62 protein-coding genes and 3 riboswitches (2 of these 65 cut by a window edge) are annotated in these 56507 nt (G+C 49.4%); of the genes, 19 read left to right on the top strand and 43 right to left on the bottom strand.

The window, feature by feature from the left end; genetic code table 11:
- The 19 genes from atpF to prfA all read right to left on the bottom strand — a co-directional run.
- Positions 1 to 402, bottom strand: partial view of a F0F1 ATP synthase subunit B gene (gene atpF / locus VJ374_RS14220; RefSeq protein WP_035410626.1) — the 5' portion only. 132 nt of this gene lie to the left of the window's left edge; 402 of the gene's 534 nt are visible here — the first part of the coding sequence; it begins with the start codon at positions 400 to 402; its stop codon lies off the left edge, out of view.
- 127 nt (positions 403 to 529) lie between these two features.
- Positions 530 to 742 (bottom strand): F0F1 ATP synthase subunit C, encoded by a 213-nt coding sequence (gene atpE / locus VJ374_RS14225; RefSeq protein WP_023469499.1) that lies wholly within the window; start codon positions 740 to 742, stop codon positions 530 to 532.
- A 75-nt stretch (positions 743 to 817) separates the two neighbouring features.
- A complete protein-coding gene (gene atpB / locus VJ374_RS14230) occupies positions 818 to 1561 on the bottom strand; it encodes a F0F1 ATP synthase subunit A (RefSeq protein ID WP_329469329.1) in 744 nt (247 codons plus the stop codon).
- Positions 1562 to 1569: 8 nt separating this feature from the next.
- Positions 1570 to 1956: an ATP synthase subunit I gene (locus VJ374_RS14235; protein ID WP_290752966.1), complete on the bottom strand. Its 387-nt coding sequence runs from the start codon at positions 1954 to 1956 to the stop codon at positions 1570 to 1572.
- A complete protein-coding gene (locus VJ374_RS14240; RefSeq protein ID WP_023469502.1) occupies positions 1953 to 2171 on the bottom strand; it encodes an AtpZ/AtpI family protein in 219 nt (72 codons plus the stop codon). The genes VJ374_RS14235 and VJ374_RS14240 overlap by 4 nt, the downstream gene beginning before the upstream one ends.
- 773 nt (positions 2172 to 2944) lie before the next feature.
- Positions 2945 to 4078, bottom strand: coding sequence for a non-hydrolyzing UDP-N-acetylglucosamine 2-epimerase (wecB, locus tag VJ374_RS14245; protein ID WP_329469333.1), 1134 nt, complete (start codon positions 4076 to 4078; stop codon positions 2945 to 2947).
- 125 nt (positions 4079 to 4203) lie between these two features.
- Positions 4204 to 4833: a uracil phosphoribosyltransferase gene (upp, locus tag VJ374_RS14250; protein ID WP_023469504.1), complete on the bottom strand. Its 630-nt coding sequence runs from the start codon at positions 4831 to 4833 to the stop codon at positions 4204 to 4206.
- A gap of 72 nt (positions 4834 to 4905) precedes the next feature.
- Entirely contained in the window at positions 4906 to 5862 is a 957-nt protein-coding gene (locus VJ374_RS14255) for a hypothetical protein (protein ID WP_329469335.1), read from the bottom strand.
- Positions 5863 to 6016: 154 nt separating this feature from the next.
- The gene (locus tag VJ374_RS14260; protein ID WP_035410636.1) at positions 6017 to 6685 is read right to left on the bottom strand and encodes an ABC transporter ATP-binding protein; all 669 of its coding nucleotides are present in this window, start codon (positions 6683 to 6685) and stop codon (positions 6017 to 6019) included.
- On the bottom strand, positions 6682 to 7710 hold the full coding sequence (locus VJ374_RS14265) for an ABC transporter permease (protein WP_329469337.1): 1029 nt from the start codon (positions 7708 to 7710) through the stop codon (positions 6682 to 6684). Before VJ374_RS14265 ends, VJ374_RS14260 begins: the two co-directional genes overlap by 4 nt.
- A gap of 75 nt (positions 7711 to 7785) precedes the next feature.
- The gene (locus VJ374_RS14270) at positions 7786 to 9141 is read right to left on the bottom strand and encodes a HAMP domain-containing sensor histidine kinase (protein WP_329469338.1); all 1356 of its coding nucleotides are present in this window, start codon (positions 9139 to 9141) and stop codon (positions 7786 to 7788) included.
- The gene (locus tag VJ374_RS14275) at positions 9138 to 9806 is read right to left on the bottom strand and encodes a response regulator transcription factor (protein ID WP_308102051.1); all 669 of its coding nucleotides are present in this window, start codon (positions 9804 to 9806) and stop codon (positions 9138 to 9140) included. Before VJ374_RS14275 ends, VJ374_RS14270 begins: the two co-directional genes overlap by 4 nt.
- Before the next feature lie 77 nt (positions 9807 to 9883).
- Positions 9884 to 11143 carry a serine hydroxymethyltransferase gene (gene glyA, locus VJ374_RS14280; RefSeq protein WP_035410645.1) on the bottom strand — a complete coding sequence of 420 codons (1260 nt, stop codon included), beginning with the start codon at positions 11141 to 11143 and terminating at the stop codon, positions 9884 to 9886.
- A 111-nt stretch (positions 11144 to 11254) separates the two neighbouring features.
- A complete protein-coding gene (locus VJ374_RS14285) occupies positions 11255 to 11794 on the bottom strand; it encodes a TIGR01440 family protein (protein WP_035410650.1) in 540 nt (179 codons plus the stop codon).
- On the bottom strand, positions 11794 to 12234 hold the full coding sequence (gene rpiB, locus VJ374_RS14290; protein ID WP_329469342.1) for a ribose 5-phosphate isomerase B: 441 nt from the start codon (positions 12232 to 12234) through the stop codon (positions 11794 to 11796). The genes VJ374_RS14285 and rpiB overlap by 1 nt, the downstream gene beginning before the upstream one ends.
- 5 nt (positions 12235 to 12239) lie before the next feature.
- Positions 12240 to 12755, bottom strand: a complete 516-nt coding sequence (locus tag VJ374_RS14295) for a low molecular weight protein arginine phosphatase (RefSeq protein ID WP_035410655.1) — start codon at positions 12753 to 12755, stop codon at positions 12240 to 12242.
- A gap of 17 nt (positions 12756 to 12772) precedes the next feature.
- Positions 12773 to 13771 (bottom strand): L-threonylcarbamoyladenylate synthase, encoded by a 999-nt coding sequence (locus VJ374_RS14300; protein WP_035410658.1) that lies wholly within the window; start codon positions 13769 to 13771, stop codon positions 12773 to 12775.
- On the bottom strand, positions 13768 to 14616 hold the full coding sequence (gene prmC / locus VJ374_RS14305) for a peptide chain release factor N(5)-glutamine methyltransferase (protein WP_290752997.1): 849 nt from the start codon (positions 14614 to 14616) through the stop codon (positions 13768 to 13770). Before prmC ends, VJ374_RS14300 begins: the two co-directional genes overlap by 4 nt.
- Positions 14616 to 15674 carry a peptide chain release factor 1 gene (gene prfA, locus VJ374_RS14310; protein WP_056064179.1) on the bottom strand — a complete coding sequence of 353 codons (1059 nt, stop codon included), beginning with the start codon at positions 15672 to 15674 and terminating at the stop codon, positions 14616 to 14618. Before prfA ends, prmC begins: the two co-directional genes overlap by 1 nt.
- A 156-nt stretch (positions 15675 to 15830) precedes the next feature.
- Between prfA and VJ374_RS14315 the strand changes: the two genes are divergently transcribed.
- The 8 genes from VJ374_RS14315 (at position 15831) to treC (ending at position 24336) form a co-directional block, all read left to right on the top strand.
- Positions 15831 to 16199, top strand: a complete 369-nt coding sequence (locus VJ374_RS14315; protein ID WP_035410669.1) for a GntR family transcriptional regulator — start codon at positions 15831 to 15833, stop codon at positions 16197 to 16199.
- A complete protein-coding gene (locus VJ374_RS14320) occupies positions 16193 to 17059 on the top strand; it encodes an ABC transporter ATP-binding protein (RefSeq protein ID WP_290772834.1) in 867 nt (288 codons plus the stop codon). The genes VJ374_RS14315 and VJ374_RS14320 overlap by 7 nt, the downstream gene beginning before the upstream one ends.
- Positions 17052 to 18029: a hypothetical protein gene (locus VJ374_RS14325; protein ID WP_035410676.1), complete on the top strand. Its 978-nt coding sequence runs from the start codon at positions 17052 to 17054 to the stop codon at positions 18027 to 18029. Before VJ374_RS14320 ends, VJ374_RS14325 begins: the two co-directional genes overlap by 8 nt.
- Before the next feature lie 169 nt (positions 18030 to 18198).
- Complete coding sequence (locus VJ374_RS14330) at positions 18199 to 19557, top strand: alkaline phosphatase (RefSeq protein WP_056064171.1); 1359 nt, start codon at positions 18199 to 18201, stop codon at positions 19555 to 19557.
- A gap of 11 nt (positions 19558 to 19568) precedes the next feature.
- Positions 19569 to 20216 carry a DUF4352 domain-containing protein gene (locus tag VJ374_RS14335; protein ID WP_056064168.1) on the top strand — a complete coding sequence of 216 codons (648 nt, stop codon included), beginning with the start codon at positions 19569 to 19571 and terminating at the stop codon, positions 20214 to 20216.
- Positions 20217 to 20344: 128 nt separating this feature from the next.
- Positions 20345 to 21052, top strand: coding sequence for a trehalose operon repressor (gene treR / locus VJ374_RS14340; RefSeq protein ID WP_056064166.1), 708 nt, complete (start codon positions 20345 to 20347; stop codon positions 21050 to 21052).
- Between the two features lie 182 nt (positions 21053 to 21234).
- A complete protein-coding gene (gene treP / locus VJ374_RS14345) occupies positions 21235 to 22674 on the top strand; it encodes a PTS system trehalose-specific EIIBC component (RefSeq protein ID WP_329469349.1) in 1440 nt (479 codons plus the stop codon).
- A gap of 21 nt (positions 22675 to 22695) precedes the next feature.
- Positions 22696 to 24336, top strand: coding sequence for an alpha,alpha-phosphotrehalase (treC, locus tag VJ374_RS14350; RefSeq protein WP_329469351.1), 1641 nt, complete (start codon positions 22696 to 22698; stop codon positions 24334 to 24336).
- A 237-nt stretch (positions 24337 to 24573) separates the two neighbouring features.
- Here treC and VJ374_RS14355 read toward each other — a convergent pair whose 3' ends face one another.
- The 10 genes from VJ374_RS14355 to VJ374_RS14400 form a co-directional block, all read right to left on the bottom strand.
- Positions 24574 to 25932 carry an alanine/glycine:cation symporter family protein gene (locus VJ374_RS14355; RefSeq protein WP_056064159.1) on the bottom strand — a complete coding sequence of 453 codons (1359 nt, stop codon included), beginning with the start codon at positions 25930 to 25932 and terminating at the stop codon, positions 24574 to 24576.
- Between the two features lie 612 nt (positions 25933 to 26544).
- Positions 26545 to 27366, bottom strand: a complete 822-nt coding sequence (locus VJ374_RS14360) for a DUF6612 family protein (RefSeq protein WP_035410693.1) — start codon at positions 27364 to 27366, stop codon at positions 26545 to 26547.
- 213 nt (positions 27367 to 27579) lie between these two features.
- Complete coding sequence (ribH, locus tag VJ374_RS14365; RefSeq protein WP_035395821.1) at positions 27580 to 28038, bottom strand: 6,7-dimethyl-8-ribityllumazine synthase; 459 nt, start codon at positions 28036 to 28038, stop codon at positions 27580 to 27582.
- Positions 28035 to 29225: a GTP cyclohydrolase II gene (ribA, locus tag VJ374_RS14370; RefSeq protein ID WP_329469355.1), complete on the bottom strand. Its 1191-nt coding sequence runs from the start codon at positions 29223 to 29225 to the stop codon at positions 28035 to 28037. Before ribA ends, ribH begins: the two co-directional genes overlap by 4 nt.
- The gene (gene ribE, locus VJ374_RS14375) at positions 29225 to 29851 is read right to left on the bottom strand and encodes a riboflavin synthase (protein WP_029342770.1); all 627 of its coding nucleotides are present in this window, start codon (positions 29849 to 29851) and stop codon (positions 29225 to 29227) included. Before ribE ends, ribA begins: the two co-directional genes overlap by 1 nt.
- Entirely contained in the window at positions 29836 to 30876 is a 1041-nt protein-coding gene (ribD, locus tag VJ374_RS14380; protein ID WP_035410701.1) for a bifunctional diaminohydroxyphosphoribosylaminopyrimidine deaminase/5-amino-6-(5-phosphoribosylamino)uracil reductase RibD, read from the bottom strand. The genes ribE and ribD overlap by 16 nt, the downstream gene beginning before the upstream one ends.
- A 158-nt stretch (positions 30877 to 31034) precedes the next feature.
- Positions 31035 to 31179: riboswitch (FMN riboswitch) on the bottom strand.
- A 183-nt stretch (positions 31180 to 31362) separates the two neighbouring features.
- Positions 31363 to 32568 carry a M20 family metallopeptidase gene (locus VJ374_RS14385; RefSeq protein ID WP_313489972.1) on the bottom strand — a complete coding sequence of 402 codons (1206 nt, stop codon included), beginning with the start codon at positions 32566 to 32568 and terminating at the stop codon, positions 31363 to 31365.
- A gap of 22 nt (positions 32569 to 32590) precedes the next feature.
- Complete coding sequence (locus VJ374_RS14390) at positions 32591 to 33409, bottom strand: MetQ/NlpA family ABC transporter substrate-binding protein (protein WP_035410708.1); 819 nt, start codon at positions 33407 to 33409, stop codon at positions 32591 to 32593.
- 19 nt (positions 33410 to 33428) lie between these two features.
- Positions 33429 to 34079, bottom strand: a complete 651-nt coding sequence (locus VJ374_RS14395) for a methionine ABC transporter permease (protein WP_023469541.1) — start codon at positions 34077 to 34079, stop codon at positions 33429 to 33431.
- On the bottom strand, positions 34069 to 35097 hold the full coding sequence (locus tag VJ374_RS14400; RefSeq protein WP_035410710.1) for a methionine ABC transporter ATP-binding protein: 1029 nt from the start codon (positions 35095 to 35097) through the stop codon (positions 34069 to 34071). The genes VJ374_RS14395 and VJ374_RS14400 overlap by 11 nt, the downstream gene beginning before the upstream one ends.
- A gap of 86 nt (positions 35098 to 35183) precedes the next feature.
- Positions 35184 to 35287, bottom strand: a riboswitch (SAM riboswitch).
- 249 nt (positions 35288 to 35536) lie between these two features.
- Positions 35537 to 35638, top strand: a riboswitch (SAM riboswitch).
- A 67-nt stretch (positions 35639 to 35705) separates the two neighbouring features.
- Here VJ374_RS14400 and VJ374_RS14405 point away from each other — a divergent pair.
- A complete protein-coding gene (locus VJ374_RS14405; protein ID WP_329469360.1) occupies positions 35706 to 36464 on the top strand; it encodes an alpha/beta hydrolase in 759 nt (252 codons plus the stop codon).
- Positions 36465 to 36547: 83 nt separating this feature from the next.
- On the opposite strand, the gene VJ374_RS14410 is transcribed toward VJ374_RS14405, so the two are convergent.
- A complete protein-coding gene (locus tag VJ374_RS14410; RefSeq protein ID WP_035410895.1) occupies positions 36548 to 37162 on the bottom strand; it encodes a thymidine kinase in 615 nt (204 codons plus the stop codon).
- A gap of 183 nt (positions 37163 to 37345) precedes the next feature.
- Here VJ374_RS14410 and VJ374_RS14415 point away from each other — a divergent pair, with 183 nt between their 5' ends.
- Complete coding sequence (locus tag VJ374_RS14415; RefSeq protein ID WP_052019115.1) at positions 37346 to 37996, top strand: DedA family protein; 651 nt, start codon at positions 37346 to 37348, stop codon at positions 37994 to 37996.
- A gap of 35 nt (positions 37997 to 38031) precedes the next feature.
- On the opposite strand, the gene VJ374_RS14420 is transcribed toward VJ374_RS14415, so the two are convergent.
- Both VJ374_RS14420 and rho read right to left on the bottom strand, forming a co-directional pair.
- The gene (locus tag VJ374_RS14420; protein ID WP_023469546.1) at positions 38032 to 38277 is read right to left on the bottom strand and encodes a type B 50S ribosomal protein L31; all 246 of its coding nucleotides are present in this window, start codon (positions 38275 to 38277) and stop codon (positions 38032 to 38034) included.
- A gap of 91 nt (positions 38278 to 38368) precedes the next feature.
- On the bottom strand, positions 38369 to 39742 hold the full coding sequence (gene rho / locus VJ374_RS14425) for a transcription termination factor Rho (RefSeq protein ID WP_312192830.1): 1374 nt from the start codon (positions 39740 to 39742) through the stop codon (positions 38369 to 38371).
- Between the two features lie 355 nt (positions 39743 to 40097).
- On the opposite strand from rho, the gene VJ374_RS14430 reads away from it, so the two are divergent.
- Entirely contained in the window at positions 40098 to 40775 is a 678-nt protein-coding gene (locus tag VJ374_RS14430; RefSeq protein ID WP_035410719.1) for a C40 family peptidase, read from the top strand.
- Positions 40776 to 41174: 399 nt separating this feature from the next.
- On the opposite strand, the gene glpX is transcribed toward VJ374_RS14430, so the two are convergent.
- The 5 genes from glpX to VJ374_RS14455 form a co-directional block, all read right to left on the bottom strand.
- Positions 41175 to 42140, bottom strand: a complete 966-nt coding sequence (glpX, locus tag VJ374_RS14435; RefSeq protein ID WP_035410722.1) for a class II fructose-bisphosphatase — start codon at positions 42138 to 42140, stop codon at positions 41175 to 41177.
- A gap of 32 nt (positions 42141 to 42172) precedes the next feature.
- A complete protein-coding gene (murA, locus tag VJ374_RS14440; protein WP_308102066.1) occupies positions 42173 to 43420 on the bottom strand; it encodes a UDP-N-acetylglucosamine 1-carboxyvinyltransferase in 1248 nt (415 codons plus the stop codon).
- Positions 43421 to 43448: 28 nt separating this feature from the next.
- Entirely contained in the window at positions 43449 to 44096 is a 648-nt protein-coding gene (fsa, locus tag VJ374_RS14445) for a fructose-6-phosphate aldolase (protein ID WP_023469552.1), read from the bottom strand.
- A gap of 154 nt (positions 44097 to 44250) precedes the next feature.
- Entirely contained in the window at positions 44251 to 45105 is an 855-nt protein-coding gene (gene fba, locus VJ374_RS14450; RefSeq protein WP_035410728.1) for a class II fructose-1,6-bisphosphate aldolase, read from the bottom strand.
- Positions 45106 to 45237: 132 nt separating this feature from the next.
- Entirely contained in the window at positions 45238 to 45612 is a 375-nt protein-coding gene (locus VJ374_RS14455; protein ID WP_035410731.1) for a response regulator, read from the bottom strand.
- 94 nt (positions 45613 to 45706) lie between these two features.
- On the opposite strand from VJ374_RS14455, the gene VJ374_RS14460 reads away from it, so the two are divergent.
- Positions 45707 to 46216, top strand: a complete 510-nt coding sequence (locus VJ374_RS14460) for a DUF2529 family protein (protein WP_035395788.1) — start codon at positions 45707 to 45709, stop codon at positions 46214 to 46216.
- A 102-nt stretch (positions 46217 to 46318) separates the two neighbouring features.
- Here VJ374_RS14460 and VJ374_RS14465 read toward each other — a convergent pair whose 3' ends face one another.
- Positions 46319 to 47914, bottom strand: coding sequence for a CTP synthase (locus VJ374_RS14465; protein WP_047394418.1), 1596 nt, complete (start codon positions 47912 to 47914; stop codon positions 46319 to 46321).
- A 267-nt stretch (positions 47915 to 48181) separates the two neighbouring features.
- A complete protein-coding gene (rpoE, locus tag VJ374_RS14470; protein WP_035410737.1) occupies positions 48182 to 48706 on the bottom strand; it encodes a DNA-directed RNA polymerase subunit delta in 525 nt (174 codons plus the stop codon).
- Positions 48707 to 48876: 170 nt separating this feature from the next.
- On the opposite strand from rpoE, the gene VJ374_RS14475 reads away from it, so the two are divergent.
- The 4 genes from VJ374_RS14475 (at position 48877) to VJ374_RS14490 (ending at position 50669) form a co-directional block, all read left to right on the top strand.
- Positions 48877 to 49320, top strand: a complete 444-nt coding sequence (locus VJ374_RS14475; protein WP_056064132.1) for a GNAT family N-acetyltransferase — start codon at positions 48877 to 48879, stop codon at positions 49318 to 49320.
- 45 nt (positions 49321 to 49365) lie between these two features.
- Positions 49366 to 49683 carry an ArsR/SmtB family transcription factor gene (locus VJ374_RS14480; protein WP_035410742.1) on the top strand — a complete coding sequence of 106 codons (318 nt, stop codon included), beginning with the start codon at positions 49366 to 49368 and terminating at the stop codon, positions 49681 to 49683.
- 65 nt (positions 49684 to 49748) lie between these two features.
- Positions 49749 to 50177, top strand: a complete 429-nt coding sequence (locus VJ374_RS14485; protein ID WP_035410744.1) for a DMT family transporter — start codon at positions 49749 to 49751, stop codon at positions 50175 to 50177.
- Between the two features lie 12 nt (positions 50178 to 50189).
- Entirely contained in the window at positions 50190 to 50669 is a 480-nt protein-coding gene (locus VJ374_RS14490) for a DMT family transporter (protein ID WP_329469370.1), read from the top strand.
- Between the two features lie 387 nt (positions 50670 to 51056).
- On the opposite strand, the gene VJ374_RS14495 is transcribed toward VJ374_RS14490, so the two are convergent.
- From VJ374_RS14495 to VJ374_RS14505, 3 genes are read right to left on the bottom strand one after another with little or no spacing between them, the layout of a single operon-like run.
- Positions 51057 to 51527, bottom strand: coding sequence for a heme-degrading domain-containing protein (locus VJ374_RS14495; RefSeq protein ID WP_290788727.1), 471 nt, complete (start codon positions 51525 to 51527; stop codon positions 51057 to 51059).
- Positions 51515 to 52564: a Gfo/Idh/MocA family oxidoreductase gene (locus VJ374_RS14500; protein ID WP_329469373.1), complete on the bottom strand. Its 1050-nt coding sequence runs from the start codon at positions 52562 to 52564 to the stop codon at positions 51515 to 51517. Before VJ374_RS14500 ends, VJ374_RS14495 begins: the two co-directional genes overlap by 13 nt.
- Positions 52561 to 53316, bottom strand: coding sequence for a DeoR/GlpR family DNA-binding transcription regulator (locus VJ374_RS14505; protein ID WP_056064125.1), 756 nt, complete (start codon positions 53314 to 53316; stop codon positions 52561 to 52563). The genes VJ374_RS14500 and VJ374_RS14505 overlap by 4 nt, the downstream gene beginning before the upstream one ends.
- Before the next feature lie 127 nt (positions 53317 to 53443).
- Here VJ374_RS14505 and VJ374_RS14510 point away from each other — a divergent pair, with 127 nt between their 5' ends.
- From VJ374_RS14510 to VJ374_RS14520, 3 genes are all read left to right on the top strand, one after another.
- Complete coding sequence (locus VJ374_RS14510; protein ID WP_329469375.1) at positions 53444 to 54277, top strand: SDR family oxidoreductase; 834 nt, start codon at positions 53444 to 53446, stop codon at positions 54275 to 54277.
- 381 nt (positions 54278 to 54658) lie between these two features.
- Positions 54659 to 54988, top strand: coding sequence for a potassium channel family protein (locus VJ374_RS14515; RefSeq protein ID WP_035410757.1), 330 nt, complete (start codon positions 54659 to 54661; stop codon positions 54986 to 54988).
- 13 nt (positions 54989 to 55001) lie between these two features.
- On the top strand, positions 55002 to 55652 hold the full coding sequence (locus VJ374_RS14520) for a hypothetical protein (protein WP_056064119.1): 651 nt from the start codon (positions 55002 to 55004) through the stop codon (positions 55650 to 55652).
- A gap of 56 nt (positions 55653 to 55708) precedes the next feature.
- Here the strand turns inward: VJ374_RS14520 and mgtE are convergent, their stop codons facing one another.
- A protein-coding gene (mgtE, locus tag VJ374_RS14525) for a magnesium transporter (RefSeq protein ID WP_329469379.1) crosses the window boundary here: on the bottom strand, positions 55709 to 56507 show its 3' portion. Its footprint extends 554 nt past the window's final position; only the last 799 of its 1353 coding nucleotides appear in the window; the start codon falls outside the window, past its right edge; its stop codon occupies positions 55709 to 55711.

Raw genomic sequence — 56507 nt, forward strand, 5'->3', positions numbered from 1 at the left:
AGCAGCTTGTGCTTCAGCGCGTTCACGTTCGATCGCACGGCGAGCTTCTTCCTTACTCATTTCGGATTCAAGACGTGCCTGCTCCATCGCACGTGCTTGCTCTGCTTCTGCCTGACGGCGTGATGCTTCTAAAAGGTCGCGTGCTTCCGTACGCGCCTTGTTTAATTCTTCGCGTTGTTGTTCTACGTAGACTTCAGCGTCTTTACGGCTCTTTTCAGCCGAGTTGATCTCGCTAGCCACATGCTCTTCCCGCGCTTTCATCATGTTGACGAGCGGGCCCCATGCGAATTTCTTCAAGAGGATGAGGAGCAAGAGGAAAACGACGATCGTGACGATCATGTTGGCGATAAGAGGCTTACTTGCTTCCGCAACGCCCTCTGCCGCAAGATACGTTAGATTCATTCGATTACACTCCCCTCGTGGTTGGTTCAACTTCAATATCTACATAAGGGAGCCTAAGCTCCCGTGACGGTTCACTCAAACGTTGAACGAATAGCGCCCTATGTAGTCCGTTCTCGTTAATCGTGGATTAAGAGTTGAGAAGAAGGAAACCGACCGCTACACCGATGATTGGAAGTGCCTCAACAAGACCGATACCGATGAACATTGTTTGACGAAGTTCGTTTTTGAGTTCTGGCTGACGTGCTTGACCTAATACTGTACCGTTTACGATAAGACCGTTACCGATACCTGCGCCGAGTGCGCCGAGTCCGATGATGATCGCTGTTGCAATAAGATTCATGATAAATTGCCTCCCTAGAGTATGTTCATTGATTTGTCGTGCTGTTATCGGAAAAGCGGATGCTTTACCTTCGAATTAATGGTCGTGCGCTGCCTTATGTCCGATGTAAACCATCGTCAGGATAAGGAAGATGTACGCTTGGATACCACCGATGAAGAGTGAGAATCCTTGCCAGATCAACATCGGGATACCCGAGATGATCGCGCCTAGTGGTCCGAGGAATTGGAAATCGTTCGTACCAGAGACGATACCGATCGAAAGAATGATTCCGATCATGATTTCACCAGCGAAGATGTTTCCGTAAAGACGAAGACCGAGTGTCAACGTGTTTGCAAACTCCTCGATGATGGTAATGATAAACATCGGCGTCATGAATGTTTTCGCATAAGCGCCGAAGCCGCGCATCTTCACACCGTAGTAATGGCTCATGACTACTACCATAGATGAAAGTGCCAGTGTCACGTAAGGATCTGCAGTTGGTGAGTTGAACCAAATGTAGTGTCCCGTCACGACGTTGAATGGGAGACCCATGATGTTGGACACAAGGATGAACAGGAATAATGTCATTCCGAACGTAAGGAAGCGACCCCCTGTTTTCCAGTCCATCGTGCTGCTGATGATTCCGCGAACGAATTCGAGGAACATCTCCATCACGTTTTGAGCACCGGTTGGCTTCATCACAAGACGTCGCGTACCGGCCACGGCAATCAAGAAGACGAGAGCAGCAGCAATCAATACTGTGATCAAGTTCGTCCAGCTACCGTACAGAACGAAGTCACCCCAGAGTGGGATTTCGTAAAGTGGCATTTCGTGGTTCATTTGACTATTCACCTCTTTTCCCGCTTGAGTTCGTGAGTCAAGAACTCACAAAATTGTATGACGTGGCCGGCGAGAAGGCCTATTACCACCGCAGTTAATGACAATTCAGTTTGATATTTCAAACCGATCATCACACAAAGTACCGCGACCGCCATGCGTGAAACGGTCCCACGAGACATCGGCTTACGCCCCGTCTCGATTACACGATACATCCGATCGACGCTGAGTCGTTGAAGCGTCAAGATCAGAAAGCTGCCAGTTCCACCAAGCGCCAGTCCATAAATGACCGGTTCACTCGGGCGTCCAATGAGCAGCAGGACAGCCAGGATCCCGTAAAAGAGTCCAAACCATCGTAAGTACGCACGATACAACGCATCTTGAAGGATGATGTTCATGTCTTCTCCCCTAACAAGTGCCTGATCATGGCGATCATGCAAAGAATGCCGATGAAAATCCCGATGAACACGGCGAACGTCGCACCCATTTTTTCCCACCATTGTTGTTGTTCCCCATAGTTCCCAACCAAAAAGCCAATGACGATCGGTGCAGCCAGTGCCGTCGAAATTTGCGAGGCCATGACCATACTCTTCGCGAGCCCACTTTGGCGCACTAGAGACGACCCCCTTTTTTCCCAATTGTGAGTTCTTTTTCTTTCCCACAATTTGCGGATTTTCATACTAGTCAAGAATACAATGAAGCAGCTTTCATAGTCAAATGAATTCACAATAAAAACAGAGCCGAAAAACCTATACATATCAACGATTGATAAGGTTTTCACAGATGTCATTCGTGCAAGTCATTTCACGAAGATGTGAAGAAAATATGTAGTGCTATCAACGGTTAAAGAGATTGTTCATATGGTGAACAAAACCGTTGAACAGTAACGTTATATCGTGCCCATTAAAGCGAAACAAGACCTCTAAAATTGATTTGTGTCGATTTTGTGAAAAAACATTTTTTGTTCACAATTGAAAACGCTTCCGAATCGGGACATAAAAACAGCTCTGACATCTGTTTGTAACAATACATTTCAGCGATTTCCATTTTTTCAATCGTGCGGTACGTCACAGCTTGAATCGTCATCGTTTCCTTTCCAGTTTCAAGGTCATCTGGTTTTACATTTTCTAAACAAATGGGCTGATTTTAGTGGAAATGGTAAGATTTAAAGATATTATCCTCCTAAATCAACTATTGCGATTACACGAAATTCAAGACATAACAAAGAATCGCTCACATCACGCGACTCCTACAGGAAAAAGCACGAGTTTTCGTGCTGTCAGAGACAAGTGAGATCCGACTCCTCGTCTAAAGACGAAGGAGGCGCGGCTCACGTCTCGCTTGAGGAAAGCAAGTGAATGCAAGCGATTCGAGGATGATCGTTTTTTATTGCGTGAGTAACGGTGCCGGTGCTTCTCCTTGACCGAAGTGATGCAGAATCGCTTGGACGATGCGTTCGGACGCGTGACCGTCTCCATACGGGTTTGAAGCATGCGCCATCTCCTGATAAAGTGTTTTGTTCGTCAAGAGTTCTGTTGCCATCTGATAGATCGTCTCTTCTTCCGTTCCGGCAAGCTTCAACGTTCCGGCAGTAATCCCTTCCGGACGTTCCGTCGTATCGCGTAAGACAAGAACAGGAACACCGAGTGATGGTGCTTCTTCTTGTACGCCACCCGAGTCAGTTAAGATCAAATGGGCACGGCTCGCGAAGTTATGAAAATCGAAGACGTCGAGTGGAGCAATCAACGAAATCCGATCATGCCCTTCAAAAACCTTCTTCGCTGCTTCTTGAACGACTGGATTGAGGTGGACCGGATAGACGACGTGCGTCTCCGGGAACGCATCGACGAGGCGACGAATCGCCCGGAACATTTGGTGCATTTTCTCGCCTTGGTTCTCACGACGGTGCGCTGTCATCAAGATCAACTTCCGGTCCCCGACCGTCTCGAGCATCGGGTGGACGTAATCCGATTGGACGGTCGTTTGCAGGGCATCAATTGCCGTGTTTCCTGTAATGTAAACACCGGCGTGACGATTTTCGGATGCGAGATTCGCTGCCGCTTGCGCGGTCGGAGCGAAATGTAAGTCCGCGAGCGTCGACGTCAACTGACGATTGACCTCTTCCGGGAACGGAGAGTACTTATTATAGGTCCGCAGTCCCGCCTCGACGTGACCGACCGCGATCTGATTGTAATAGGCAGCCAGGCTTCCAACGAACGTCGTCGTCGTATCCCCATGGACGAGGACGAGATCCGGTTTGATGTCCTTCATGATGGCATCAAGTCCTTCAAGACCACGCGTCGTAATGTCGACGAGTGTTTGACGTTGTTTCATGATATTCAAATCATGATCCGGTTCGATCTCAAACAGATCGAGCACTTGATCAAGCATCTCCCGGTGCTGGGCAGTGATCGTAACATGAACATCAAAAGCAGGGTGTTGCTTTAGGGCGTTGACGAGCGGTGCCATCTTGATGGCTTCCGGTCGTGTCCCGAAAATCGGCATGACTGTAATCGGCATGGTGACTTCCTCCTTTTTTCCTTTTTTCATTAAAGCATATTTCAGCAATCTTGCGCAGTTTACGAAATAGCAACGAAAAGACCGCAGATCATCGTCTGCGGTCTTTTCGTATATCTTGCTGTTTTTTACTTCGTTCCGAAGAGACGGTCTCCTGCATCACCGAGTCCTGGGACGATGTATCCGTGGTCGTTCAACTTCTCGTCGAGTGCCGCGAGATAGATGTCGACGTCTGGGTGTTCTTCTTGAACGCGTTTAACGCCTTCAGGTGCTGCACAGAGACATGCGAGCTTGATGCTCTTCGCCCCTTGTTTCTTTAAGGAGGAGATGGCGTCTGCCGCCGAACCACCTGTCGCAAGCATCGGGTCAACGACGACGAAATCACGTTCTGCGACGTCTGTTGGGAGCTTGAGGTAGTATTCCGTTGGCTCGAGTGTCTCCGGATCACGGTACAAACCGATGTGACCGACTTTGACGTTCGGCATCATGCGGAGCATGCCGTCGACCATACCGAGACCGGCGCGGAGAATCGGGACGATCCCGAGTTTCTTGCCTTCGATCATCTTTTGCGTCGTCTTCGTGACCGGTGTCTCGATCGCGACATCTGTGAGTGGAAGGTCACGTGTGATTTCATATGCCATCAATGAAGCCACCTCGTCGACAAGTTCCCGGAATTGTTTCGTTCCTGTTTCGACTTTACGCATGATCGTCATCTTGTGCTGAATCAATGGGTGATCAAATACATGTACTTTACTCATTGTTTGCATCTCCTCTCCATTCTCTTTTCGCATTGTACTCTATAAGCGTACTGCTTGGGAACTGTTTTTTCGTCAATTCCCGAGCGTACTCTTACCCGATAGAATCGCTTTTGCCGCATAAGACCATTCATTTTCCGGTTGTTTCGCGAGTTCTTGTAAGGTCGCTCGATAGTCGCCTTTTTTATATTTTTGTTCATAGACGGCTTGCATCCAAAGGACATCACTTATGTAACCGGACTTCGGAAAATCTTCCCGATAGGCGATGTAATCCGCTTGTGTCGTGTTTTTCAACTTTCCGGCCGCAATCAACTTATAAAAGCGTGCCATGCCTGCTGTCTCTTTGTTCGTCAAGACGGATCCGTTCAAGACACTGTCTGCTCGTTTGTAGTCCTTCGCCTGAACGGCAGCGACCCCTTGCTCGAGCGCTTCTTTCGCAGACACTTTCAGCTCCTGTGTTTCCGTTTTCGTTTTCTTCTTCTCTGGCTTGATCGCTTTCGCCCTCTCTTGCTCCCTTGCCAATTGTTCGTTTTTTTCTTTTAACTGTTCGACTTCTGTTTGTAGCGCTGCGAGTTGTTGCTCGACCTCTGTCTGTTTCGTCGCGACCGGTGTTGCCGGTTCATCGTCCAACTGTGTCCAGATCAGACCGAGACAAACGACAGCTACAGCTCCACCGAGCCACCACGGATTTAGTTTTCCGAGTCGCTTCCAGTTTTTCAGCTGTGGATGATTCTGAACGGTCATAGGAAACGATGCTAGCCGTTTCTGAACAAGACGTTTCCCGCCTGCTTTTCCTGCGATCGCTAGGCGGTAACGATAAACCTCTGCCGGCATCGGTAACGTCTTCCACTGTTCAAAACGAGCATCCGCTTGTTCATAAAATCCGGCCTGTTGCATGATGACGATTGCTTTGAAATCTTCGAGCATCCGTTGATATTCCCGGCGCTCGTGGCTTTTATGTGTAAACCATTCCGTTAGTCGTTCAGTCTGAATGGCTTGTAATTCGCTTTGAATCAAGGTTGTTAAATTCACATTTATTTCCACCCTTATCTTTTTTTACTACGGTTAAGTATATCAAAGATAACGCTTCCGCAAATGGTCCGTTTCCCCTATCTTCGTGACGAATCAACAAAAAACCCTTTTGTTTTCACATGCACTGAGGCACGAAAACAAAAGGGGAACTCGTTTAACTATGAGAATAGGACCGGGATGCTGTCGCTTCCGTAATCCGTCCGTCTTCAATTCGCCAAATCCGGTCACAGACATCTAGCATCCGTTCGTCATGGGTGATGACGATGACGGTCTTGTTCGCATCATGCGCTTGCTGTTGCAATAACTCCATCACCCGGCGTCCATTTGGGTAATCGAGACTCGCCGTAGGTTCATCCGCGAGTACAAGTCGTGGGTCATTGACGAAAGCCCGGGCAATTGCGACACGTTGACGTTCCCCACCCGATAAGGCGTGCGGCAAATGGTCTTTCCGGTGCTCGAGTCCGAACACAGCGAGTGCCGCCGTCGCGTCAACCGATCGACCGGCTTCCTTCGCGACTAGCTCCAGTTGCTCACCTGCCGTCAAAAACGGCACGAGATGCGATTCTTGAAAGATGAATCCGACTTCTTCGAGACGTAAGCGACGGCGTTCTTCGTCCACTGCTTCACTAACACACGTATGATCAAAGTAGACGGCACCATTCGTTGGTGTCTGTAACAATCCAAGCAGCTGGAGCAGTGTACTTTTCCCACTACCGCTCGGTCCGACGAGAGCAATTAACTCGCCCGCTTCTGCTTGTAAGTTAATGTCATGCAGCACCGTCATCTCACCATAACTTTGCTCAATCTGTTCTAATCGAATCATCCGTTCATTCCTCCCATCGCATCTGCCGCCTCGAGTTTCTTGACCATCCGTAACGGAACGAGCGCACCGAGGATCGCCGTCACGAGTAGAATACCGCCGTACATCAGACTCGTCGACCATTCAAATCGGAAGGGAAGATCCGGCGGCAGGAAACGACTCGTCAGATAGGTGATGGCGACACTGACACCAAAGGCAAGACTCGTCAGTATGACGACTTGAACGAGCAGACTCGCACCCATCGTCCGTGTCCGGATACCGATTGCCTTTAAGACACCAAGCTGTTTCATCTTCTGCATCGTCAAAATATAGAAGAAGGCTGTCAGAATCAATGCTCCGATGACGACGAGCGCGACCCGCATCATTTGAAAGGAGTTTTGTTCTGCCGCATAACCCGGAACGTTCTCGACAACCGTTTGTTTCGAAAAGAGCGCTTGATCCGTTTGCAACGACTGACCGATGTACGCCGATACGTATGACGTGCCCATTTTCGATTGCCACGCTTGCCACGATTCATCCGTCATCCAGAGAACGGGTGCATGACTATAACGACCGTCCGTTACTGTACCGGCAATCTGGAACGTCTCCTTCGTTCGAAAATCTGTGATCGTATCGCCGACGCGCGTTCCGCGTTGCTCCGCATACGCAGCATCAACAAGTACCTCCCCTTTTTGCAACGATTGCAGCTGTTTGGGACCATATTTCGTAGTCTGTGGTAACGCAAAGACCGTTACGTCGTCCTTCGTTTTATTCTTCTTCTCAAGCACCATGTTCTGGACACCGAGTGCTTCCGCGCCCTTTGGTGTCTCATCCGCCTGTAAGAATGAACGGGTCAGCTGCCCTTCTGCATCTTTACTTAGCGCAAACTGTTCGACCGGCAGATTACGGACGGCTGCCCCATTGTCATAAGCTAGTCCATCTGCAAGACCAGTGATCATCAAGATCAATAAGACGAGCAACATCGTCACAATCGTCATCCAACTGAATCGCCCTTTCATCCGGACGAGTTCTTTCCATCCTAGTTTCATTGTGTGATCCCTCCTGTATGTTCGCTACAGGATTGATGATACAGCCGCAATATGAACGGAACATGAACGCAGGTGTCACGCGCGTAAAAAAGTTAACGTTACGGTTAGACCCGATGAAGCGGACGACAAGCTCGCATCCCCGCCGAGTTGACGCATCGTCTCTTTGACAATCGCTAAACCAAGACCCGTTCCGCGCGTCGTCCGGGATGCATCGCCTTGATAAAAGCGTTCGAAGGCATGTTTCATCTGTTCATCAGTCATACCTGGTCCTTCATCCTTGATTCGGATGATGATCTGATCCGCTTGTTCCTCTGCTTGAATCTGGATCGTCGCTCCGTCTTTTGAGACCGAGACAGCGTTTCGGATGACATTTTGGAAGACATGTTCCAAAGCACTGGCATCTGCTTGAATCTGTAGTGCTGTCGAGACGTCGAGTGCAACCGCAATCCCTTGCTCATCCAGCTGGAAGGCAAGTGTCGTGAGTGTCGCCTCAAGAGTCGTCCGCAGATTAAGTGCTTGTCGTTTGAAGCGTCGTCCTTCATCGAGCTTCGCTAAGATCAACAGTTGACGCGTCAGCTCCGACATTCGCTCCGCCTCTTGACGGATGACCGTCCGTTTCCTGACGTCTTCTCCCGTCACATCGAGTTGTCCCGCGTAACCAGCAATCGTCGTCAGCGGCGACTGGAATTCATGCGAGACGTTCGCAACGAATCGGCGCCGTTCCGTATCAGACGCTTCGACTGCCGTTGCCATTTCGTCAAACCGCCGGGACAGCTCACCAATTTCATCGCGTGCCTTCGTTCCGACGCGGATTCCGTAGTCACCGTCTGCCATCTGTTCCGTCGCTTTTGTCAGGCGCCGGATCGGACGAACGAGATAGCGGATTGAAAAGACAAGCAAAAGAAAACTGATCACGACAAGCAGTCCAAGGAACAGACCGACGAACAGATGCAACTCACGGATCTGACGACTCAAGTCCGGTCGGACGAAGATCGCGTCCGTGCCTTGCGCCGTCTTGACCGACGTGCCGTACGTATTGATGACTTCATTATCAAACAGACCAAGCAAGAAGAGATGGAACGGATATTCACGCATTCCGTAATACGGTTGACCACTCTTCACTTGCTCGACGACCCGATTCGAGAGCGCTTCATCACGAAACGTGTTTCCATACCGCTCGATTCCGTCGTCCGAGCGCACATACAGTTGAAAGCCGGTCGCTTGTAACATCCGGTAAAACGACTCCGTCTTTCCGTCCCCGTGCGTTTCATAATAATCGATCGCCGTCTCGACCGCTTCCTCGACTTTTTGGCTGTAGCTGTCCTGCCAGAACGAATAGTAAGCGATGTTACTGATTAAAAGCGCGAGGAGTGCCGACACGAGTAAGACGACGCAGACGAGTCCGACGATTTTCGTATAGAGCGATCTCATGCGTCGACCTCCAACCGGTAACCGAGACCGCGGACCGTCTCAATCTTTACCTGATTCGTCTCCTTTAAGCGTCCACGGAGGCGTTTAATGTGAACATCAATCGTCCGGTCATCCCCCATGAAATCGAGTCCCCAAACGTGTTCGATCAACTCCTCGCGGCTGAAGACCCGTCCCGGGAAACTCGCCAACTGATGCAACAATTCGAATTCACGTCGCGGGAGTGTCCACTCGGTCGACTGAATCGTCACGAGCTGACTACGTTTATCGATCGTGACATCTCCAAGATGCAAAACAGGTTGCGCCGCTTTTTGATAGCGCCGAGCCACAGCGTGGAGGCGAAATACTAATTCTTCCGGATCAAACGGTTTTGTGATGTAATCATCGGCACCTGCTGCGAAACCGTCCCGTTTATCTGTCAGCTCCCCGAGTGCCGTCAGCATCAAGATCGGGATGTCCCCGTGTTGCCGTAATTGCTCGCATAAGACGAGACCGGTCTGTCCGGGGAGCAGGACATCGAGTACAGCTGCTTCGAACGTCATCGTCTCGATCCAAGCAAGCGCTTCGTTTCCGTCTGCTGTCGCTCGGATGGAATGCCCGTCGGCTTGTAACGTTGACACGACAAGGGCTTGGATATGAGGATCATCTTCTGCGACTAGAATATACATCGTACTCCTCCTTTTTTAGACAAACAAAAAAATCCCCTTCCCCCTTCTCAAAATGAAAAGGATGAAGGGGATGACGATCATCCGCGCTCTGGGTAGAGTGGGAAACGACCTGTCAAAGCAACGACACGCTCACGTGCTTGTGCGAGAACGTCTGCTTCTTCTGGGTGGTTCAACACGAGTTCGATCAACTCTGCGATTTCTTTCATCTCAGCTTCCTTGAATCCGCGAGATGTCATCGCTGCCGTTCCGATCCGGATACCGCTCGTGACGAACGGGCTCGCTGGGTCGAACGGAATTGTGTTCTTGTTGACCGTAATGCCAGCTTCGTCAAGCGCATGCTCGGCGAGTTTACCTGTGATACCGAGTGGTTGCAAGTCAACGAGGAGCAAGTGATTGTCTGTTCCGCCTGAAACGATCCGGAGTCCACGATTCGTCAATTCCTCACCGAGTACTTTGGCGTTCGTGACGACTTGACCGATGTAGTCCTTGAACTCTGGTGCAAGGGCTTCACCAAATGCAACAGCTTTCGCGGCGATGACATGCATGAGTGGACCACCTTGGATCCCTGGGAAGATTGCTTTATCAATCGCTTTCGCATGCTCTTCTTTACAGAGAATCATCCCACCACGTGGACCACGCAACGTCTTATGCGTCGTCGTCGTGACGAAGTGTGCATGCTCGACTGGGTTCGGATGTTGACCTGCTGCGACGAGTCCAGCGATGTGTGCCATGTCGACCATCAAGTAAGCACCGACGCTGTCTGCGATTTCACGGAACCGCTTGAAGTCGATGACGCGCGGATACGCCGATGCGCCCGCTACGATTAATTTTGGTTTGTGCTCTTCTGCTAATTTCGCGACGACGTCGTAGTCAATCATTTCTGTCTCTTGATCGACACCGTATTCCACGAAGTTGTACTGGACACCGGAGAAATTGACGGGACTACCGTGCGTCAGATGGCCACCGTGCGATAGGTTCATCCCGAGGACCGTATCGCCCTGTTCGAGAATCGTGAAGTAGACCGCCATGTTCGCTTGTGCACCGGAGTGCGGCTGCACGTTCGCGTGCTCTGCCCCGAAGATTTCCTTCGCGCGGTCGCGTGCGAGATTCTCAGCGAGATCGACATACTCACAGCCACCATAATAACGACGACCTGGGTAACCTTCTGCGTACTTGTTCGTTAAGACGCTGCCTTGTGCTTCCATGACAGCTTGCGAGACGAAGTTCTCGGATGCGATCAATTCGATGTTATCCCGTTGACGACCTAGTTCCTGGCGCATTGCCGAAAAGAGTGCCTCATCTTGTTGTTTCAGATACGTAAGCGGTGTTTGTTCCATCTGAATTCCCCCATTTCATTTCGATAAACCTATCTTAACACGAATGTTTCCTTCCCGGCATCCCCCAAAACAACATCAAAAAAGCAAGGGGTGCGCAACCCCTTGCATGAATTATTCGTATTTAGCACGTGCCCCACCGATTAATTTTGGTCGTGTCACGGCTGCCGTCACGTGTGCCTCACCGATTTCCTTATGCGGCAAGCGCACTGGAATCGCAACAGCTTTCAAGTGCATCCCGATGAATGTATCACCGATATCGATTCCGGCATCAGCCTGAATCGCTTCGACGACGACAGGTGCCGAGAAGCGCTGGTACGCAGCACTCGCCATCGATCCACCTGCTTCTGGAACGGGAACGACCGTCACCGGATCAAGCCCGAGACGTTCGGCCGTTTGCCGCTCAAGTGTCAGCGCTCGGTTGATATGCTCACAGCCTTGGAAGGCGAGATCGACTTGATGCGATCGACGAAAGGCATCGAAGACATCGAACAAGGCGTCCGCCACTTCTGGTGAACCTGCCTTGCCGATTTGTTTGCCAATCACTTCACTTGTCGAACAGCCGATCACGAGCAATTTTCCTTTTAAGGAAAATCGTTCATCCAGAGCGTTCAGTGTTTCTTCTAAATCGTGCTGGATGCGTGTCACGTCCATTACTTCACCTCATAATCCGAGATTTTGCAAACGCGGTTCTCATGACGTCCACCTTCGAATTCCGTCTCAAGCCAAAGCTGTGCGATCTCACGAGCTAGTCCTGGACCGATAACGCGTTCGCCCATCGTCAAGATGTTCGAGTTGTTGTGCTGCCGCGTCGCTTTCGCGCTGAACGTATCATGGACGAGCGCTGCTCGGATGCCCTTGACCTTGTTCGCTGCGATACCGATCCCAATGCCTGTGCCACAAATCAAGATGCCACGGTCAAACTCTCCGTTCGCGACTGCCTCCGCGACTGGAAGCGCGACATCCGGATAATCGATCGAGTCGGACGAATGCGTACCGAAGTCCGTATAGTCGATGCCGAGCTCTTGTAGGAGATCGTTGATTTCTGCCTTTAACTTAAAACCGCCATGATCCGCGCCGATTGCTACTTTCATCTTTACTATTCCCCCGTTTGTTTAGGTTGTTTTTTCGGAAGCTTCCGTGTGTCCGGAGTTTTTCTTCCGTTTCCGTTCTGCGTTAATTTTAACACAAGACGATTGACGAGGGGTTCGAGTTCATTACGTACTTGGCGATAGACGTTCATCGATCCGCCGTACGGATCGTTGATATCCCGTTCAAGCCCAGTCACATATTCGTACAAGGTGAACGTCCGTTCCTTCAGTTCCGGATAGCGTTCACCGACTTCCTGCTTGTGCTGACGCGTCATCGTCAAGATGATGTCAGACCAGCGTCCGAGTACATCATCAAAGACTTGCGTATAGTGCTCGAGTTCGATGCCGCGTTCGCGTAACACTTGTAGTGCGTTCTCGGACGCATCGAATCCTTGCATCGAACGTAGTCCTGCTGAACGGACATCGAATTCCTGATCAGCGACTTTCGAGCGTAGTAACGCCATCGCCATCGGGCTACGGCATGTATTTCCTGTACAGATGAATAAAACGCGACGTGTGCTCATCTCCGTATCCTCCTTCTTCAAGGGCGAATGACCCGACCACCTGCTGCTTTATGGAGGCGGTTGCGGACCGCAAGCCCCACCCCTTCTTCTGATAGGTCTCGTACAAAAATCTGATCCACCGTCGTCTGATCAAATCGCCGTAAACAATCGTAAAGACGTTGTGCCGCCGTCTCCATCGAATTACCAAGGGAGCAGCGAACATCTGCGTCGACGTCCTCTCCATCGAACAGGAGAACGCCCGTCTTGTGTCCGGTTTGTCGTGCATCATCGATGAGTTGCTGTAAGAATGAAAGATCCCCTTCGACGACGGACAGTGTCGCTTCCGGCGCATAATGGGTATATTTCATCCCGGGTGCCTTCGGTGTAACATCTTTCATCGATAAGGCAGGATCGAGTGTGACAGGACCGATGATTGCCTCGACTTGTTCGCGTGTCACGCCACCCGGTCGTAAAATCGCCGGTGGCGTCATCGTACAATCGATGACAGTCGATTCGACCCCGATGCCCGTCTCCCCTCCATCGACGATCGCAGCGATGCGTCCCGAGAGGTCATGTGCGACATGCGCAGATGACGTCGGTGAAGGTTTTCCAGAACGGTTGGCACTCGGTGCTGCGAGACCCAGCCCTGTCGCTTCAATCAATTGAAGCGCGAGCGGATGATCTGGCATCCGTAATCCAATCGTATCTAGTCCTGCTGTGACGAGTGTGGATGCGGTGCCGTTCGATTCGAGGATGATCGTCAAGGCTCCTGGCCAAAACGCCTCCATCAAACGTGTTGCAACATCGGGAATGTGCGTGACGAACTGATGTGCCTGTTCTACGGATGCGACATGGACAATCAGTGGATTGTCGGAAGGTCGACCCTTCGCGGCGAAGATTCGCCGAACAGCCGCTTCGTTCGTTGCGTCCCCTGCGAGACCATAGACGGTCTCGGTCGGCATCGCCACGACCTCTCCTTCCTGCAATAACCGAACTGCTTCATCCATTGTCTGTAAATCAATCATTTCCGTCTTCACGCTGTACAATCCTTTCGTTCCGCATACACGATACGGTCTTTACCGTTTATATCTTTTAAAATACCCGTTTCCGCACTTGGATAACGTTCTTTTAACATCATTTGCACTTCTGGTCCTTGATTGTGTCCAATTTCAAACGCAATCAGTCGGAAATCGTCGCGTAGAACCCGTCCGCTCTCCTCGACGAGACGTCGGTAAAAGACGAGACCGTCTTTTCCACCAAACAGAGCGAGATGCGGTTCATGGTCGAATACGACCTCACTGAGCAATTCTTCTTCCTCAATATAAGGAGGGTTCGAGACGAGCACCCGCACGGAATCGTCCGCAAGTGGTGCCAGTAGATCCCCTTCGAGAAACGTCACGTCCCCACCAAGCGTCGCTTGATTCTGCTTCGCGACCGCAATCGCGGCTGGTGAAATATCGACGGTCGTGACCGGTTGCTCGAGTTCGAGCGCGAGTGTGATTCCGATCGCCCCACTACCAGTTCCGATGTCGACGATCTGTCCCGCGGTGAACGACTCACGTTTGAGGCGCTCCGTCACGAAGACGATCAACTCTTCCGTTTCTGGTCGCGGAATCAAGACATCTGGTGTGACGCTGAAGTTCCGTCCATAAAACGGCTGATAGCCGATTAAATGTTGCACGGGCACACCGTGAACATGGGCGAGCAAGTATTCACTGAATCGTAAATCCTGCTCCGGCGTCAATTCATCTGACAGACGGACGAGGAGTCCCGTCCGGTCGACTTCTAAGACGTGCATGAGTAACCATTCGGCACTCGAACCCTCGCGTCCTGCTTGTTCCATCATCGTTTTTGCTTCATTTAGACGTTTTGCGATCCGCATCAGTTTGCCGCCTCCGATGCCCGTGCTTGATACTCCATGACGAGCGTATCAATGACCTCATCCATCTCTCCTTGGAGGATCCGGTCGAGCTTCTGGATCGTCAAACCGATTCGGTGGTCCGTCACTCGGTTTTGTGCGAAATTATACGTCCGGATCCGTTCTGAACGGTCACCTGTACCGACAGCCGACTTCCGTTTTTCATCATACTCCGCCTGCTGCTCGCGTTGAATCTTATCGTAGACACGTGCGCGCAAGACCTTCATCGCTTTTTCCTTGTTCTTGATCTGCGACTTCTCGTCCTGACAACTGGCGACGATTCCCGTCGGCACGTGTGTGACACGGACAGCGGACTGTGTCGTATTGACGGACTGTCCGCCCGGTCCACTCGATGTGAATGTATCAACCCGGACATCCTTATCGTGGATTTCGACTTCAACGTCTTCTGCTTCCGGTAACACGGCGACCGTTGCGGTCGATGTATGGATCCGTCCGCCGGATTCTGTGGACGGAACACGTTGGACACGATGTGCTCCGTTCTCGTATTTTAACTTCGAGTAGGCACCCGTTCCTTTAACTATAAAGATAATTTCCTTATAACCGCCAAGCTCCGTATAGCTCGCGTCGATGATTTCGATCTTCCAGTTCTGTTTCTCAGCGAACTTCGAGTACATCTTAAAGAGATCACCAGCAAATAAGGCTGCCTCGTCTCCTCCCGCTGCGCCGCGGATTTCGACGATGACGTTCTTGTCGTCATTCGGGTCCTTCGGTAGCAGTAAGGCTTTCAGTTTCGCTTCGAGCTCTTTGATCTCCGGCTCAAGCATCGCGACTTCTTCCTTCGCAAGGTCGCGCATCTCCGGATCCGTCAACATTTGGCGTGCCTCTTGATAGGCTTCCATCTTCTCGCGATAGACGCGATAGGTCTCGACGGTCGGTGCAAGTTGCGACTGCTCTTTTGAGACCTCGCGCAATTGATTCGTATCATTAATGATGGCTGGATCAGCCAACATATCATTCAGTTTTTCATAACGGTCCTCTAAGGCACTCAATCGATCCAACATCTCGGGTCATCCTTCCTGCGATTCTTCTGACGTCAGTATAGCAAATATTGCGATCGATGGCGTCATCGTCTTCTTGAAAAGAGGCATTGACAGACAGGTTTTGAATTCCTATAATTGGTGTATTAATTGAATTAGTACACTTAAGGAGGTGAAGAAATGTTCACCGTCGATCCAAAAAGTCCGTTACCGATCTATGAGCAACTGGTCGCTCAAATCATCCGCTCGATTGCCCGTGGTCTACTCCGCTCTGGCGAACAGATGCCATCCGTCCGTGAACTTGCTGGTACACTCCTTGTCAATCCGAACACTGTCTCCCGCGCCTATCAGGAACTCGAGAGCCGCAACTTCATCGTCACGATGCGCGGCAAAGGCTCCTTCATCTCAGATATTCCACTTCATGAAGTCAAGAAAGCCGCCATTCAAGATCCACTCATTCGTCTTTGTTCCGTCGCCGACGAACTCTCCATTTCAAACGAAGAACTCTATCAACTCATCTTACACATTAGGGAGGATTCCTCATGTTGACCGTTTCTCATCTAACGAAACAAATTGACCGTACCATGATTTATGAAAATGCATCCTTTACTCTACCAGCAGGAACGATTACTGCGTTGATCGGGCGTAATGGTGCCGGAAAAACGACATTACTGAAAACACTTGTCGGTGCTCTTGAGCCAACGCGCGGAAAAGTTGAATGGAATGGCGAGTCGATCCACCACGTCCCGAAGACACGCGAGCACCTTTTCCTCGTTCCGGATTCTGTTTCCGTCTATCGCCAGATGACACTCGCCGAACTGATCAACTTCTACAATGCGTTCTATCCGAACTTCGAGAAAACGTACATCGAAAACTATTGTCGTTCGTCAAACCTCGATCGCGGACGTCGCGTGACGTCATTATCCAAAGGACAAGCTCAGTTGTTCCTTCTTCAACTTGCGTTCGCGACGAATGCTCCGGTCCTCTTACTGGATGAACCAACAGACGGACTCGATCGAATCAACAAACGAGATTATCTGAAACAGCTCGTATCATTGCTTGCGGAGCGCCAAACTGCCGTCTTGATTGCCTCACACCAACTCGAAGAGCTTGATTCACTCGCTGACCGTGTCATGACGATCGAAAAGCATCTCGTCCGTGAACCAAAGGCACTCGACGACGCCAAAGCCAGCATGCAGAAATGGCAAGTCGTCTATGAGGACGTTCCGGAATTGTCACATGCTGATCTTCACGTCTTATCCCAAACAGGTCGGGTCGTGACATTGCTCGTCTTATCCGATGCAGGCGCGCAGTATCTTGAAACGACGAACCCCTTGTTAAAAGATGCTTTGCCAGTGCAGATGGAAGATTACTTCTTAGGGACATTCGGAGGGAAACGACATGGTTAAGCAATTGATCCGTTATCATATCAAACAAGGCATCTGGCCGCTCGCTTGTTTCATTCTGCTTGCGATCTTCAGCTATGGGTTCGGCAGTTATACCGTCATCAATGAGTTCGAGAATTACGAGGCCTCTCAGCAACCTGCTCTACTCAACACCGTACTCGTCAGTCCCTTTTTCGCCGGATTCGCAGCGATTCTCATTGCTGTCTTCGCGATCCTGATGCTCGGTTCCGAGCGCGGGAGTGGTCGCAGCCTGATTTTGCACGCGTTACCGTTTCCGAAGGTCTGGTTGTTCTGGATCAAATGGGCGATTGGCGTCGTAACACTGATCTTGTTTCCGATCATCGGCTTCTTCGTCAGCTGGTTGTTGCTGCAAGCGTTCGGCGGTATCAATCCGTTTGATTACGTCACGTGGTCGTCACTCTTCCAAGATTTTGGTCTTTTCCTTCTATTTGATGTGACGATTTTGACGATCTTCTTATTCGCCGGAACAATCGCTGGTGATATCATCGGACAACTGTTGCTCGGCACGTTCTTCTTGTTCTTGAACTACTTCACGTATTTCAGCATCTACGCTGTCGCCCTGCTCGGTTTCGGTGTGACCTACGAGGAGTTAGACAAGCCGACAAGTTTCCTGATGACGATCACGACACCCTTCGCACTCTTTTTCGAAAGTAATGTCGATCTGAATCTAACATATCCCGTCTTGTTCTGTTTAGCTTTGACGATTGCCTTACTCTTCTTTGGTAGCCGTCTATATATCCGCGGAGCGAACGAACGACTCGGTCGGTTCACCATTTTCCCAAAACTACATCCAGCACTGATCATCACGTTCTCGATCTACACGACGATCCTGCTCGCAGGAATCATTGGTCTGATTTCGTCCGAGAACCAGTTCCTGTACTGGCTCGCGATCGTCATTCTCGCATGGCCGACGTTCAGTTCCTACCGTCGGATGATCGGGTGGAGTCGCTAATCTATACACAAGTAGCCCTTCTGAGATGATTTTTCAGAAGGGCTACTCGTTTGTCATCGTTTCTTCACAAACCTTTACAGACGGTCCATATGGATTTCATATTTTCTGCGTAAGGTTGTGTTTGTAGGTCGTAGCACCATAACCCATTACCTTTCGAGGAGGAATCCCTATGAAACTAAAACGTCTGATCCCGATTTTTGCCTTATCGACCCTTTCCCTGAGTACGATGATTTCGATGCCGGAAGCCGAAGCGAAAGCCAAACATACTCACTCACCCGAAATCCGGAACGTCATCTTCCTGATTGGTGACGGCATGGGTGTCTCATACACGTCTGCACACCGTTACTTAAAGAACGATCCTTCGACGACGACGGCTGAAAAAACAGCCTTTGATCCCTATCTCGTCGGTCAACAGATGACATATCCGGAAGATGCGAAGGAGAATATCACCGATTCCGCCTCTGCCGCGACAGCGATGTCCTCTGGTGTGAAGACGTACAATGCAGCGATTGCGGTCGATAATGATAAATCGGAAGTCAAGACCGTCCTTGAAGCAGCCAAAGAACGTGGCAAGTCAACGGGACTCGTCGCGACATCGGAAATCACGCATGCAACACCTGCCTCATTCGGTGCGCATGACGAAAGTCGTAAAAACATGAATGCGATTGCAGATGACTATTTCAAAGAACGTGTGAACGGCAAACATAAGATTGATGTCATGCTCGGGGGTGGGAAATCGAACTTCGTCCGTCCAGACGTCGATTTGACGAAAGCGTTCAAGAAAGATGGCTATAGCTATGTCACTGACCTCAATCAGCTGCAAGCAGATAAAAATAAACAAGTGCTCGGATTGTTCGCAGACGGTGGATTACCTAAACGAATCGATCGCGAAAACTCAGTCCCGTCACTTGCTCAAATGACGAACGCCGCAATCAAGCGACTTGATTCGAATAAAAAAGGATTCTTCCTGATGGTCGAAGGCAGTCAAATTGACTGGGCAGGACACGACAATGATATCGTCGGTGCGATGAGTGAGATGGAAGATTTCGAACGTGCTTTTAAAGCCGCGATCGCTTTCGCGAAGAAAGATAAGCATACACTCGTCGTCGCAACAGCCGACCACTCGACTGGCGGTTACTCGATTGGTGCAGATGGCATTTACAACTGGTTCGCTGAGCCAATCAAAGCAGCGAAGAAGACACCTGACTTCATGGCGCAGCAAATCGTCGAAGGCGCGGACGTACGGAAAACGTTAATGAAGTACATCGACCAAGACAAACTCGCCTTGACGGATCAAGAAATCGACAGCGTCTCTCGCGCTGCTGAATCGAAAACATTACTCGACATCGATAATGCCATCGAAGAGATCTTCAACGAACGCTCGCATACGGGCTGGACGACAGGTGGTCATACGGGTGAAGACGTACCCGTCTATGCGTTCGGTCCTGCGAAAGACCGATTCGCTGGTCAAGTCGATAACACGGATCACGCCAAAATCATCTTCGATCTGTTGAAGGCGAAGAAATAAGGAGACGTCTCATGAAACAGATCCTTGCTACTTTGATGCTTGGGACAGTGCTCGCTGGTTGTAGCACTTCCGCATCACAAGACACACCGAAAGAACCATCGTCTGCGAAACAAGAGCAGCCGGTACTGCTTGAAAAAACAAGCGCCTATGTCCCGAACCCACAACTTCCAGATGATCGTCAGCTGACGAAAATCGATCAAACCGTGACGGACGACAAAGGCGACCTGACGTTAAAACAGTTCAAACCAGTGAATGAAACGCGGAAGATTGGTCCAATCAAGATGACGATCGAAGAAATCAAAGTCTTTCACGCCCGTCCAAGCTACGGCATGATCGATTTCTTCCATGGTTATACGCACGATGAGTCCTTTGATCTGATTAAGATACGTGTCACGATCACAAACACGAGTGACGCACCCGTCACCTTTAATCCCGTTGCTCATTTCAAACTGGATGACGAAGCGGAAAAGACACTTGAAGACGATGTCTATCTCGAATCCCTGGCGAAGACATATGCTCCGTCTGAAACTCATAGTGGTAACTTTGGATTCATCTTGGAACGCCCGGTCACATCAATCGAACTCTTGACAAGTGACGTACTCGATGAAAAACAAGCGGTCCTCCAAAAGGGTACGACGTATTCGACATCCCTTCGTTAACTACCCTTCACACTTTTGCGCTCCATCTGTTTTCCGGTTGTACCCGGACCATAGGTGGAGCTATTTTGATGCCTGTATTCGTTCCATGCTACACTAAAAGCACTATTTGAGTGCAAAGGACGGATTGTATGCCGAAATACTTAACCATTTATCATCAACTCGCACAACGGATTCAAGAAGGAACGCTTCCAGCTGACATGAAATTACCTTCTGAGACAGAATTGATGCATGAATTCGAGGCGAGTCGTGGAACGGTCCGAAAAGCGATCGATGCGCTGCAAGAGAAAGGCTTCGTCCGCAAACACCAAGGAAAGGGTGTCTTCGTTCTGTCGCAAGAAGCGATCGAGTTTCAGTTCAACGGAATCGTCAGCTTTTCGGAGGCGCATCGCCGGATGGGTCGACATGCTGTCGAGACGGATGTGCTATCATGCGAAGTGCTCTCCGCCTCTCCTGAGCTCGCTTCGTTATTGCATGTGGCACAAGGAACAGACGTAACCCGTATTGAGCGGATTCGTCAGATTGATGGCGAACGCGTCATCCGTGACATTAATCATTTCGTAACCGCACTTGTGCCCGACCTAACCGCTGACATTGCTAAAGGGTCCATCTATCATTACATCGAAGAGACACTCGGACGGCAGATCAGCTATGCGAAACGAAAGATTGAAGCGCGCCCTGCGACACGGGAAGACCAAGAACGACTTGATCTTCACGACATGACACACGTCATCGTCGTCACGAACGATACGTACTTCTATGAAGGACAACATTTCGAGCGAACGGAATCACGTCACCGCCTCGATAAATTTCAATTCACCGATATCGCACGGCGTTGAATAGATGATGATCCATGAGGGAATCCGTACATAACGGGTTCTCTCTTTTTTAAACATTTCAACTTATCTATATAAGTTCTTGACCAACTTATATAGATAAGTTAAGATAAGTGTGCGCAGATAAGAAAACGTTTTCATTTCAAAAGTGGTCGAGTACGTCACTTCCAAAAAGGAGCATCGAGATGAAACCAAACTATCGTCAGATTGCAGAGCAAATCATTGAGAAAATCGGAGGCAAGGAGAACGTTGAGCAGGCAGCTCACTGTGTCACCCGTCTTCGCTTAACGCTTAAAAATCAAGAGCTTGTCGACCAAGAAGCCTTACTTGAAGTTCCGCTCGTCAAAGGCGCGTTCTTGAACGCAGGCGTCTATCAAATCGTCATTGGTGCCGGTGATGTCGACCGGGTCTATGCTGAATTCATTCAACTGACTGGTTTGCAGGCGACAACGATTGCAGATGTTAAATCGTCAGGAGCGGCGAAAATGAACCCGTTCCAAAAGTTGATCAAAGTCTTTTCCGACGTCTTCATGCCCATCATCCCGGCGATCATCGTCGCTGGTCTCTTAATGGGGATCAATAACCTGTTTGGTATCGAATTCGGTGGCAAGACGATGATTGATCGTTATCCGAATCTACAAGGATTATGGGACCTGATCAATATGATGGCAAATACCGCTTTCGTCTTCCTCCCGGCACTCGTCGGCTGGTCGGCAACGAAACGCTTCGGTGGAAGTGAGATCCTCGGAATCGTCATGGGTCTAATGCTTGTTCACCCTGATCTCTTAAACGCTTGGAATTACGGACAGAGCGCTTTAAAAGGTGAAATTCCGACGTTCAACATCCTCGGTCTGTTTGAAATCGAAAAAGTCGGCTATCAAGGACAAATTCTCCCGGTGCTCGCAGCCGCTTATGTCCTTAGTACGATTGAACGCTGGCTCAAAAAACGCGTACCGAACGCCATCCAATTACTCGTCGTACCGATTACGACGATCACATTAACGGGCTTCCTTGCCCTTGCCGTCATCGGACCGGTCACACGTCAAGTCGGTGACTGGATCACGATTGGTGTCGTCAATACGTTCGAAGCTGTTCCGTTACTCGGTGCCTTATTATTCGGTGCACTCTACGCACCGCTCGTCATCACCGGCATGCATCACATGTTCATCGCCGTCGACTTACAGTTGATCGGACAAAGCGGAACGACGTTTATCTGGCCGATGATCGCGATCTCGAACATCGCCCAAGGTTCAGCAACGCTTGCGATGCTTTTCCTCGCGAAAAACGTCAACGATAAGAACATGGCGTCGACGTCGGCCCTATCCGCTTACTTTGGGATCACGGAACCAGCGATGTTCGGGGTTAATCTTCGATTCAAATATCCGTTTTATGCGGCACTCGTCGGATCAGCAATCGCGTCTGCCTTCATCGCAGTCAGCGGTGTCCTTGCTCCTGCAATCGGTGTCGGTGGCTTACCTGCTTTCATCTCGATCGTACCCGGGTCGATTCTATCGTTCATTGTCGGCATGGTAATCGCAATTATCGTTCCTATTGCCTGTACGTTCCTGTTCCACTGTGTCTCAACGAAACGCGCAAAAAAAGCCGCACTGAACAAAGCGGCGTAATTTCAGAAAGGTGTGTATCTGATGATCACGACAACCGATTGGCGCAAATCCGCCGTTTATCAAATCTATCCGAAGAGTTTTTATAGTCCGGAGGGCAAAGCGACCGGTACGTTGCGCGGGGTCACGGCCAAACTCGATTATCTGGCGGATCTTGGTGTCGATTACCTGTGGTTGACGCCGGTCTATGCCTCACCGCAAAACGATAATGGATATGATGTCAGTGACTATTACGCGATCGATCCCTCGTATGGAACGATGGATGATTTCGAGACGTTACTCGCAGAAACAAAACGACGTGGTCTGTCAGTCATGATGGATATCGTCGTCAATCACTGCTCGACGTCACACGCTTGGTTCGAAGAAGGACGTCATCCGGACAGTCCCTATCATGACTACTTCATTTGGCGCGAGACACCGAACGACTGGGTATCGAAGTTCGGCGGTCCTGCTTGGTCATTCGATGAGGTAGCTGGTAAGTATTACTTGCACCTGTTCGACAAGACGCAAGCGGACCTGAACTGGGAAAATCCCCGACTCCGGGAAGACGTTTACGCGATGATGCGCTTTTGGCGCGATAAAGGGGTCAGCGGCTTCCGACTCGACGTCATTAACTTGATCTCGAAGACGCCAGGGCTTCCCAATGATCCCGAGGGAGACGGACGTGCGTACTATACGGACGGACCAAACATTCATGACTACTTGCAAGAGATGAACGCAGCCGTTTTTGCCGGACACGATCTCTTGACGGTCGGTGAGATGTCGTCGACGTCGCTTGAACATTGTCTTCAATATTCTTCGCTCGAAAATCAAGAACTGAAGATGACGTTCAACTTCCATCACTTGAAGGTCGATTATCCGAACGGTGAGAAATGGACGGCTGCACCGTTTGACTTCAAGCAGTTGAAACAAATTTTCTCCGACTGGCAAACTGGCATGAACGGACAAGCATGGAACGCGATTTTTTGGTGTAACCATGACCAACCCCGCGTCGTCAGCCGGTTTGGTGACGACGTCGCGTATCGTGTCGAGAGTGCAAAGATGCTCGCGACAACGCTTCATGGCTTGCAAGGTACACCGTATATTTACCAAGGAGAAGAGATCGGAATGCCGAATCCGGACTTCACGAATCTGTCCGACTACCGTGATGTCGAGACATTGAATGCCTATCAAGAAGCACGGACCAACGGCGTATCGGAAGAAGCAATTCTCGCTGCGATCCGTCAAAAATCGCGCGATAACGCGCGGACACCGATGCCTTGGTCGGACGCCGTCAACGGTGGCTTTAGTACAAGTGAACCATGGATTCCGGTCTCGCCGACGTATGATCAGATCAATGTCAAGGCTGCTGTCGCAGACCCTGATTCGGTCTATCATCATTACAAACGGTTGATTCAACTCCGCAAACAGTATGACGTGCTCACGGACGGTTCATACCGGCTGTTGACACCGGACGATCCATCACTCTGGGCGTACGAACGCGCAACGAGTGAAGAAGAATTACTCGTCGTCTCGAATTTCTACGGAACGGACACTACGTTTACGTTACCTCATGACGGATCGGACTATACGGTGTTGCTTCATAATTATCAGCAGATGCAGACAGAGGGGTACACTTTAACGTTACGACCTTATGAATCACTGATGCTTTATCGTAAAAAGTGATTGAATGAGACGGAGCACATGCAAAAAAGAGGAGGTTGGTTTCCAAGGGATACCCTGGAAACCAATCTTCTCTTTTGTTGAATAAATATAGAATGTGAATGCCTATTCCTCGACTCCTACAGGAAAAGAAAGCATGGTACATGCTTTTGTCAGGGAAAGCGAGGATGGCAGAGTCATTCGTTTTCAAAAATGATTTTTAAGCACTAGTTCCTTCCGAGTCTTTCATTTTCGCATGTTCTACGAAACTTTCCGATTCGCTTCTTCTCGTCTCAACTGTTCGCGGAACAGTCTTGTCTCAGCAATGACGACACCGGACAATCCAATCAAACCGATTAAGTTCGGAATCGCCATCAATCCATTAAAGACATCGGAAATCGCCCAGACCATGTTCAAGTTCGTCGTCATCGCACCCGCTCCGGCGACTAAGACGAACAGGATACGGTATGGGAGGATCGATTTTTGACCGAATAGATAATAGATTGATTTTTCGCCATAATACGACCAGCCAAGAACAGTCGAATAAGCAAACATGACGAGTCCAATCGTGACGATGTATTTTCCGGCAGGACCGAGGAAGACCTCGAAGCTTGCTGTCGTCAATTCAACGCCTTGTAACTTCGTATCAAGTTGTCCTCCCATGACGAGCGTCAAACCTGTGATCGAACAGACGACCAATGTATCTAAAAACACCTGCGTCATCGAAACGAGCGCTTGACGTCCTGGGAAGTCCGTTTTCGCTGCAGCGGCTGCAATCGGTGCTGAACCAAGACCCGCTTCATTTGAGAAGACACCACGCGCGACACCATAACGAATCGCCGCCCCGATCGCGCCACCCGTAATTGCTTCGCTTGAGAACGTGCTGCTGAAGATCGTCGAAATCGCACCTGGAATCAAGTCATAGTTCATGACGAGAATCAGTAATCCACTTCCAACATAGAAGAAAATCATAAACGGAACAAACAAACTGACAACTTTTCCGATTGATTTGACCCCACCAAGAATGACGACGCCTGTCAGTACCATCAATACGATCCCCGTCACGTAAAGTGGCACATCGAACGTTGATTTCATCGCGAGGGCGACCGAATTCGTCTGGACCCCGTTCCCGATCCCGAACGCAGCGATTGAAGCGAATGCGGCAAACAAGACACCCAGCCATTTCTGCTTCAGCCCACGCTCGAGATAATACATTGGCCCCCCTGCCATCTGTCCATTTTCATCAACGACACGGTACTTGACGGCAAGGATTGCTTCCGCATACTTCGTCGCCATCCCGAATAGACCGGACAACCACATCCAAACGATCGCACCCGGTCCGCCGAGGACGACGGCGGTTGCGACACCAACGATATTCCCCGTACCGACGGTCGCAGCCAGTGCCGTCATCAATGCTTGAAAGTGACTGATGTCGCCTTCCGACTTATCGTCCTGATGCTTTGAAAACGCGAGCTTCAGCGCATACGGTAGTTTGGTAATTTGAATGAATCCTAAGCGAATCGTCAAGTAAATCCCCGTACCGACCAACAGAATAAGTAACGGTGGTCCCCAAACAAGATTGGACACCGTACTGATCCAGTCACTAAATGAATTTCCCATTCGTGTTACCTCCCTTTATGAAATATGTAGTTCTTTACCATTTTTTCAGAATTTACTGATAATTGTCAAACTATTTTTTTATGAAACTATTTTGATACCTATTCATTTCAATAATATGAAGGAGATAGTCGTGATTCATACTTCACCGTCTCGGAACAACTGACGAAATCGTGAAATTTAATAATCAATAGGCTAAGAATAACGGAGCAACGATCACGGATACCGTTAACACAGCACACATCCTCCTGTTCACTACGATCGTTGTCATTGGAGTGTTCAGTGGAATCTTTATTATCTTGATTTTATAATCGATCTTCGGTCCTCTTCGCCAACTGCAGGCAAAACCTACGAACTTGCCACTCAAGACGATCGAACATTTGAATGCCGCGTCCGGTGGGGTGCTGTCCTTCATCGATACGAAAGTCGTCAATGACAATGATTTATTCGAAGCTATCTCGATTCAATACTAGGATGACGCTCAAGCATTCCGCGATATGCACGAACAGATTTCCGTCAGTCAAAAACAGACGGAAGCACTAAAAGAAGTTCTTCGTCAGTTCCAAGTTTCAAAAAAGTCCCCTCATCTTCATGGAAGAGAGGGGACTTCGATGTTTATTGTGCTGCACCTGTGAGCGGTTGTGCATCTTTTGCTTCCGCAGGTAATTTGATTTCGCTGATCTCATTGAATTTTGAGAACGTCGACTCGTTCTTCATATTGAACTCGGTATCTTTTTCAATCGCAAACACCATGTCCATATCGAGTGATTTCGGATAGAATGTTTTCGCATCATACGTCATCGTGTAATTCATTTTCTTGTAATCGATGCTGTCCATCGCATCTTTCATCTGTGCCATCTGTCCTGTCTGCTCGAGCGAATCCTTCATGAATGCTTTGAGGTCGTCCCCTTTTAGTTTGACGTCGATTTGATAAACGTCACCCTCTTTTTTGGCGGTCCAGTTGTCTTTGTACTTTTTCAGTAGCTTGAGATTTTGATCCGTCGATGCCGATGACTCCATCGCCTCAACCATATCACCTAGCTCCGAGACATCTTGAACGAGCCATTGTCCGTTTTGCGATAGATACATCTTATCGTCGACGATATAGCTCTCGATCGACATGTCCTTACCGTCCTGTGGATTTTTCATCGTCATCGTTTGATGCATCGTAAGCGGCTTCTGGATGATATCGGCTGATACCTTCTGATCTACTGCCATCTCACCTGCTTTTGAATTGACTGTCCCCTCCATGTGGAACGATTTAATATCTTTTTGAGCGGCTGTCGCTTTATTCAGTAATTCTGTATTCGAGAGTTCCCCCGACTTCGTCGAACCAGACCCACTGCCACTACCCGAATCTGTCTGCCCATCTTGACATCCAGCTAGTCCAATCGATGCTGCGACGATCCCAGCTGCTACCCACCTTGTTTTCTTCATATTCATTTCCTCCTTTATACGCGTTACCCTGATTTACGAAAAACATTGGAAAATGTTTCAAAGTTTCTTTATTACCTCATTACCGTTCTTCTTCAAAACAAATCCTCATATTTCAAATCTACTATTCTTTTTTTGAAATTTGATTTATCACCTGCAAAATGTCCACAAAAAAAATAGGATGACGGAAACTTCCGTCACCCTATCCTTATTTCGTTAGATCGTGCGTAAAAGATTCGCCATCTCAATCGCGGAAACGGCAGCTTCGTAGCCTTTATTTCCAGCTTTCGTACCGGCACGTTCGACCGCTTGCTCGATCGAATCCGTCGTCAGGACACCGAAGATGATGGGTACGCCTGTATCACGCGACGCACTCGCGACACCTTTCGCGACTTCGTTACAGACATAGTCATAGTGTGATGTTGCTCCGCGGATGACGGCACCCAGTGTGATGACCGCATCATACTTACCGCTTTTCGCTAACTTTTCCGCAACGAGTGGAATTTCAAATGCTCCAGGAACCCATGCTGTATCTACAGCATCCGCCGCAACACCGTGACGACGGAACGCGTCGTTTGCTCCTCCGACGAGTTTTGATGTGATCAATTCATTAAAACGTGCTGCGACGATTGCGACGCGTAGTCCTTCTCCCGTTAAGAAACCTTCGTAAATCATGATGTGTGTCCTCCTTGGATATCGAGCCAGTGCCCGAGTTTCGTTTGTTTTGTTTTCAGATAACGCTGATTTTCCGGTTCAACGGGTACTTGATGGGGAACACGTTCGATGACTTCAATCCCCTCTTGCTCGAGCACCCGTTGTTTGTCTGGATTGTTCGTCATCAAGCGAATCTTCGTCACGCCAAGATCACGCAACATGTTGGCCGCGACCGTATAATCACGCATGTCTGTCGGATAACCGAGTGCATGGTTCGCTTCGACTGTATCGAGTCCTTGTTCCTGCAACTCGTACGCTTTCAACTTCGCCATCAGACCGATGCCGCGTCCTTCCTGACGTAGATACAAGACGGCTCCACCTTCTCGTTCGATTCGCTCAAGTGCCGCATCGAGTTGTGGACCACAATCGCAACGTTTCGAACCGAAGACATCCCCTGTCAGACATTCCGAGTGCAGACGGACGAGCATCCCGTCGTGCGCTTCACCGGATAAGACAGCGACATGTTCTTTCTTATCTTGTGTCGTATAGCCAATCATCCGAAAGGCTCCGAACGTCGTCGGAAGCAACACTTCCGCCTCCCGCTTCAACGGTCGCTCAAGATACGCGACGATTTCTTCGATCGTAATCAGTTTTAAATCATGTTCTTCCTTATAGAGAAGTAGATCATCGACCCGTGCCATCGTGCCGTCTTCCTTAATGATTTCACAGATGACGGCGATCTCATCGCTACCGGCAAGACGGGCAAGATCGACACCCGCTTCCGTATGTCCACGTCGCTCCCGGACACCGCCCTCTTTGGCGATCAATGGGAAGATGTGACCAGGTCGTTTGAAACGTTCCGGTCCATCCGTCAGCATCCGCTGAATCGTTAGCGACCGTTCCTCAGCACTGATGCCGGTCTTTGCCTCTTCATGATCGATGCTGAGCGTAAATGCTGTCCCGTGCGGATCTGTATTATTCGCTGTCATCGGAGCAAGTTCGAGTCGCTGTGCGATCCGCGGACTGACTGGTACACAGACGAGTCCTTTTCCGTATGTGATCATGAAATTGATGTTTTCCGGTGTCGCGTGTTCCGCGAGCATGACGAGATCGCCCTCATTCTCACGATCCTCGTCATCACAGACGATGATCGGTCGTCCGTTCTTCAAATCTTCTATCGCGTCTTCAATCAAGTCGAATCCGTTCATTACATGTCGCCTCCTAAGAATGCTGCCCAGTCCGTCTGCTTCTCATGCTGCGTGAAATGATAGAGATGTTTCGCCATCATGTCACACTCGATATTGACGACTGCGCCGCTTGCCAATCGATCAAACGTCGTCACTTGACGTGAGTGCGGAATCAATGAAATCGAGATCGTTTCCGGCGTGACGCGTTGCAACGTCAGGCTCGTGCCGTTGATTGCAATCGAGCCTTTCGGAATACAATACTTTTGCCACGATCCGACATCAAACGTATACACCATCGCTTCTCCATCCGGTCGCCGACTGATCAGCCGCGCTGTTCCGTCGATATGTCCACTGACGAAATGACCGCCGAAACGACCGTCTGCCGGCATCGCCCGTTCGAGTTGCAATGGGCTTCCGACGCGGTACGTGCCGAGGGCTGTAGAACGGATCGTATCATGGACAGCATCCGCCGTAAAACCGGTTGGGCTCATTGACGTGACCGTCAAACAAATCCCGTCGACGGCGATGCTGTCACCAATCTTCGTTCCTTCGAGCACCCGGTGCGCTTCAATTTCAAGTGCTAATCCATTCGGTCGCGGAATCTTTCGTTTTAAGGTCCCGACTTCCTCAATCAATCCGGTGAACATATCGTCTCCTCCTTTCGGATGTACGTCAGATGGAGATCCGGTCCGACCGTTTCAATCTGATCGATTTGAAAACGTTCTTCGATATCATGTCGTCCGTTCCAGGCAGTCCCTTCAAAAATCGACGGGGCTTGGTAGACTTCAATCTGGTCGACGAGATCTGCTTCAAAGAATGTGGCTTGAATCGTTGGTCCACCTTCAATCAAAACGCTGCGGATGTCTTGTTCGTATAAGCGTTTAAGAATCGCTTCCGGCGTCTCATATTCACCGACGAGCACCGTCACTTGATCATGACTTATCCGAGGAACACTCGTCAGCCAGTACGTTGGATTTTTTCCATCGCAAAAGACTTGCGCGGTCTCTGGCACCCGACCACGGCGATCGACGATTACTCGAATCGGCTCGATGCCTGACACTGCGCGTAAAGTCAGTGCTGGATCATCGACGAGCACCGTTTCACTTCCGACGAGGATCGCATCATGGCGACCACGCAGGGCGCGACCATTCGCGCGTGCTTCTTCTGACGTGATCCAGCGCTGTTCCCCCGTTGCCGCGATCCCGTTCATCGTCTGAGCGATTTTGACGGTCACGGTCGGACGTTTCCGTTCGATCGTTTTCCAAAATGTCTCGTAGAGGACTTCCGCTTCATGCCGTAACAAGCCGACTTCGACTTCGATTCCCGCGTCTTGAAGCCGTTTGATCCCTGAACCAGCGACAATCGCATGTTTGTCTTCCGTTGCGACGAAAACCCGTTTGATCCCGGCTTGTAGAATCGCTTCCGTACATGGTGGTGTCTTACCATGATGGTTGCATGGCTCAAGCGTCACGTAGAGATCAGCACCACGGGCGGCCTCTCCTGCCATTCGCAAGGCTTCGACTTCCGCGTGCGGACCACCGGCAAACCGGTGCGCACCAAAACCGATGATGCGTCCTTGTTTGACGATGACACAACCGACACTTGGATTCGGACTTGTTTGTCCGTTTAACATATGTGCTAATTGCATGGCATAACTCATCATCTGTGACATCGCGTTCGCTCCTTTCAAATAAAAAAGACGCCCCTTGAAAAAGGGGCGTCTGTATAGAAGGGTTCACGAAATACACGGTTCGCCTTCTGCTTTTTCGCATGCAGAAAGAGACCATCTTCTGAAAACATTTTTTCAGAAAACAGCTTGAATCGCGTCGTTTCGTTCTTCTCCCATCCGGACTTTACCGTCGGCCCTGGAATCTCACCAAGTCAGCCATGATGCGTACATCACGGGTCGCGGGCTCGTCGATCGATCGATCGCATCACCGCCGGTTGGGATTTTCACCCTACCCCGAAGAACTGGATTATTGAGTTATACAACTTTAGCCTAGCATATCTTTTTCAAGAAAACAAAGCGCAAATGTTTCGGTATTGGCTCTTTTATGATTTCGTTCCACTTCTGTTACCCCTCCCCAATTCGTGATCTACTGGATACTAAAAATGACTGGAGCACCTGATATCAGTGCGTCCAGTCATTGTGTTCCGGTTACAAATACCCGTTCTTCCGATCGTGGAATTCTTGGGCAATCGCTCCGCGTGTCCGTTCATCAGCGAGGACGCGAAGTGCTGTCCGTGCGAGGATTTTAGCGCCTGCGATCAACGCTTCATCCCCCGCTTCCGAACGGGCGGCTTCTTTGAATGCTTCTGTATGGGCGACGAGATCGTCCGGACCAATCTTGATATACGGATGGATTGTCGGGATGACTTGACTGATGTTACCCGCGTCCGTCGATCCAAGACCCGGTCGTTCGTCGAGGTGCACGATTTGCCCAAGCGCCTCTGCTTCTTCTTGGAAGAGACGATCAAACGTCCGGTTGAAGACGAGATTGTCGACTTCATTTTGGAAAGCGATGACGTCAAGCGTCGCCCCGGTCGCAAGTGCCGCACCTTGCGCGACCGCTTTGACTTTCTCCGTGACGGCATTCAGCCGTTCCCGTGTCGTCGCCCGAATGAAGAAACGTGCTTTTGCGTATTCCGGAATGATATTCGGCGCATCGCCACCATGCGTGATGATCCCGTGGATCCGGACATCATCCGGTAACTGCTGACGTAAGGCGTTGATCCCATTGAAGAGCTGAATGACAGCGTCGAGAGCGTTGATACCTTCTTCAGGTGTCGCCGCTGCGTGCGCGGGACGACCCGTAAAGGCAAAATCGAGCGGATCGACCGCAAGCGAGGACCCCGTGATCCGCGTTTGTCCGGACGGGTGGACCATCAAGGCCGCATCGATTCCTTCAAGCAACTGGTGTTTGACGAAACTGCCTTTCGCACTTCCGTTCGGCCCACCTTCTTCGGCTGGCGTTCCAAGCACGACGACACTCCCACCGACTTCATCAAGCACTTTGCTGACCGCAATCGCCGCTGCGACACTCGTCGTTCCGATGATATTATGACCGCATGCGTGTCCGATACCCGGCAACGCATCGTACTCAGCGAGAAAGGCAATTGTCGCGCCAGGTCGGTCGCTTGACTTCTTCGCGAAGAATGCGGTCTCGTGCCCTGCGACGCCGAGTTCTACTGTAAAGCCTTCTGCCGTCAAACGCTCTGCATGTAGTCGCGAAGCAAAGAATTCCTCGTTACCGATTTCCGGCGTCGCATGAATCCGGTGGCTCGTCTCAAGATACGATTCCCGTTTTTGTTCGATGTCCTGTTCAATCGTCTCTACCCATGTCGTGCGTACTGGTGTCGTCATGCTATCCACTCTCCTTTAGAATTTATTCGCCGATGTCGCTTAGTGGAACGAACGTCGGGATCGAGCTACCTTTATATTCTTTTTTGATGAAAGCCGCGACATCTTTTTGTTGGTAAAGCGACGCGATCTTTTTCAGTTCTTTTTTGTTCTTGTCTTCCGTCCGTGTCGCGATGATGTTGATGTATGGTTTTGCTGTCTCGTTCTCATGGACGATCGAGTCCTTGATCGGATTTAGTCCTGCGTCAACAGCAATACCGTTATTGATGATCGATGCAGCGACGTCCGGTAAGACGCGTGGCGTTTGTCCAGCGACGATCGGAACGATTTTCAGTTTCTTCGGATTTTCAACGATCTTATCGACCGATCCATTGCCGTCGAAGTCGTCCGGTAATTTGATCAAACCTGCTTCTTGTAGTAACAAGAAGGCACGTCCCATGTTCGTCGCTTCGTTCGGAACAGCGATTTTGCCACCGACTGGAATATCTTTGACGTCCTTATATTTATCTGAGTAAATGCCCATCGGTGCAATGACGGTCGTCGCAATCGGCGACAGCTTCAACTTATGTTCCTTCTTGAAGGCGTTGAAGTAGGAAATCGTCTGGAAGGCATTGGCGTCGATCTCACCCTCAGCCAGTGCCATGTTCGGCTGGACATAATCGGAGAACTTGACGAGCTCGATTTTGATGCCCTCCTTTTCCGCTTTTTTCGCGACGTAATCCCACACTTGAGTGTCTGAACCACTGACCCCGAGCTTGATCGTCTTTTCTTCTTCTCCTGATGCTGAGCACCCGGCAAATAAAATCGTCGTTAATGTTGCCCCAATCGCTACTGCTTTTTTCATGGCTGAATCGCTCCCTTGATTAATGTCTTCTGATTTTTCGTGCGACGATGTTGCCTGTCGTCTGTAAGCCTTGGACTAAGATAACGAGAATCCCGACCGTGATGATCATGACTTTCGTGTCGAACCGTTGATAACCGTACGTAATTGCTAAGTCACCCAAACCGCCACCACCGATGGCGCCTGCCATCGCCGACGCCCCGATCAAGCCGACTGTTGCAATCGTTAAATTAAGGATTAGTGAACCGAGTGCTTCCGGCAGAAGGAAGCGGAAAATCGTTTGAAACGGTGTCGCCCCCATCGCTTCTGCTGCCTCAAGGACGCCTTTATCGACTTCAAGTAACGAGCTCTCGATCAGACGCGCCATGTACGGTGCGGCGTAAAAGACGAGCGGGACGATTGCGGCTTCGGTTCCGATCGACGTCTGGACGATCAACCGTGTCAACGGGATGATCGCAACAAGTAAGATGATGAACGGAATTGAACGGAAGATATTGACGATACTGTTGAAGAATGTGAACAGCGGGACGTTTTCGAGCAATGCCCCTTTCCGGGTGACGACGAGCAGGATGCCGAGTGGTAAACCGATCAAAGTCGAAAATAATAACGACACTGACACCATCGTCATCGTCTGCAAAAATGCTGTCCAGATATCACTGTAGTTAACTAGCATCAGCAAGCACCTCCTCGACGGTCACCTGTGCCTGATCGATGTACTGTAAGGCCCGTTTTACTTCGATCGTTTCACCGATCAGTTCAACAAGTAATGTACCGAACGGTGTTTCCTGTAACTCCGTGATGCTACCGTGCAGGATGTTGACATCGACGTCGAAGCGTTTTGCGACTTGCGACAAGAGTGGTTGTCCGGTGTGGTGTCCGAGAAAATGAATCTTATAGATCGGATGCGCATTCCGTGACTCGATCAACTGACGAATTGATGCCGGAATTTCATCATGCATGACGGAGCGGACGAAGTTTTTCGCTGTCTCGGTCTGCGGATTTGAAAAGACATCAAAGACTGTTCCTGACTCGATCAGCTTCCCAGCTTCGATGACGGCGACCCGGTCACAAATCTCCCGGATGACACCCATCTCATGGGTGATCAAGAGAATGGTGATCCCGTATTCCGCATTGATGCGTTTTAATAACTGGAGAATATGATGTGTCGTCTGAGGATCGAGTGCTGACGTCGCTTCGTCACATAAGAGCACGGATGGTTGCGTCGCTAGTGCCCGGGCGATGCCGACACGTTGCTTTTGTCCGCCGGATAATTGATCCGGGTAATGATCCGCCTTGTCCGCAAGATCGACGAATTCGAGTAATTCCGTCACCCGGCGACGAATCTCGTCTTTCTTGACACCTGCGAGAACGAGTGGTTTCGCAACGTTCGTAAAGACCGTGTTTGCATTCAATAGATTGAAGTGTTGAAAGATCATCCCGATCCGCTGTTTCGCTTGGCGTAATTTTTTTGGTGATAGTTGTGTTAAATCTTCTCCGTCGACCGTCACTGTTCCTGACGTCGGTCGTTCTAACAGGTTGACGCAGCGGAGCAATGAACTTTTCCCGGCACCGCTAAAGCCGATGACACCGAAGATTTCGCCTTTCTCGATCGTCAGGTCGACACCGTCGAGTGCTGCGATCGTCTGATCCTTCGTGACGTACGTTTTTTTGACTTGATGAAATGCAATCATTCCGTTTTCCCCCTTCATTCAACAAAAAAGGTCCCTTCTTGAGAAACAAGAAGAGACCTGGATCCGCACAATGGCAGAATCCACTCCACTCATCTCTCAGACATCTGTCTGATGGAATTGGCACAGTGCTCATAATGAGTCTGTTGCCGAGGTTTCGTAGGGCCAGTCCCTCCACCTCTCTGGATAAGTATTGCGGTATGAAATTCGTATGTGTGTTGTTGCGTTGTTGCTTATGTCGTAAAACTAATTTTTACATTACGGGTCGAACCTTTAAAAGTCAACCAACTTTGCAAAAATAATCCATTTGGCGCATATCGATTGAGTCATAAGTTATGAGTTAGCTGAAAGAATAAATCACGATTCGTCCAGAACGATTTGACAAGGCATTTTCGGTCGTGCTACCATCGTTTCAATGATTAATCCGACAATTCCAATATGATATTTATCAAGAGTGAACGAGAGACCTGGCTCTATGACTTCACGGCAACCTGCAATCTGTAAGGTGCTCCGACCAGCAAAGCGCGGCTTTGGATGATACGGTGAAAAACTCGTGGGCGTCCAAGCAGTGACGTTGACGAGTTTTTTTCACGAATGGAGGAAAAATAGTAATGATGAACTATCCTGTATTGACTGGTGCTGAAGCATTTTATCTTCAAGGTGGACCGATCGGCATTTTAATCTGTCATGGTTTTAATGCGACCCCGCAAAGTGTTCGGGACGTCGGTGAGGCATTTGCTGCTAAAGGATTCACTGTCTATGCTCCACGTTTGCGTGGTCACGGGACGAACGTCCGTGAGTTCGAACAATCGACTGCTCGATGTTGGAAGCAGAGCCTGCAAGACGGCTATGCACGTTTACAAGAAACATGCGATCAAGTCTTCGTCATCGGTCAATCGATGGGCGCGACGCTCGCACTATCGCTCGCCGCTGACGGGATTCCATTTTCAGGCATCATTACGATCAATGCCGCTCTCTCCGTTCCGTCTTATGAAGCACTGTCGTTTGAAGGTGGTCCACAGTACTTACCAGAAGGGGCACCGGATATCAAACGGTCTGCTTTCGAAATCATCTATGACCTCGTTCCGAGTCGTTGTGCATTCGAACTCGTCCGCTTGATGGACGAGACGAAAGGACGCCTTGGATCGATCCTTCTACCGACATTGATTCTTTACTCGGCGACCGATCACGTCGTTCCGCCGTCGAGCTCGGATTACCTGCATCAGCATATCGGGACGAATGATAAACGAAGCTACTGTCTCCTCAACTCGTACCACGTCGCGACCCTCGATCATGATCAGGATTTGATCGTGCGTGAGACGATTCGTTTCATCGAACGCTCGAGCCGTTTCTCACAGGAAACGGGATAATAAAAAAAACAGCTATTCGTCTTCACTTAGAAGCGAACAGCTGTTACATCAAAGGACGACCATCATCGGTTCGTCTTTTTTGTTTATCCTTTTTGGTGTTGCATCGTTTGGAGCGGCTTCGGCTTTCCTGGCACTTCATGGCAGTGGCGACACCGTGGCTCATACGATTCTGAAGCGCCGACTAAAATGATCGGATCATCATAGTTCGCTGGTTTTCCATCAATCAAACGTTGTGTACGGGAAGCCGGATCGCCACATGAGAGACAGATCGCCTGAAGTTTCGTCACAAATTCTGCGCGCGCCAGTAATTCCGGCATCTTGCCAAATGGCTCTGCCCGGAAATCCTGATCGAGTCCTGCACAAATGACGCGTTTTCCGTCTTGCGCAAGTGCTTCGATGACTTGAACGATCTCATCATCAAAGAATTGAACTTCATCAATTCCGACAATTTGTGTTTCTTCCGCTACTGCTGCATAGAGATCACGACTCGTCGCCATTGGAATCGCCACGACGGAATTTCCGATGTGAGAGACGACATGCTCTTCATGGTACCGGTCATCGATTGCCGGCTTGAATACTTGAACGGGCAGTTTGCCGTACTGTGCCCGTCTGACACGACGAATCAACTCTTCCGATTTCCCGGAAAACATACTGCCACAAATTACTTCGATCCAGCCGTACTGATTTATTACATGCATCATCGTCCGACACCGTCCTCTAAAAATAGTCACTTTAACGAGTATAGCTCGAAACGGTATTGAGAAAAAGGGTTGACTTCCGGAAATCAAAATTCATTTTTTCTTTACCTAGAATTTTTGTCCTTTCATTCCAACCTTCATCCATTTCCTGTACACTAAAGAAGAAGATTCTCGCGAAAGAAGGTGTCCCCGATTCATCATCTCTTACATGACATTCTGCACCAATATGGCGCCCTTGGTCTTTCCGTCCTTCTCGCAGGTGGTATCGTGGGATTGCCGGTTCCTGATGAGACCTTGCTCGTCCTGTCCGGTTTTTGGATGCATCAAGGCAATCTACCGCTGTTCGGTACGATTCTTGCCGCTTACGCTGGCAGTTGCATTGGAATGACGATTAGCTACGTGCTGGGCTTAAAACTCGGCATGCCCCTGTTACATCGCGTCGGACCAAAGATGCGCATCTCAGAAAAACACATTCTCTCCGCTGAAGCCGGATTTCGTCGTTACGGCAAATCGGTCTTGATCATCGGTTACTACATACCTGGTCTTCGCCAACTCTCTGCCTTTTTTGCAGGTGTTTCAAAAATGCCGTTTCGCATTTTTGCGAGTTACGCGTATACAGGTGCTTTGATTTGGGTCAGTGTGTTCTTGGGCGCCGGCTACTTTGTTGGTCGTCATATCTCGTTCCATAAAGTCGTCGACTACATCTTGGCACATCCAGATGCTATGCCGTACTTGATCGGGATCGTCGGTGGGATTGCTTTCTCGTTCGTCTTAAAGACGTACCTTACGTACCGTTCGCAATTCAGCCTATACAAAAACAGCCTGCTTCCGTAATGGAGGCAGGCTGTTTTTTAAGAACCGGCAAGTAATTACTTGCGGCCGTATTTTTTGTTGAAGCGATCGACACGACCATCTGCCGCGTTGAACTTTTGACGACCTGTGTAGAATGGGTGCGAGTCTGAAGACACATCCACACGGATGAGTGGGTACTCGTTACCATCTTCCCAAGTGATCGTTTCGTTCGAAGAACGAGTAGAACCGCTTAAGAATTTGTACTCAGTCGTTGAATCCATAAATACTACTTTATTGTAGTTAGGGTGAATTCCTTGTTTCATGGTTGATTTCTCTCCTTCCGCCCTGGTCCATTTGCTGAGCCAGAGTAAGTTACCTTCCTATACTAAACGATTTTTTTACGCGTCGCAATAGTTATTTTTCCGTCGTTGCTTCCTTCTTGACGGTACGCGGTTTAGCAGGTGCACGTCGGACCGTCTTCTTCTTTTCTTTCTCAAGTTCAGCAAAAAATTCTTCATTATTTTTCGTGTCGCGAATCTTACGCAGGAACGTATCGACGAACTCGTTCGACTCGTTCATCGTCCGACGAATCGTCCAGAGCGCATCGAGTTGCTCTTTCGGAAGCAAGAGTTCTTCCTTCCGCGTACCTGATTTGCGAATGTCGATTGCCGGGAAGATTCGGCGTTCCGACAGCTTACGATCGAGATGTAGCTCCATGTTTCCTGTTCCTTTGAATTCCTCATAGATGACGTCATCCATGCGGGATCCCGTCTCGACGAGTGCCGTCGCAAGAATCGTCAAACTGCCACCATGTTCGATGTTTCGCGCCGCACCAAAGAACCGTTTTGGTTTGTGGAACGCTGCTGGGTCAATCCCCCCTGAAAGCGTCCGTCCGCTTTGCGGCACTGTTAAGTTATACGCACGAGTCAAACGCGTGATCGAATCCATCAAGATGACGACATCTTTTTTATGTTCGACAAGTCGCATCGCCCGTTCAAGGACAAGTTCAGAAATCCGCACATGGTTGTCCGGTGTTTCGTCGAACGTTGAACTGACGACGTCTGCTCCCGGAACTGAACGCTCGATGTCAGTTACTTCCTCTGGTCGCTCATCGATCAATAGAATGATCAGCTCGACATCCGAATGATTCTCTTGAATCGAGTTCGCGATTTCTTTGAGGAGTGACGTCTTCCCTGCTTTTGGTGGTGCGACGATCAAACCGCGTTGTCCAAACCCAACTGGTGCAATCATATCCATGACACGAACCGATAAATGACGTGGCTCTGTCTCAAGACGCATTAAACGATCCGGATAGATCGGTGTCAGCGCCGGGAAGAACAAACGGTTACGCGCTGTATCCGGTGCTTCGCCGTTGACGGCTTCCACACTAAGTAACCCTTGGAAACGTTCGTTTTCCTTCGGTGGGCGTACTTTACCTGTGACGACATCACCATTACGTAGATTGAAGCGTCGGATTTGAGAAGCGGCGATATAGATATCTTCAGAGGATTGGGAATAATTGATAGGGCGAAGGAAGCCGAAGCCACCATCGTTTTGCATTTGTGGATTACCAGGGATGACTTCAAGTACCCCTTCGAGGAAATAAAGACCTGTTGATTCCGCCTGTGCTTTTAGAATCTTGAACATCAACTCACGCTTACGGGCTTCCCGATATTGCGGGACATTCTTCGTCTTTGCGATTTCATATAATTCTTTTAATGTCAGCTGGCTCAATTGAGCCAAAGTATAGGAACGTTCAGGTTTATCTTTTTTATCAGTTGTTGGCATGTTTTTCACCTATTCTTTATAAATTCAACTGCATTCAGCATACTTCCATACATACATCAGGAGGTATGTAATTTCTTTCGTGAACTAAAGGTATCATATTTTTTTAAATTCGTCGTCAACAATCCTTTGCGTTTCTTACTTTGTAATATTCAAGGATATTATTTCAGTTATGTTACAAAAGCATCTATTTTGTCTTCTAACTGAAAAAACGTTTTTAAGGGCGCACATGCTAAGATATTCCTGCAGACGAAATTCTTACACAGTTGTAAGGTTCACTGCTTAATCACACACTTAATGATTTCATCATATAACTTACGGACGCAACACACTACATTAAAACGGAGGAATTCTTAACATGAAACGTTTTCTAGCATCGATCGCGACAGCAGCCTTAGTGGTTTCAGGTTTTACATCAGTGGGTACAGGTAAAGTTGAAGCAGCAACAGTCACGAAAGTCAAGATCACGGACAACGGTCTTCGTGTTCGGACAGCTCCTTCTACGAAAGCAAGCATCGTCGGGAAAGTCAACGCTGGTCAAGTCTTTACATACAAAGGCAAATCAGGCAGCTGGACAAAAATCTCATACGGCGGTAAAACACGTTATGTCTTCTCACAATACACAAAGACATACAAATCATCTTCAAGCGCTAAAAAATCAACAAGCACATCTTCTAAACGGACGAAAATCCTGAACGAAGCAGCAAAACATAAAGGTACACCATACGTATGGGGCGGAACAACGACTCGTGGATTCGACTGCTCTGGTTTCACAAGCTACGTTTACAAGAAAGCGGCTGGTAAAACATTGCCACGTACGTCTTCTTCACAATATTCTTCTTCTAAAAAAGTCAGTGTTTCAAGCGTACAACCAGGAGATCTTGTCTTCTTCTCACACGGTAGCGGCATTCAACACGTCGGGATCGCAACAAGTAAGTCAAGCATGGTTAACTCAGAAACAGGTGGCGTTAAATACTCAAGCTTCAAATCAGGGTACTGGGGTTCACGCCTTGTCGGCGCAGGATCTTACCTTTAATTCATCATCTCAAAGCGGTTGAGCATTGGCTCGATCGCTTTTTTTCATCTCATTCAATTCATAAGAAGGAAATAGGATGCATGTCTTCATCACAGGTGCTTCAAGAGGTCTTGGTCGTGAATTCGCTTATCTGCACGATCAGGAGATCACATCTTGCTCGTCAAACGTGAGGCAATGCTCTTCAAAACGAAATTTCATGTCGAGCGATTTGGAGGTACTGCAATCTTCCCATACGATTTAACGAAGCGGAAAACGTTAGCACATTTCCTTTTCCTCTAGGAATTGAGGATGAACGTCTTGATTCCTAGAAACATAGCAAAAAGAGTTGGTGTTTCGGAAATTATCCGAAACACCAACTCTTTTTTATCGATCAAGTCCTCACGTATGAGTCCGTCTCTTTTACTTAATGACAAGCTTCGGTTTTTTCTTAAACGAGTGAATGCCTTCAACAAAGCGAACCGTTCCGGATTTCGCACGCATGACGACAGAGTGTGTCTGACCGCCTTGTGCCGTGAACTGGACACCTTTCATCAACTCACTGTCCGTGACCCCTGTCGCAGCAAAGATACAGTCGTCTCCTGCGACGAGATCGTCCATCATGAGAATCTTCGATGGATCTTCGATGCCCATCTTCTTACAACGTTCGATCTCGGCATCGTCTGCTGGTAACAAGCGCCCTTGGAGCTCTCCACCGAGACACTTCAAGGCAACGGCAGCAAGAACGCCTTCCGGTGCGCCACCTGAACCGAGCAAGATATCAATCCCTGTATGCGGGAACGCCGTATTGATCGCACCAGCAACGTCACCGTCACCAATCAAGCGAATCCGTGCCCCTGTTGCCCGAATCCGTTGAATGATTTCTTCATGACGTTCGCGATCAAGGATCGAGACGACGACGTCTTCGATTTCCTTGTTCTTCGCCTTTGCAACGGCTGCGATGTTTTCTTCAATCGTCGCATCCAGACTGATGTGTCCTGCTGCTTCTGGACCAACTGCAATCTTATCCATGTACATGTCCGGTGCATGGAGTAAATCTCCCGCATCCGCAACAGCGAGGACAGCAAGTGCGCCCCATGTTCCTTTTGCGACGATATTCGTTCCTTCGAGCGGATCGACAGCGACGTCAAGTCGTGGTCCATACCCATTTCCTAGCTTTTCTCCAATGTAAAGCATCGGTGCTTCATCCATCTCGCCTTCCCCGATGACGACGGTTCCTTTCATCGGAATCGTATCGAAGACATCACGCATCGCGCTTGTTGCCGCATCATCCGCTTCATTCTTCAATCCTTTTCCCATCCAGCGTGCAGAGGCAAGTGCTGCCGCCTCCGTGACGCGTACAAGTTCCATTGATAGACTTCTCTCCATGTGTATGTCCCCTCTCCCTTGTTACAAATCGGTCAAATCGTTTCACGCCATACGAGGGCGCCTAGTTCCTTCAACTTCTGATCAAATCGTTCGTAACTCTGGTCAAGCACTTCTGCGTGGTGCAATGTCGTCTCCCCTGAAGCGAGAAGTCCCGCCAAGACAAGTGCTGCGCCACCGCGTGGATCTGGTGCCTCGATTTCCGTACCGAGTAAGGATTCGCCACCACGAATGATGATCGAAGCGTCTTCATGCGTGATTCGGGCGTTTAAGCGCCGCAACTCCTGTACATGTCGGAAACGTTGCGGGTACAACTTATCGACAACGATACTCGCTCCTTTCGCTTGCAACAACGCTGCCGAGATGACAGGTTGTAGATCGCTTGGGAATCCACCGTAGTGGAAGACACGAATATCGACCGGCTTCGCCTCCTGGAATGTCGCCGTGACGGAATCATCTGTCACTTCGATCAACGCACCATACCGCTCGAGTTTTTGGATAACGCTCTCGAGATGGAGCGGAATGACGTTATCGACGGTGACGCGCCCAAGTGCCGCGCCCATCGTCAAAAACGTTCCTGCTTCCATCCGGTCTGGAATCAAGGTATGCCGGCAACCACTCAGGCGTGAGACACCTTTGATTCGAATCTCATCCGTTCCTGCCCCTTTGACACTTGCCCCCATGTTCGTCAGCATCGTACTGACGTCGATGACTTCTGGATCATAGGCAGCGTTTTCGATGACAGTCGTTCCTTCAGCGAAGACAGCGACGAGTAAAGCACTGATCGTCGCTCCGAATGACGGAAGATCGAGATAGATTCGGTTTCCGACGAGACGGTCAACGCGCATGTAATGGACGCCCTGCTCGTTACGTACGGAAACACCGAGACGCTCCAGTGCTTTGATGTGTAAATCAATCGGTCGTGGTCCGATGGCATAACCCCCAGGCAGACCGACGACTCCTTGTTTGAATCTGGCCGCCAGAACGCTCATAAGGTAGATCGATCCGCGTAACTTGCGCGTCTCCGCACCAGTTAACGGCATCGATTCAACCCGACTTGGATCAATCGTCACCATATCGCCTTGACGTGTCACGACCGTGCCGAGCGTCTCTAAAATCTCGATCATTGTCGCGACGTCGCCAATTTCCGGCACGCCTTCTAGAATGACCGTCTGATCCGTCAGTAGAGCTGCAGCAAGACACGGAATGGCGCTTTGCTTCGAACCACTGATTGATACGGTTCCTTCTAGGCGTTGTTGCCCTACGATATGCAAAATGTCCACGTTCCATCAACCTTTCTCTTCGCTACGATTATTGCTGCGTTTTTTCCCAGTCCGCGAGGAACTTTTCAATTCCTTGCGTCGTGAGTGGGTGGTGTGTGAGTGACTCGATGACCGAGAATGGAATCGTCGCGATGTCTGCGCCCGCAAGAGCAGCGTTCGTCACGTGAACCGGGTTCCGGACCGATGCCGCAATGATTTGTGTCGGAATATCATGTACGACGAAAATTTGAGCAATCGTCTCGACGAGGCCCATTCCATCTTGACCGATGTCATCTAGACGACCGAGGAATGGTGATACGTATGTCGCACCAGCACGGGCTGCGAGTAATGCTTGGTTCGGATTGAAGATCAATGTGACGTTCGTCGTGATCTTCTCTTTTGAAAGTGCTGCGACCGCTTCGAGTCCGGCCGGAGTCATTGGAACCTTAACCGTAATGTTCGGTGCGATCTGGGCAAGTTCCTTCCCTTCGCGAATCATTCCTTCTGCATCAAGCGCGATGACTTCAGCGCTGACAGAGACATCTCCGACGATTTCACAGATTTCACGAAGTCTTGTATGGAAATCGACGCCCTCCTTAGCGACGAGCGATGGATTCGTCGTGACACCATCTAAAATCCCCATTTTATGTGCTTTCTTGATGTCCTCTACGTTTGCTGTGTCAATGAAAAATCTCATCTTTCTCGTTCCCCTTTCATCCCTTGAAATCGCTTACGACTCTATTATAGGTTTTTTTCACGAGAAGTCCTACTGTTTTCCATCGAATACACGTTCATATGATATGAAAAAAGCACGGTAGACCGAAGTCTACCGCACTTTAAAGAGGAGTCGATTAAGCTTTGTTGCTTGAACCGAACTCACGCATCTTACCGATGACAGTTTGTTTGATTGCTTCACGACCTGGTGCGATGAATACGCGTGGGTCATATGCTTCTGGTTTCTCAGCCAACACTTCACGAACGACTTTCGCGAATGAGATTTGGTTCTCTGTGTTAACGTTGATTTTTGAAGTTCCGAGTGAGATCGCTTTTTCGATATCGTGTGTCGGAATTCCAGTTCCACCGTGAAGAACGAGTGGGAGGTTTGTAGCGTCACGGATTTCTTCCATCTCTTTGAATCCGAGGTTTGGTTCACCTTTGTATGGTCCGTGAACAGAACCGAGTGCAGGAGCAAGCGTGTCGATTCCAGTTTCTTTAACGATGCGTACACACTCGTCAAGTTTCGCGTACATGACATCACCGATGACGTCGTCTTCTTGTCCACCAACTGTACCAACTTCCGCTTCAACTGAAACGCCTTTAGCGTGAGCGTATTCAACGACTGCTTTAGTTGTTTCGATGTTTGTGTCGATCGGGCTGTGCGAATCATCGATCATGACAGATGTAAATCCAGCGTCGATCGCTTCTTTACATTTTTCAACGCTCGAACCGTGGTCGAGGTGGATTGCGACTGGAACTGTTACTTTCATGTCGTGTACGAGACCTTCAACCATTTTCACGACAGTGTAGAATCCGCCCATGTGGCGTGCTGCACCTTCAGATACTCCAAGGATAACTGGTGACTGCTCTTCTTGAGCCGCACCGAGAATCGCTTGTGTCCACTCGAGGTTGTTGATGTTGAATTGACCTACTGCATACTTACCTTCGAGAGCTTTGTTTAACATGTCTGTCATAGATACTAATGGCATAATGACATCCTCCTCTGTTTTGATCGCTGCTTACACGAACTCGTGCAATTTCAGACTGATTATAACATACTGATTCATCGGAACGTACAGCATTTCGCTTGGTTTTTTGGTTTGTGACGGCGACGTGAAGGATTAACCGCTTACATCGTGAGAAATTTGCACAGTCACTTCTTTTTTTAATTCGAAGATGTCAAATGGCTTCCCGAAGAAGGCGACGACCCCTAATCGTTTCGCTTCTTCCATCGCTTCTTTTTCACCGAGTGCCGTCATTAAAATCGTCCGGACACGTCGTCCGATCCGGTCCTGATGACGTAAAACCTCAATCCCGGTCCGCCCCGGCATGTTGACATCCATCAACAGCAAATCATATGCCGCTTCTTGTAAATAGACGATCGCTTCCTCTCCATCGACGGCGACGTCCGTTTCATACCCTTCTGTCCGGAACAATTGTGCAAGTAAGTTCCGGATTCCCGGCTCATCCTCGACGATCAACAATCTGCCTTTCATCTCTGCCACTCCCCCTCTAGTTATTTCCATTCTACACTAAAGCAAAACTTGCTTTATACTGTCCTTGAGAGAAATACAGAAAGGATGAAGAAAAATGATGAAAATCTTAGCTACACAATTCAACGGAAAATTGCAAACGCTCGCAAAACAGGAAGACGAACTATTCGATGTCGTCCGTCTGCTCGCACAGGCGCTCGTCGGAGAAGGCACGGTCTACGTCGACGCTTACGGTGAATGTGAAGGACTCTATCCAATGCTCTCAGAAGGTCCGGATCAGATGAAACGGGTTACGAAAATCAAGGATCGAAAGACACTGCACGCTGTCGATCGCGTCTTAATCTTTACGCCAGATACGGAACGCTCCGACCTTCTCGCTTCTCTTGCCCGCTATGACGCATGGCATACGCCTTATGCGATCGTCACACTCAGTGACGTGACAGAAACGCTCGAGCGTTCGATTGCACCGCTCGCATTGAAGTTTAATAAAGGATTGCTTCCGGCAGAGGACGGTTCACGTCACGGACTGCCGAGTCTTGCCCTTTGCGCGTTCCTCTTGACACATATCTTGACGCAACTACAAGAGATGACGGAAGAGTGGGATTAACACTTTTCTTCTATAATATGTAGTTCTGAATATAATTAATCAAAAAAGACGCGGTAAACTTCAAGATGCTGAAGGTTACCGCGTCTTTGATTATCTTTCTTTTCATTCACCAAGTGAAGCTTGGATGAAGTCATGGAAGAGTGCTTGTGGACGTTCGGGACGCGAGATCAATTCTGGGTGGAACTGACACGCGACGAACCATTTGTGTTCTGGAATCTCGATGATCTCAACGAGACGACCGTCTGGGCTCGTACCTGAGAAGACCATGCCGTTCGCTTCGAACTGCTCACGGAATTCGTTACCGAACTCATAACGGTGACGGTGACGTTCGTAGACGAGCTCGCTTGAATACGCGGCACGTGCTTTCGTTCCATCTTCGAGTTTACATGGGTAAAGTCCGAGACGGAGTGTACCACCGAGATCCTCGATGTCTTTTTGTTCTGGCAACAAGTCAATGATTGGGTATGGTGTCGCTGGGTCGATTTCCGCTGAGTGTGCGCCTTCAAGATTGAGTACGTTACGTGCGAATTCAACTGTCGCGAGTTGCATACCGAGACAGATACCGAAGAACGGTACGTTGTTTTCACGTGCAAAACGTGTCGCTTCGATTTTCCCTTCGATTCCGCGTTCTCCAAATCCACCAGGAACGAGGATTCCGTCTGCTGAACCGAGCAATTCGTTGACGTTTTCGCGCGTCACGTCTTCTGCGTTGATCCAGTCGATTTCAATATCACTGTTGAAGGCGAATCCAGCGTGTTTCAGTGCTTCTGCAACTGAGATGTACGCATCACGCAATTCGACGTATTTCCCGACGAGTGCGATCTTCGTCGTCTTCTCGAGGTGTGTCACTGTGTGGACGAGTTGTTTCCAAGCCGTCATGTCAGCAACTGGTGTGTCGAACTTGAAATAGTCACAGACGAGTTGGTCCATGCCTTGACGTTGCAAGTTGAGCGGTACTTCGTAGAGCGTCGATGCATCTTGTGCTTCGATGACTGCTTCCGGACGTGTGTCACAGAAGAGAGCGATTTTATCTTTCATCTCTTGTGGGACTGGGTGCTCTGCACGTAAGACGATGATGTCTGGCTGGATACCATAGCTACGGAGTTCTTTGACACTGTGTTGTGTCGGTTTCGTCTTGAGCTCACCTGCTGCTGCAAGATACGGAACAAGCGTACAGTGAACGTACATGACGTTTTCTTTTCCGATATCGTTTTTCACTTGGCGAATGGCTTCGATGAACGGAAGCGACTCAATATCCCCTACTGTTCCACCAATCTCCGTGATGACGACGTCTGCGCCCGTTTCTTTTCCAGCACGGAAGACACGGTCTTTGATTTCGTTCGTGATGTGCGGAATGACTTGGACTGTTCCACCGTTGTAGTCTCCACGGCGTTCCTTCTTGAGGATCGTCGAGTAAATACGACCAGACGTGACGTTTGCGTTCTGGCTCAAGTTGATGTCGATGAAGCGCTCGTAGTGACCAAGGTCAAGGTCCGTCTCTGCGCCATCATCTGTGACGAAAACTTCCCCGTGTTGGTACGGGCTCATTGTACCCGGGTCGATGTTGATGTACGGGTCAAATTTTTGGATCGTGACGTTAAGGCCACGGTTTTTCAAGAGACGAGCGAGCGATGCAGCGGTGATCCCTTTACCGAGTGACGATACGACGCCACCTGTTACGAAAATATACTTTGTCATGTTAAATATTGCTCCCTTCTCTAATTCACATCTCAACAAAACAGAGGTGGTAAAAACAAAAAAGCAAAAGTGCCCCCATAATAGGAGACACTTTTGCTGAAATAAGCACGTTGCTTAAAGAAGCCCATGACTAACTTACGTCATTCGGAAAACTTCGTCAAGCCTAATTTTTCAGAGAAAAATTTTCGCGCTCGTTCGTCAGCCGTCAACGAAAAAACTGCCATTTCTATAGGGAAATAGCAGCTGTACAGTTGTAGTTGATCGTGCTTAGACTTCCTCTTCTTCTTCGAAGTCTTCTAAGTCTTCTTCGTCGAGATCGTCATCGAGATCATCGATGGCTGCGACTTTTTTGAACGTATCCTCGTCTTCGCTGTCGTCAGCTGAATCATAGTCCGCTGTCTTCGCGAATGTATCGAGATCGTCTTCGATCGTCTCGAACTCATCTTCTTCTGCATCATAGTTGAACTCTTCTTCAAACTCATCAAGTTCTCCACGTTGACGCGCTTCGATGACGAGATCCTCATCCGACTTATCAAACGGATACCAAGCGCGGAGTGACCAACGGTTCGCTCCGACGTTAACGAAGTTTCCGTCGATGTTCATGTCTGTATAGAGTTGAGCAAGTTTCTCGAACTTGTCTTCTTCATCTGTAAACGTATGGTACTTTTCGATTTCTGACGTGATGTCATCGAACGTGATTGGCTGTTCGCCAGCTTCTTGCAACATTTCATTGACGAATTCGATCAGCGAAAGATCAGTAATCTCTTCTTTACTTAAACGGCTGAGGCTCATTGTGACGGCCACTTCCTTTCATTTGCGTTCAATCCATTACTTCTCATTATACGCAAAACAGCTTTTAAAAATCCAGTCTCTATTTAAAAAAAGCTCGAATTGATTCTCGATTCGTGTTTTTCCCGCTCCCGAAAAAGGAATATCCAAGAGAGAAGAAGGAGGAATGACAGATGGAGATGACAATCGAACGGGTCAACGATTTTGATGCCTTCAACTGGTTACCAATTTTATCAAAGAGTACACAGGAAGGCTATCCCTTCATCGAACGGATGCTACGCGAACGGCGAAATGAAACGTTCCAAGAGGATGGTGAGGCATTGTTCGTCGCTTTATCTCTTTCCGGACACGTCATCGCGTGCGGGGGGTATATGAAACAAACCGGCACGAACGACGTCGGTCGGATTCGTCATGTCTATGTCTTACCAGAAATACGACACCACGGTGTTGGTACGCAACTACTTGAGAAAATCATCCCGGAAGCACTTTTGACGTATTCCGAGCTCTGGCTCTATACGGACGATGCCAGTACCTTTTATGAACGATTCGGTTTTGAGCCGTATACAGCAACTAAAGTGACACATCGCCTTCTCAAGCATGCATTCGTTCAACCATAAGTGTCTTGAATTGACATATCGAGAATCATCGATTAGTTTAAGCGTATGACAAATCAAGTGGATCTATTCAAGGCATTATCGAACGAGGTACGTCTTGATATCTTACGCTGGCTCAAGGATCCCGAGACTCATTTCAATAAGCCGACGGCCCATCTCGCGACGAATTTGTCGGACAAGGGAGGCATTTGCGTCGGAGATATCCAAGAGAAGGCGAACTTATCTCAATCGACCGTCTCCCAATATCTTACGATGTTGCAAAAAGTCGGATTGCTCGAATCCGAACGTCACGGCAAATGGACGTATTACCGGCGAAATGAAGAAAAAATCCAGGAGCTTGCAGCGTACCTCAAAGGAGAACTTTGATCCGTTCTCCTCGCCTTACATATCGACATTTCTCGATATTTAGATTCGTGAAAGGATGAATTCTGTTGAAAATCGTGTATTACGCACTCGCGTTACTTGCGGGTATCGCTTTAAGTGTCGAAGGAGCAATCTATGGTGAGCTCGGGAACTTCGTCGGAAAACTCGAAAGTAGCTTTTATAATTTCTTCGCCGGTACGATCATCATCGGATTGATCGTCCTCTTCTTCGGAAGGGGTTCACTCGGCTATACATTCCGCGCACCGAAATGGACCTTGCTCGGTGGTCTACTCGGTAGCATCTACTTGACGATCCTGATCATCAGCATCCCGCTCGTCGGTGTCGGTCTCGCCATGATCAGTGTCATTCTCGGTCAAATGGTCGCTAGTATGGTCATCGAACATAACGGTTGGCTTGGTAGTCCGAAACGTCCGATCAATCGCGACAAGCTAATGGCTTCTGCTCTGATGCTCGTCGCCCTATTTCTTATCTTTTAAGGAGGTTCGCTCGTGAATATTCTATTACTCGGTTTTACATTACTCGGTGGCGTCATGCTGAGCGCACAGTCGTCTATCAATGGTGCCTTCAGTCAAAAGGCAGGGGCTCTCGAAAGTACGTTTCTGACCTTCTTCACGGGGATGCTGATTCTCTCTTTAGCCATCCTCTTCTTCGGACAAGGAAACGTCCTACTCTTGCTCGAAGCACCTCGTTGGCAACTAAGTGCTGTCCTGTTCGGCGTCAGTTATCTATTCCTGACGATTCTTGCCGTTCCGCAGATTGGTGTCACGGCAGCTAGTATCGCGACCGTCATCGGTCAACTCGCAGCAGGTATGGTCATTGATCACATCGGTGCGTTCGGTGGCGTCGTCGTTCCGCTCGACGGAAAACGTCTGCTTGGTCTGCTTGCGATGCTTGCTGCGCTTTACTTCGTCTATCGCGGGAACACACGCAAAGACGTGTCCGCTTCATCTGATTCGATGGCATCGTGACCGAAGTTTCAGCGTTGATTCCCGTGCAAGACTCCGCTTTCCTCGGGCGGAAGGCGAGCCGCCTCGCCGCTTATGCGTCTGCGGGGTCTCACCTATTCCGCTGTCCCGTAGGAGTCTTCGTCTTGCACGTCCATCAACAGAGATCCATCAATCCTCATATACGAAAAGTCCGAACGAGTTCTTTCTCACCCGTTCGGACTTTTTTGGTTCCATTATTTTGTTCTGTGTCCTCACTTCTCCACACGACTTCGACAGGAAAAAGCACAATTTATCGTGCTGTCAGAGACGAACAAGACCAGAGTCGGCTGTCTGTGGCAGCCGAGACCAGTTTGTGTCTCGCCCAAGGAAAGCGAATGGAACATCGCGAGGACATCGAATGAATCTATATCACTGTTCCAGCTGTTGTCTCTTAAGTAAACGCAACGCTTCCGTCGCAAGACGATGGTCTGCTTCCTGCGATAGACCGGAAACGGTGATCGTACCAACGACACCGACTCCTTCGATCCGGATCGGGAACGACCCACCGGCATCGACATAATCGGCTGGAGAAACAGCATACATCGTATGATACGAGCGATGTTTACTCTCATTATACCGACGCATGTACAGCGAGCTATAGCCATGCCGCAAGACGACATTCGATTTCCGGCGGATCCACTCTTCTTGATCCGGTGCCGTACCATCGAGCGCCGCGTAATATAAACGCTGCCCATTCCGTTTGATTTCAACGGCAATCGACAAGTTTTTCTTCATCGCCCGTCCGATCAACTCATGCCCCATCCCGATCGCTTCCGTGTTCGTCAGTGACGTCAGGACGAGCTCTTCCTCTTCCGCGAGCAGTACTTTCAAATCTTCCATGCATCCCATTCCTTTCGTAAGAGGCGTCGTCCTTCATCACTGCTGATGCGCACTGCTTCAATCAAGCGCATTGTTTTTTCAGCGTCGCGTAAATCGACAGGTACCCGTCCACCGCGAAGTCCTTCTGCCAACTGTTCGTAAAACGTCGCATAACTGCCTGGAAGTGTCGCGAGGCGCTCGACTGGCTGATCGGCGATCTGGAGATAGCCATAGGAGTCCACTTCATCTTCGCCGAGCTGTCCATCGACAGCATGACCTTTCGCAAGCCGTCCTTCTTGTGGATCCATTCCATATTTAATGTAACTGCCGCGTGTCGCATGAAACTCAAAACGCGGTGCTGGTCCTTGGATGAAGGATGCCGAGCGAAGAATGACACGCCGCGTACCGTAATGTAGCGTGACATGGAAACCGTCATCGACAACAGCACCGTCACGTTGCAGGTAAACATCGCCCGTCAGAGCATCCGGTTCTCCAAACAAGGCAAGTGCTTGATCGAGTAAGTGTGAGCCGAGATCAAACAGGATGCCGGCACCATCACCCGCTTGTTCCCGCCAGCGCTCCCGAACAACCGGGCGATAGCGATCAAAGCGTGACTCAATGACTTGCCAGTCCCCAATTTCGTTCATCTCCATCAATTGTTGAAGTGTCAGGAAGTCCCCGTCAAAGCGACGGTTTTGATAGACGGCGATTTGAACCCCGTGTTGTTTTGCTAACGTTTGCAGCGCCAGTGCTTCTTCGATCGTCACGACGGCCGGCTTTTCGAGTAAGACGTGCTTTTTTGCTTCGATCGCTTGTTTTGCCATTTCGAAATGCAGTGCCGTTGGTGTCGTGATGACGACAAGTTCCGTATTCTCATCTTGCAAAGCTTCAGCGAGTGTCGCGACGACTGTCGCCTCACTGAAATGTTGTGCCACCTGCTCCGGTCGACTCGAGACGACTTGCGTCACTTCAAATGCCGGTAATGCCTGTAAGAACGGAACGTGAAACGTCACCGCTGAAAAACCAAATCCGACGAGCGTCGTTTGAATCGAGTTCATGTTGTTTCCTCCTCTGTCACGTCGAGATCGACATGATAATGATCTAGTCGTTCTTGCCACGTTGCGTCTGGTACTTGATCGGTGACGAGCATATCGATTTGTCCCCAATCACAGACCTTATGCAAAAAGCGTTTATTGAATTTCGTATGATCCGCGAGGACGATGACACGGGTCGCACTTCGAATCATCGCTTTCTTTACGACCGCTTCTTCGAGTTGTTCCGCAAAAAGTCCTTCTTCCGTCAACCCACATGCTCCAAGAAAAACACAATCGACTTGATAATTCAGGATGTCGTCTGCCGTCTTGATCCCACTCAAGCTTCGCGCATGCCGGTCGAAACGCCCTCCCGTGACGTACAGCTCAATATCCATGCGAGCTCCGACATAGTCTGCAATGTCAAGGGAGTTCGTGATGACGTGTAGTGGATAAGGCGGAAGTGCCCGTGCCATCTCAGATACCGTCGTTGCAGCGTCGAGCAATAAGCGATCATTCGCTTGGACGTGACGCGCCGCGCGCTGTCCGATCCGCCGTTTTTCCGGTTTCTCTGTCCGCTGTTCATATGCAAGTGTCCCACCAGCACGGACTAATCCATTCTTAACACGAATGATCTCCCCTTCTTGTTCGAGGACGATGACGTCACGACGTGCGGTATCTCGTGAAATCTGATACTCCTGCATCAGTTGATCCAGCGAAATTTCAGGACTCGTCTTGATCCATTCCCGCATCTGTTGCAGCCGTTCGATTTGCCCCATCGATTCCTACCTCCTTTTTTCTTTATATTAAGTTTTTTCATTACTATATGCAATTTTATTGCAAATAATTCGACGATAATTCGGGTAAATAATAGAAGACAACTACTTTCAGAACGGAGGAATTGATATGCAAACGATATTGATCACGGGTGCTTCTTCCGGTATCGGTCTGGCGACGGCGCAGCGGTTTGCGGAAGCCGGCTGGTCTGTCTACGCTGGTGTTCGGAGTCCGGGTGAGATGACTGTGTCGTTACCGACGCTCACCTTCTTGTCGCTCGATGTCACAGATGAAACAAGCGTGAAGGCAGCCATCCGGCAAATCGAACAAGAGGTCGATCACCTGGACGTTGTATTCTGCAACGCCGGTCATGGTTTACTGCGCGCACTCGGTCAAGCGACAAGTTATGAAATCAAGCAACTCTTCGAAACGAATGTCTTCGGTGTCATCCGAACGATTGAAGCCTGCCTCCCCTTACTCAAACAAGCACCGGAAGGTAGTCACTTACTCGCGACTTCAAGCGTCAGTGGTCTCGTCGGTCAACCGATGAATGAATTGTATTGTGCCAGTAAGTTTGCAATCGAAGGGCTGTTCGAAAGTCTTGCGACCTACTATAAACCGTACTTCAATATCGACGTCACCCTGATTGAACCGGCCGCCGTCGAGACGAACTTTACCGCAAATGTTCTCGATCAACTCGAACGGACGGGTGGCTTACACGAAGACGACTTCAAACCGATCATCACGGCTTATTTGCAGACGTACCGAACGCGACATGCCGACCGCCAATCGGCAGAAGCTCTGGCTGAGGTGATCTTCGAGGTCGTCCACCGTGACGAACGTCCGTTACGAATCCGGACGACGGAAGCCGATGAACATTTCGTCGCCCATAAGACGCATCATGATCCGTCAGGACTCCAAGGTGTCGCTAAAATACGACGGCTGACATTGAATCTCGATTGATTCCCCTTTTTTAAAATTTCAATCCGCCTAAGCAATCTGCGCCCACTATACTGAGACTATCTATCTAAAAATCATCTCGAAGAGCGGAACGCATGCCATCCTTGTTTCTTTTTACGATCGTCTATCTGATTCCGACCTTCATCATGTTCTATATGTCGATTGATATATTTTTACGCACTCCATCACATCCGCAACACTAACTGCTCAGCTTATTCACGTTCGCTTACTTATGGGATGTTCTTCCTCCATTCAAGAAAAATGCCTCTTCACTTGAACTTACAGGTTGATCAGGTGATAGATGGTGTCAAACATGCCGGAAAGAATGATTATCTCATTCATGATACGATGGACTCGACGCACCGATCTTAAAGGAGAGATTCGATGATATCTGTACTGACGATTTTTTCACGCCTATTCAAGGGATTGCGCCGCGCCTTTCACTTGTCTTACTTCCGCGGACTACTGATTCTTTGTTTGTTGACACTCGTCTCTGGGACGATCTTCTACAGTACGGAAGAAAACCTTTCGGTCATCGATGCGCTTTACTTTTGCATCACGACACTGAGTACGGTCGGGCATCCGACATTCATCCCGACGACGACGCTCGGTAAGGTCTTCACGATGGCGTATATCACGATCGGCTGCGGGTTGTTCTTGACGTTAATTGCTACCTTGTCATACGTTTTGATTAAACAACCGGAAGAGGATTAAGGAGGGATCAAGCATGCGTCAATCTGCCATCCAAAACAATTTCGATTGGTGTCGCCTTGTTTGTGAACAAGTCGGATGCCAGGTGACAGAAACCGAATCGACCTGGCTCGCTAAAGGAAGCGTTCCAAGTTATTATCCGGAACTGATGGTTCGCCTTCCTCATCAGCGAATTAATGCAACCGACGTGTACAGCATCAAGGACTGTACGGCGAGCTATGATTTCTCAAGCGCTGGTCTCAGTCACCTGTTCACAGCGGAATGGATGACCCGTCCCGCCATACTCGATCGTCGCGCTCTTCCCGTCGATTGGTCTGTCGTCACGGATGCCACGCAGTTTACTCGCTTCCAAGCAATCCAAGCGACACCGGAGTTACCGGAATCGTTATGGCAACATCCGGACGTCCGCTTTTTCTATTGCGAAGCACAACAGGCAAGTTGCATCGCCTACTCGAACCAAACGACGACCGGATTGATGTACGTTAGTTCCGACTATCTTGATGAACGCTTATGGGATGATATCGCACGCTTGTGCTCCGCACACTTCCCCGGTCAACCACTCGTCGGATACGAATACGGTGATCACCTGATCACGGCGCTCGAAGCAGGCTTTGACGACATCGGTCCACTGGCGGTCTGGATTCGCACGACGCATGAGAATGCATGAAAAAAACCGAACCAATTCCCTTTCTCTTGAAGAGAAGGCGAATCGGTTCGGTTTTTTTACATCAAGCGACTGATGAACGCGGTCGCGATCCCGAAGTAGACGAGGAGCGACAAGATATCGTTCAACGTCGTGATCAGCGGTCCGGACGCAATCGCCGGGTCGATCTTTAAGCGATGTAAGATGAGCGGAATGATCGTTCCAGCCAGTGTTCCAAAAATCAGCGTGATGACGAGTGAGCTGCCGACGACAAGACCTAAGACGGCACTTCCTTGCCAGACGTACGCAATGATAGCAATCAAGACACCACAAATGACACCAATGATCAAACCAACCCAAAGTTCTCGTAGGATTAATCGCGTCGCGACCCGCTTATCGACTTCACGCGTGATCAATCCACGGACGACGACCGCGAGCGATTGGGTACCGGTATTTCCGGTCATCCCAGCAATCATTGGCATGAAAAAGGCGAGCGCGACAACTTTTGAAAGCGTCTCTTCGAACTGACTGATGATCGATCCGGAGACGAGCCCGATGAACAGTAACAAGACGAGCCATGGCAAGCGCCGGGTTGCAGCAATCCACGGCTTCGTCTCGAAATCAATTGATTTACCGGATGCTGAGAGTTTCTCGATGTCTTCATTCGCTTCTTCCCGTAAGACATCGAGTGCATCATCGACCGTGATCAATCCGACGAGAACATCGCCTTCGACGACCGGTAGCGAAACGAGATCGTAGCGTTCGAACAATTGCGCGACCTCTTCCTGATCGGTCTCTGCTGCGACCCGAATCACCTTCGTCTCCATGACATCGCTGATTCGTTCCGTATTTTCAGCTAAGATGACGTCCCGGTATGAG

The organism is Exiguobacterium sp. 9-2 (assembly GCF_036287235.1).
Lineage (GTDB): Bacteria > Bacillota > Bacilli > Exiguobacteriales > Exiguobacteriaceae > Exiguobacterium_A.

What these genes read in the sequence shown, in the direction of transcription:
- VJ374_RS14430 (WP_035410719.1), top strand. Translation starts at nt 40,098, where the DNA reads ATGAAACGTTTTCTAGCATCGATCGCGACAGCAGCCTTAGTGGTTTCA.
- VJ374_RS14355 (WP_056064159.1), bottom strand. Translation starts at nt 25,932, where the DNA reads ATGGGAAATTCATTTAGTGACTGGATCAGTACGGTGTCCAATCTTGTT.
- VJ374_RS14520 (WP_056064119.1), top strand. Translation starts at nt 55,002, where the DNA reads ATGCGTCAATCTGCCATCCAAAACAATTTCGATTGGTGTCGCCTTGTT.
- treC (WP_329469351.1), top strand. Translation starts at nt 22,696, where the DNA reads ATGATCACGACAACCGATTGGCGCAAATCCGCCGTTTATCAAATCTAT.
- VJ374_RS14360 (WP_035410693.1), bottom strand. Translation starts at nt 27,366, where the DNA reads ATGAAGAAAACAAGGTGGGTAGCAGCTGGGATCGTCGCAGCATCGATT.
- upp (WP_023469504.1), bottom strand. Translation starts at nt 4,833, where the DNA reads ATGAGTAAAGTACATGTATTTGATCACCCATTGATTCAGCACAAGATG.
- VJ374_RS14500 (WP_329469373.1), bottom strand. Translation starts at nt 52,564, where the DNA reads ATGAACTCGATTCAAACGACGCTCGTCGGATTTGGTTTTTCAGCGGTG.
- VJ374_RS14460 (WP_035395788.1), top strand. Translation starts at nt 45,707, where the DNA reads ATGATGAAAATCTTAGCTACACAATTCAACGGAAAATTGCAAACGCTC.
- prmC (WP_290752997.1), bottom strand. Translation starts at nt 14,616, where the DNA reads ATGCGGATCGCAAAACGTCTAAATGAAGCAAAAACGATGATGGAACAA.
- rho (WP_312192830.1), bottom strand. Translation starts at nt 39,742, where the DNA reads ATGCCAACAACTGATAAAAAAGATAAACCTGAACGTTCCTATACTTTG.
- wecB (WP_329469333.1), bottom strand. Translation starts at nt 4,078, where the DNA reads ATGCCGATTACAGTCATGCCGATTTTCGGGACACGACCGGAAGCCATC.
- glpX (WP_035410722.1), bottom strand. Translation starts at nt 42,140, where the DNA reads ATGGAGAGAAGTCTATCAATGGAACTTGTACGCGTCACGGAGGCGGCA.
- VJ374_RS14295 (WP_035410655.1), bottom strand. Translation starts at nt 12,755, where the DNA reads ATGAGCACACGTCGCGTTTTATTCATCTGTACAGGAAATACATGCCGT.
- VJ374_RS14325 (WP_035410676.1), top strand. Translation starts at nt 17,052, where the DNA reads ATGGTTAAGCAATTGATCCGTTATCATATCAAACAAGGCATCTGGCCG.
- atpE (WP_023469499.1), bottom strand. Translation starts at nt 742, where the DNA reads ATGAATCTTATTGCAACAGCGATCATCATCGGACTCGGCGCACTCGGC.
- treP (WP_329469349.1), top strand. Translation starts at nt 21,235, where the DNA reads ATGAAACCAAACTATCGTCAGATTGCAGAGCAAATCATTGAGAAAATC.
- VJ374_RS14395 (WP_023469541.1), bottom strand. Translation starts at nt 34,079, where the DNA reads ATGCTAGTTAACTACAGTGATATCTGGACAGCATTTTTGCAGACGATG.
- VJ374_RS14235 (WP_290752966.1), bottom strand. Translation starts at nt 1,956, where the DNA reads ATGAACATCATCCTTCAAGATGCGTTGTATCGTGCGTACTTACGATGG.
- rpoE (WP_035410737.1), bottom strand. Translation starts at nt 48,706, where the DNA reads ATGAGCCTCAGCCGTTTAAGTAAAGAAGAGATTACTGATCTTTCGCTG.
- VJ374_RS14285 (WP_035410650.1), bottom strand. Translation starts at nt 11,794, where the DNA reads ATGGACGTGACACGCATCCAGCACGATTTAGAAGAAACACTGAACGCT.
- VJ374_RS14270 (WP_329469338.1), bottom strand. Translation starts at nt 9,141, where the DNA reads ATGAGATCGCTCTATACGAAAATCGTCGGACTCGTCTGCGTCGTCTTA.
- VJ374_RS14475 (WP_056064132.1), top strand. Translation starts at nt 48,877, where the DNA reads ATGGAGATGACAATCGAACGGGTCAACGATTTTGATGCCTTCAACTGG.
- VJ374_RS14320 (WP_290772834.1), top strand. Translation starts at nt 16,193, where the DNA reads ATGTTGACCGTTTCTCATCTAACGAAACAAATTGACCGTACCATGATT.
- VJ374_RS14385 (WP_313489972.1), bottom strand. Translation starts at nt 32,568, where the DNA reads ATGACGACACCAGTACGCACGACATGGGTAGAGACGATTGAACAGGAC.
- VJ374_RS14330 (WP_056064171.1), top strand. Translation starts at nt 18,199, where the DNA reads ATGAAACTAAAACGTCTGATCCCGATTTTTGCCTTATCGACCCTTTCC.
- VJ374_RS14335 (WP_056064168.1), top strand. Translation starts at nt 19,569, where the DNA reads ATGAAACAGATCCTTGCTACTTTGATGCTTGGGACAGTGCTCGCTGGT.
- VJ374_RS14275 (WP_308102051.1), bottom strand. Translation starts at nt 9,806, where the DNA reads ATGTATATTCTAGTCGCAGAAGATGATCCTCATATCCAAGCCCTTGTC.
- ribA (WP_329469355.1), bottom strand. Translation starts at nt 29,225, where the DNA reads ATGAACGGATTCGACTTGATTGAAGACGCGATAGAAGATTTGAAGAAC.
- rpiB (WP_329469342.1), bottom strand. Translation starts at nt 12,234, where the DNA reads ATGAAAGTAGCAATCGGCGCGGATCATGGCGGTTTTAAGTTAAAGGCA.
- fba (WP_035410728.1), bottom strand. Translation starts at nt 45,105, where the DNA reads ATGCCATTAGTATCTATGACAGACATGTTAAACAAAGCTCTCGAAGGT.
- VJ374_RS14405 (WP_329469360.1), top strand. Translation starts at nt 35,706, where the DNA reads ATGATGAACTATCCTGTATTGACTGGTGCTGAAGCATTTTATCTTCAA.
- VJ374_RS14465 (WP_047394418.1), bottom strand. Translation starts at nt 47,914, where the DNA reads ATGACAAAGTATATTTTCGTAACAGGTGGCGTCGTATCGTCACTCGGT.
- VJ374_RS14515 (WP_035410757.1), top strand. Translation starts at nt 54,659, where the DNA reads ATGATATCTGTACTGACGATTTTTTCACGCCTATTCAAGGGATTGCGC.
- ribE (WP_029342770.1), bottom strand. Translation starts at nt 29,851, where the DNA reads ATGTTCACCGGATTGATTGAGGAAGTCGGGACCTTAAAACGAAAGATT.
- VJ374_RS14410 (WP_035410895.1), bottom strand. Translation starts at nt 37,162, where the DNA reads ATGCATGTAATAAATCAGTACGGCTGGATCGAAGTAATTTGTGGCAGT.
- ribD (WP_035410701.1), bottom strand. Translation starts at nt 30,876, where the DNA reads ATGTCACAGATGATGAGTTATGCCATGCAATTAGCACATATGTTAAAC.
- VJ374_RS14315 (WP_035410669.1), top strand. Translation starts at nt 15,831, where the DNA reads ATGTTCACCGTCGATCCAAAAAGTCCGTTACCGATCTATGAGCAACTG.
- VJ374_RS14505 (WP_056064125.1), bottom strand. Translation starts at nt 53,316, where the DNA reads ATGGGGCAAATCGAACGGCTGCAACAGATGCGGGAATGGATCAAGACG.
- VJ374_RS14265 (WP_329469337.1), bottom strand. Translation starts at nt 7,710, where the DNA reads ATGAAACTAGGATGGAAAGAACTCGTCCGGATGAAAGGGCGATTCAGT.
- VJ374_RS14480 (WP_035410742.1), top strand. Translation starts at nt 49,366, where the DNA reads ATGACAAATCAAGTGGATCTATTCAAGGCATTATCGAACGAGGTACGT.
- VJ374_RS14390 (WP_035410708.1), bottom strand. Translation starts at nt 33,409, where the DNA reads ATGAAAAAAGCAGTAGCGATTGGGGCAACATTAACGACGATTTTATTT.
- VJ374_RS14260 (WP_035410636.1), bottom strand. Translation starts at nt 6,685, where the DNA reads ATGATTCGATTAGAACAGATTGAGCAAAGTTATGGTGAGATGACGGTG.
- VJ374_RS14495 (WP_290788727.1), bottom strand. Translation starts at nt 51,527, where the DNA reads ATGGAAGATTTGAAAGTACTGCTCGCGGAAGAGGAAGAGCTCGTCCTG.
- VJ374_RS14400 (WP_035410710.1), bottom strand. Translation starts at nt 35,097, where the DNA reads ATGATTGCATTTCATCAAGTCAAAAAAACGTACGTCACGAAGGATCAG.
- atpB (WP_329469329.1), bottom strand. Translation starts at nt 1,561, where the DNA reads ATGAACCACGAAATGCCACTTTACGAAATCCCACTCTGGGGTGACTTC.
- fsa (WP_023469552.1), bottom strand. Translation starts at nt 44,096, where the DNA reads ATGAGATTTTTCATTGACACAGCAAACGTAGAGGACATCAAGAAAGCA.
- glyA (WP_035410645.1), bottom strand. Translation starts at nt 11,143, where the DNA reads ATGGAACAAACACCGCTTACGTATCTGAAACAACAAGATGAGGCACTC.
- VJ374_RS14510 (WP_329469375.1), top strand. Translation starts at nt 53,444, where the DNA reads ATGCAAACGATATTGATCACGGGTGCTTCTTCCGGTATCGGTCTGGCG.
- prfA (WP_056064179.1), bottom strand. Translation starts at nt 15,674, where the DNA reads ATGTTGGATCGATTGAGTGCCTTAGAGGACCGTTATGAAAAACTGAAT.
- ribH (WP_035395821.1), bottom strand. Translation starts at nt 28,038, where the DNA reads ATGATTTACGAAGGTTTCTTAACGGGAGAAGGACTACGCGTCGCAATC.
- treR (WP_056064166.1), top strand. Translation starts at nt 20,345, where the DNA reads ATGCCGAAATACTTAACCATTTATCATCAACTCGCACAACGGATTCAA.
- VJ374_RS14455 (WP_035410731.1), bottom strand. Translation starts at nt 45,612, where the DNA reads ATGAAAGGCAGATTGTTGATCGTCGAGGATGAGCCGGGAATCCGGAAC.
- VJ374_RS14420 (WP_023469546.1), bottom strand. Translation starts at nt 38,277, where the DNA reads ATGAAACAAGGAATTCACCCTAACTACAATAAAGTAGTATTTATGGAT.